Here is a 57032-nt window from a genome sequence, read left to right on the forward strand (position 1 = left end):
TGCTGGTGCACACCGTCCGGTTGGCGCAGGCGTTGCGCGCGGAGCCGTTCACGGCCCGGCCGGCGGAGGAGGTCGGCCGGGCCCTGGTGGAGGCGCACCTCACCGAGCCTCGGGCACTGGAGTGGGCGTTGCGCGCCCTCGGCGCGGACTTCCCCCACCGGGTGCTGGCCGCCGAGGGCTGGCCGGCGGACCTGGGCGAGCGGATCGCTGCCGTGCAGGGCGGGCTGGCGGCCGGGTACGCCCGCGCGCTGCGCGACCGCACCTTCGCCCAGCAGGAACGGATCGCCCGGTCGGCCTGGCAGGCGCGCGACGAGGTCGAGCAGGCGCTGCGCGACAGCGAGGCGCGGTTTCGGGCGGTGTTCACAGGTGCGGCGATCGGGATCGGCATCGCCGGGGTGGACGGTCAGATCATCGACGTCAACCAGGCGTTCGCCGACATGCTCGGCTACTCGATCGAGGAGTTGTGCCGGGCCAACGTGGCGGAGTTGTTCCACGCCGACGACGCCGCCGGCATGTGGGACCTGTACCAGGAGATGGTCGAGGGCAAGCAGGACTCGGCCCGGCTGGAGAAGCGCTACTACCGCAAGGACGGCAGCATCGTCTGGACGGACCTGGCCGTGTCGCTGATCAGGTACGACGACGGCCGGCCCCGGTTCACCGTCGCGATGATCGAGGACATCACCGAGCGGTACGAACTCCAGCAGCGGCTGCGTTTCCAGGCCCTGCACGACCCTTTGACCGGGCTGCCCAACCGGACGCTGTTCTTCGAGACGCTGGGCCGGGTCTTCGACTCCGCCGCGCCGCAACGCCGCGTCGGGGTGTGCTTCCTCGACCTGGACGGCTTCAAGGCGATAAACGACAGTCTCGGCCACGACCTCGGTGACCGGCTGCTGGTGGTGATCGGCCGTCGGCTGGCCGAGTGCGTGGCCGAGCACGGTCACCTGGTGGCCCGGATGGGCGGCGACGAGTTCGTGATCCTGGTCGACGGCGGCCAGGACGCGGTGGCGGTGGCGCAGACTGCCTTGGCCGCGGTCGCGGCCCCGGTGCACGTCGGCGACAAGCAGTTGGCGGTGTCGGCGAGTGTCGGCGTCGTGGAGTGCCCGGCCGAGGAGACCACCGCCTCGGAGCTGATGAAGGCCGCCGACACGACGCTCTACTGGGCGAAGGCGGCGGGCCGGGGCCGGTACGCGGTCTACGACCCGGAGCGCAGCGCCCGGGACCTGGCCCGCGCGGCGCTCGTCGCCGGGCTGCCGGCAGCCCTGGAGCGGGGCGAGTTCGTGCTGCACTACCAGCCGATCGTGTCGCTGCTGGAGGGCCGGATGCTCGCCGTGGAGGCGTTGGTCCGCTGGCAGCACCCCGAGTTGGGCCTCATCGGGCCGGACCGGTTCATCGGCCTCGCCGAGGAGACCGGTCTCATCGTCGGGCTCGGCGAATGGGTGCTGCGCACAGCGTGCCGGGACGCCGAGGGGTGGTGGCGGGAGTTCCCCGGCGCGCGGCTGGTGGTCAGCGTCAACCTCGCCGCCCGGCAGGCCGACGACCCCGCGATCGTGGACACCGTCGCCGACGCGCTGGACACCAGCGGACTGCCGGCGGAGCTGCTGCAACTGGAGCTGACCGAGAGCGCCGTGATGGGCAGCGCCGGTGAGCCGCTGCGCAGCCTGCACCGGCTCGCCGCGTTGGGCGTCCGGCTGGCCGTGGACGACTTCGGCACCGGCTACTCCAACCTGGCGTACCTGCGCCGCCTGCCGATCCACTGCCTGAAGCTGGCCGGCCCGTTCGTCGAGGGCATCCGCGCCGACGGTACGGACGTCGCGGCGGACCATCGCGACGAACGGATCGTCGACGCGTTGGTCCGGCTGGCGCACGCTCTGGAGCTGTGGGTCACCGCCGAGGCGGTGGAGACCGGAGTGCAGGCCGAACGGTTGCGCGCGCTGCGCTGCGACACCGGGCAGGGGCGGTACTTCGGCGCCCCCGCCCCGGCCGAGGTGATCACTGCCCGGCTGCGCGACGGGACGGCCGGGTGAGCGCGGGATCGGTACGGCCGCGAGGGTGGCGACGGAGGGTGGCGGCGTGAGGCGCGCGGACCGGCCGGCGATGGACGGCTACGGCGTGAGCGACGGACCGGTCCGGTCCGGGTGGTGCCGACGAAAGGCGACGGCATGAGCCTGAACGACTCGCAGACCGTGGTGACCGTGGTCGCCGCACTGGCCATCCTGGCCGGACTGGCCGGCGTGGTCGTGCCCGGCCTGCCCGCGCTACCCCTGTGCTGGGGCGGGGTACTGGTCTGGGCGATCTTCGGCGGCGCGGGCCCCGGTGGCTGGGCGGTGTTCGCCGCCGCCACGCTCGTCGCGGTCGGCGGCATGATCGTGAAGTACCTCTGGCCGGGCCGGAATCTCAAGCGCACCGGCGTGCCGACGTCGTCGCTGCTGGCCGGGGGAGCGCTCGGGCTGGTGGGGTTCTTCGTGATCCCCGTGGTCGGCCTGCTGCTGGGCTTCGTCGTGGGGATCTGGGCGGCGGAGCGGTTGCGGCTGGGCAGCAACCGACTCGCCTGGCCGTCCACCGTGCAGGCCCTCAAGGCGGTCGGCCTGTCCATGTTGGTGGAGTTCCTGGCCGGGCTGACCATCGGCGCCCTCTGGGTCGGCGGTCTCCTGCTGACGTGATCCGCCGCCCGGGTCGGACGACGTCGCCGCGTTCCGGCGAGCCGTTAGGTGAGGACGTGCGACTGGTCAAGTTCACGCATGCCTGTGTCCGCCTTGAGGACGCCGAGCGGCGACTGCTCATCGATCCCGGCGTCTGGACCGAGCCGGAGGCCTTTGACGGGGTGACCGACATCCTGGTGACCCACGAGCACGACGACCACCTCGACCTTGAGCGGGTCATGGAGGTGTCGGCCTCCCGTCCGGTACGCCTCTTCGCCCCGGCGCCGGTTCGGGAACTGGCCGAGAAGGGCGGATTGGCGTAGACGGTCACCGTGGTCGCGGCGGGTGACGAGTTTCGTGCCGGCGGCTTCCAGGTGGCGGCGGTCGGCGCAGCGCCTTGGGGCAGGCACCGCGAGGCCATCGACATGACCCGGGCGATCGCCCCGGAGCGGGCGTTTCCCATCCACGATCGGGCACTGTCGGCGGACGTCGGCTACGAGAACTTCGACGGCTGGATGGAGTACAGGGGCGACGGAATACCGGCGAATCCCCGTCGGCGACAGCGCCACCCTCTGATCGCGTGCGCATCGTGGTGCTCGGCGGTCTTGGCGCCTGGCCCTCGGCCGACCAGGGGCTGTGCTGGCTTCCTGGTCGAGCGCCGGGGCTTCCGGCTGCTGATCGACCCCGGCTACCGGCCCGGCACGTGGGGTTCCTGTCGAGCGCCGCCGAGGTGGGCCGTTACGCCAGTGCGGCACGCGCCGGAGCGGTCCTGTTGACCCACCTGTGGCCCGGCACGGACCCGGAGGTGGCGATCGCCGCGACGTGGCAGGCGTACGCGGGGCCGGTCACGGTGGCCCGACCGGGCGTGGTGGTCGATCTGCCCGGTTGACGTCAGGGGTTCGCCGTGACTGGCGCGGCAGCGCGGGGCGCCTTGGTCGGATACGGCGGGAGGCCGTACGCGAGAGAGAGGCGGCGCCCCGCACCACCGGGTGCCGGACGTTACCGAGCGTCCGACGGAGCCCGTCGCGATCGGGCCTGGTCACTGGTTACAGCATGCGGTTGTCCAGGGTGCGGCGGCAACGGGATTAGCGGACGGCACCCGGAACGTATTGACCGCCCCTGATCATCGGGACGACACTTTGCGCACTCGTTCACGGAACCACCTCAGGGAGGTGCGCAGTGGCCACGACGCCCGTTCCGACCGCAGAGCAACCGATGGACGACGACGCCCGACGGCTCGCCGAACTCGGCTACAAACAGGAACTGCGCCGCAAGTGGAGTGGCTTCTCCAACTTCGCCATCTCGTTCTCCATCATCTCGATCCTGGCCGGCTGCTTCACCACGTTCGGCCAGGCCTGGAACAACGGCGGGCCGGTCGCCATCTCCTGGGGCTGGCCGCTGATCTCACTGTTCATCCTGATCATCGGCTTCTGCATGGCCGAGTTGGTGTCCGCGTACCCGACCGCGGGTGGGATCTACTGGTGGGCGGCCACCATGGGTCGCCCGGTGCACGGCTGGTTCACCGGCTGGCTGAACCTGATCGGCCTGGTCGCGGTCACCGCGTCGGTCGACTACGGCTGCGCGACGTTCCTCAACCTCACCCTGTCGGCGCTCTTCGACGGCTGGGCGGGGACGCTGCGGCAGGCGTTCGTCCTGTTCGTGGTCATCCTGGTGCTGCACGGCCTGATCAACATCTTCGGGCACCGGATCATCGACGTACTCCAGAACGTCTCGGTCTGGTGGCACGTGGCCGGCGCGGCATTCGTGGTGGCCATCCTGGTCTTCGTCCCGGACAACCACCAGAGCTTCCAGTTCGTGTTCACCGAGCGGTTCAACAACTCCGGGTTCGGTGACGGGGACGTCGGCGGGCTGACGTTCTGGTTCTACGTGCTGCCGCTGGGCTTCCTGCTCACCCAGTACACGATCACCGGCTTCGACGCCTGCGCGCACGTCTCCGAGGAGACCCGGGGCGCCTCGCAGGCCGCCGCACGGGGGCTCTGGCAGTCGATCTTCTACTCTGCGGTGGGCGGCTGGATCCTGCTGCTGGCGTTCCTCTTCGCGGCCACCGACGTCGAGGCGGTCAACGCCGCGGGCGGCTTCTCCGGCGCGATCTTCGAATCCGCCCTGACCCCGGTCTTCTTCAAGATCGTCATCATCATCTCCACGATCGGGCAGTTCTTCTGCGGGATGAGCTGCGTGACCTCGATGAGCCGGATGGCGTACGCGTTCAGCCGCGACCGGGCGGTGCCCGGCTGGCGGCTCTGGTCGACCGTCGACCGCAACGGCACCCCGGTCAACGCGATCATCGGCGCCACCGTGGCCGGTCTGGTGCTGACCCTGCCGGCGCTCTACGAGAGCTCGGCCGGCATCCCGATCGCCTTCTACGCCGTGGTGTCCGTCGCGGTGCTCGGGCTCTACCTGTCGTTCCTCATCCCGATCGCGCTGCGGTTGCGGATGGGCGACAGGTTCACCGCCGGCCCGTGGACGCTCGGGCGGAAGTACAAGCTGCTCGGCTGGATCGCGGTCATCGAGATCGCCATCATCGCCGTCTACTTCGTGCTGCCGATCGTGCCCGCCGGGGTGCCCGGCAACGACGACTTCACCTGGTCGGCGGTGAACTACGCGCCGCTCGCCGTGGGCGGGGTGCTGCTTGTGGTCGCCGTCTGGTGGTACGCCTCGGCCCGGAAGTGGTTCACCGGCCCCGTCCGTACCGTCGAACAACCCCCGGCGACGGCCGACCGGGCACCTGTCGACGGCCCGGCCTGATCCGCACCCGGCGGGGTGGGCAGACGCTGCCGCCCCGCCGGGTTTGCCGCCCTCGGCGCCCGGGGCATTGACGGTGATCCGGTTTGCCAGTAGACCTTGGTGATGGAGGCCCGCGAATGAGGAAAGCACCGCTCACGCTTGAACAACTGCGGGTCGCCGTCGCCGAGGGTGAGATCGACACCGTGGTGCTCGCCCTCGTCGACATGCAGGGCCGGTTGCAGGGCAAACGGTTCCACGCGCCCTACTTCCTCGACCAGGTGGTCGCCAACGGCAGCGAGGGCTGCAACTACCTGCTCGCCGTGGACGTCGACATGAACACCGTCGACGGGTACGCGATGTCGAGCTGGGAACGCGGCTACGGCGACTTCGCGATGGTGCCCGACTTCGCCACCCTGCGCCGGGTGCCCTGGCAGCCCGGCTCGGCGCTGCTGCTGGCCGACCTGACCTGGCTGGACGGCTCCGGTGACGTGGTCGCCTCACCCCGGCAGATCCTGCGCCGGCAACTGGACCGGCTGGCCGAGCACGGGCTCACCGCGTACGCGGGCACCGAGTTGGAGTTCGTGTTGTTCCGTGACTCGTACGAGGACGCGTGGCGACGTGGCTACCGCGACCTCACTCCGGCGAACCAGTACAACGTGGACTACTCGCTGCTCGGGACCGCACGGGTCGAGCCGCTGCTGCGCCGGATCCGCACCGAGATGGCAGGCGCCGGGCTCACCCCGGAGAGCGCCAAGGGCGAGTGCAACCTCGGCCAGCACGAGATCGCCTTCCGGTACGACGAGGCGGTGGCCTGCGCCGACCACCACGTCATCTACAAGAACGGGGCCAAGGAGATCGCCGCCCAGGAGGGCATGGCGATCACCTTCATGGCCAAGCCGAACGAGCGGGAGGGCAACTCCTGCCACATCCACTTCTCGCTGCGGGACCGGTCCGGCTCGTCGGCGATGCTCGGCGACGGGCCGGCGCACCTGTCGCAGACCGGGCAGCGGGTGCTCGCCGGGCTGCTCGCCACCATGCGGGAGTTCAGCCTGCTCTTCGCCCCCAACATCAACTCCTACAAGCGTTACCAGCCGGGGTCGTTCGCCCCGACGGCCCTGCGCTGGGGTGTGGACAACCGCACCTGTGCGCTGCGGGTGGTCGGGCACGGGCAGGGCATGCGTGTGGAGAACCGGGTGCCCGGCGCGGACGTCAACCCGTACCTGGCGATCGCCGGTCTGGTCGCCGGCGCGCTGCACGGCATCGACCAGGAGCTGGAGTTGGGCGAGGAGTGCACCGGCAACGCGTACGACGACCCGCAGGCCGAGCGGGTCCCCAGCACCCTGCGCGACGCCCTGGCCCTCTGGGAGGGCTCGACGGTGGCCCGGGAGGCGTTCGGCGACGAGGTGGTGGCCCACTACGCCAACCAGGCCAGAGTCGAGTTGGCGGCCTTCGACGCGGCGGTGACGGACTGGGAGCTGACCCGTGGCTTCGAACGCCTCTGACCCCTCCCTCCCCCGCGATCTTGCATTTAGTGTCGTGGGTACGTGGTGAATCGTGGCTTCTGTCGGGGCAGAAAGTGCAAGATCGCGCGGAGGGGCGGGGGTTAGGGCGTGACCAGGGTTGTTGACCCGACTTCGGGACAGGGGTTTCGGGAGGTCGCCGCTGCCTCGGTGGCGGAGGTGGACGCGGCTGTCGCGCGGGCGGCCACGGCCTTCGAGACCTGGCGTCGGGTGGGGCCGGGGGACCGGGCCCGCCTGCTGCGGCGCTTCGCCGCCGTCGTCGACGCGCACCTGGACGAACTGGCCGCCCTGGAGGTCCGCAACTCCGGGCACACGATCGGCAACGCCCGCTGGGAGGCAGGCAACGTCCGCGACGTGCTCGACTACTACGCCGGGGCACCCGAGCGGCTGACCGGGCGGCAGATCCCGGCACCCGGCGGGTGGGACGTCACCTTCCACGAGCCACTCGGCGTGGTCGGGGCGATCGTGCCGTGGAACTTCCCGATGCCGATCGCCGCCTGGGGGTTCGCCCCCGCCCTCGCGGCCGGCAACACGGTGGTGCTCAAACCCGCCGAGTTGACCCCGCTCACCGCGCTGCGCCTGGCCGAGCTTGCCCGTGACGCGGGCCTGCCCGACGACGTGTTCACAGTCATCCCCGGCGAGGGCGCTGTCGTGGGGGAGCGGTTCGTCACCCACCCGGCGGTCCGCAAGATCTGCTTCACGGGCTCCACCGAGGTCGGCACCCGCATCATGGCCGGCTGCGCCGCGCAGGTGAAGCGGCTCACCCTGGAGTTGGGCGGCAAGAGCGCCAACATCGTGTTCGCCGACGCTGACCTGGAGCGCGCCGCCGCGACCGCGCCCGGCGCGGTCTTCGACAACGCGGGCCAGGACTGCTGCGCACGATCGCGGATCCTGGTCCAACGCCAGGTGTACGACAGCTTCCTGGAACTGCTCGAACCAGCGGTACGCGCGGTGCGCGTGGAGGACCCGTCCCGGGACACCGCCGAGATGGGCCCGCTGATCTCCGCCGCCCAACGGGACCGCGTCGCCGGCTACGTGACCGGCGCGGAGGTCGCCTTCACCGGTTCGTGCCCGGACGGTCCCGGTTTCTGGCACGCGCCCACCGTGCTGCTGGCCGACTCGCCGGCCGACAGGCACTGGCGGGAGGAGATCTTCGGTCCGGTGGTGTCGGTGCTCCCGTTCGACGACGAAGCCGACGCGGTCCGGCTCGCCAACGACACCGAGTACGGCCTCTCCGGCTCGATCTGGACCCGGGACGTGGGCCGCGCCCTGCGGCTCGCCCGCGCCGTCGAGGCCGGCAACCTCAGCGTCAACTCGCACTCCTCGGTGCGCTACTGGACCCCGTTCGGTGGGATGAAGCGCTCCGGGCTCGGCCGTGAGCTGGGCCCGGACGCGTTGCACTCCTTCACCGACGTCAAGAACGTGTTCATCGCGACGGAGGAGTGACGCCAGTGCAGGGTCGGTTGCAGGACCGGGTGGCAGTGGTCACCGGAGCGGGCAGCGGGATCGGGTTGGCCACCGTGCGGCGGTTCACCGCCGAGGGGGCGCGGGTGGTCTGCGTCGACATCGACGCGGAGGCCGGCGAGAAGGCCGCCCAGGAGTGCGGCGGCGAGTTCGTCCGCACCGACGTCGCCGACGAGGCGGCGGTACGCGACCTGTTCGACGGGGTGGTCGAGCGGTACGGGCGTGTCGACATCGCGTTCAACAACGCCGGCATCTCGCCGCCGGACGACGACTCCATCCTGGACACCGGCCTCGATGCCTGGGAACGGGTACTCCGGGTCAACACCACGAGCGTCTACCTGTGCTGCAAGTACGCGATTCCGCACATGCGCCGGCAGGGCAAGGGCTCGATCATCAACACGGCCTCGTTCGTGGCGTTGATGGGGGCGGCGACGTCGCAGATCGCGTACACCGCCAGCAAGGGCGGCGTGCTGGCGATGACCCGGGAGCTGGGCGTGCAGTTCGCCCGCGAGGGCATCCGGGTCAACGCGCTCTGCCCCGGTCCGGTGGCCACCCCGCTGCTGCTGGAACTGTTCGCCGCCGACCCGGAACGCGCCGCCCGCCGGCTGGTGCACGTGCCGATGGGCCGGTTCGGGCAGCCGGAGGAGATCGCCGCCGCCGTGGCCTTCCTGGCCAGCGACGACGCCTCGTTCATGACCGCCGCGCAGTTCGTGGTCGACGGCGGCATCACCGGCGCGTACGTCACACCGCTGTGACCACGAGGACCCGGCCGCTGATCGGAATCAGCGCGTACGTCGAACCCGCCGACTGGGCGGTGTGGCGTGGCGTACCGGCAGTGCTGGTGCCCGAGGCGTACGTGCGGGCGGTGACCGCCGCCGGTGGCCGGGCTGTGGTCCTGCCTCCGGACGACGAGGACGCCGACGTGCTGGCCGTCCTCGACGGGCTGCTGCTGGCCGGGGGCGCCGACGTGGGTCCGGGGCGGTACGGCCAGCCGCCGCACCCGCGTACCGAGGACCGGCCGGACCGGGACGCCGGTGAGCTGGCCCTCCTTGCGGCCGCGCTCGCCGTCGGGTTGCCGGTGCTCGGTGTCTGCCGGGGAATGCAGCTGCTCGCCGTCGCCTACGGCGGCAGCCTGCACCAGCACCTGCCGGACGTGGTGGGGCACGAGGAGCACCGCCCGGCGCCCGGGGTCTACGGCGCCCACCCGGTGCGGTTCGCGGAGGGCAGCCTCGCCGCGACGGTGTTGGCGGGGGTACGGCGGGTCAACTCGTACCACCATCAGGCGGTCGCCGACCCCGGTCGGCTGACGGTCACCGGGTGGGCGGCGGACGGCGTGATCGAGGCGGTGGAGGATCCGGGCCTGCCGTTCGTGCTGGGCGTGCAGTGGCATCCGGAGAACGATCCGGATCCGCGTCCGATCACCGCCCTGGTCCGGGCGGCCGAACGGTCCCGGTCGGGTGTGACGTAGGTCGCCCCGCCAGGTGCGGCGGCCGGTGGGAGGATCGGCGCATGGGCAAGGTCTATCCCGAGATCGACGGTCGGCTGCGGGACTTCATCGCCGCCCAGCCGGTCTTCTTCGTGGCCACCGCGCCGTCCGGTACCGAGGGGCACGTCAACGTCTCGCCCAAGGGCATGCGGGGCACCTTCGTGATCCTCGGCCCGCACCGGGTGGCGTACCTGGACTATCACGGCAGCGGTGCCGAGACCATCGCCCACCTGCGGGACAACGGCCGGATCACGCTGATGTTCTGCGCCTTCGACGGGCCACCGAAGATCGTCCGGTTGCATGGTCGGGGCAGCAGCGTCGCGGTGACCGACGACACCTTCACCGAGCTGATCGCCGAGTTCCCCGAGCCCCCGGACGTGCACGGGGTGCGGGCCGTGATCAGCGTCGAGGTCGAGCGGGTGAGCGACTCCTGCGGCTACGCCGTTCCCCTGATGGACTTCCGCGCCGAACGCGACCTGTTGCTCAGCTCACACTCCCGTCGCAGCACCGACGATCTGGTGACCTACCGGGCCACCAAGAACGCGGCGAGCATCGATGGGCTGCCCGTCTTCTGACCTGCCCGGGTGTCCTGACGCCACCGGCTCCACAGCCACCACCGCATCCCGACTGTCGGGTGACCGACTGATGAGGTGGAGGTAACCAGCGTCTACGGAGCGGCATGCGTTACGTTGCTGGTCCGCCGGGGTACAAGTCGGAGCACAGCGGGTGGAGATCAACGGCTGAGGGGCACGGCCGGAGCGGGAGGCTGTATGAGCTCGGCCCAGGGGGGCGCGGACACCGGGCATCCCTTCGCGGACGGTGGGGAGATCCCCCCGATGCTGGCGGCTGCGTTCGCGGCCGGAGGCGAGTTGGGCCGGCGGCTACGCGACTTCGACTGGTCCACGACCCCGCTGGGTGCGCCCGGGCAGTGGCCGGCGGCGCTCTGCAACGCGGTGGGCATGATGCTCGCCTCCAGCGCGCAGATCGTCATGTTCTGGGGTGACGACAAGCGCGCCTTCTACAACGACGCCTACCGTCCGACCATCGGCGCCAAGCACCCGGACGTGCTCGTCCAGCCGGCCCGCCTGCACTGGGCGGAGACCTGGGACGTGCTCGGTCCGCTGCTGGACGGCGTCCGGCGCACCGGCCTCTCCTACCGGGGTGAGGACCACCCCTTCCTGCTGGACCGGTACGGCTTCGTCGAGGAGACCTACTTCGACGTCTCGTACGACCCGATCCGCGGCGACGACGGCACGGTCAGCGGCGTCTACTGCATCGTCAACGAGACCACCGGGCGGGTGCTCGGCGAACGGCGGCTGCGGGCCCTCGCCGAGCTGGGCGCCGACCTGGCCGACGTGGGCAGTGCCGGCGAACTCGGCCGGGCCGCCGCCGAGGTGCTCGAGCGGCACCGGGCCGACGTGCCCTTCGCGCTGATCTACCTGGGTGACGACAGCGGTCGCCTCGCCCTGGCCGGGGCCAGTGGCACGGGTCCGGCGACCATCTCGATGCCTACCGACCTGCTCGCCCAGGTCGCCACCCACGGCGAACCGGCCACCGTCGACCTGGCGGACGTGCTCGATCCGCCACCTACCGACGCGGCCCGCCAGGCTCTCGTGCTGCCCGTCACGGCCGCCAACGAGGCGGTCGGCGCGCTTGTCGTCGGGGTGGCCCGCCGGCTGCCGCTGGGCGACGACTACCGCGACTTCCTCGACCTGGTGGCCGCGCAGATCTCCCGGGCGGTCGGCAAGCAGCGGGCGTACGAGCAGGAGCGGGCCCGGGCTGCCGAGCTGGCCGCGCTCGACCAGGCGAAGACCAACTTCTTCGCCAACGTCAGCCACGAGTTCCGCACGCCACTGACCCTGGTGCTCGGCCCGCTGGAGGACATGCTTGCCAACCCGGCGCTGCCCGCCGCGGACACCGAGCGCCTCACGATGATGCACCGCAACGCGTTGCGGCTGCTCAAGCTGGTCAACACCGTGCTGGACTTCTCCCGACTGGAGTCGGGGCGGCTCGCCGCCCGCTTTCAGCCCACCGACCTGTCCGGCTACACCGCCCGGCTGGCCAGCACCTTCCGCTCGGCCACCGACCGGGCCGGGCTGCGACTGCTTGTGGACTGCCCGCCGCTGCCCGCGCCCGTCTTCGTCGACCGGGACATGTGGGAGAAGATCGTCCTCAACCTGGTGTCGAACGCGGTCAAGTTCACCTTCCACGGCGAGATCCGCGTCCGGGTGCGGGTCGTCGGCGACGCCGCCCGGCTGGAGGTGACCGACACCGGCGTGGGAATCCTCCCGGCCGAGGTGCCGCACGTCTTCGAACGGTTCCACCGGGTGCCCGGGGTTCGCGCCCGCACCCACGAGGGCACCGGGATCGGCCTGGCGCTTGTGCGGGAACTGGTCGAGATGCACGGTGGCCAGGTGGGGCTGACCAGTCGGGTCGACGAGGGCAGCACCTTCACGGTGACCATCCCGTTCGGGTCGGCGCACCTGCCCGCCGACCGGGTGGCGGCGTTCGGCCCGCTGCCCGCCGGCGAGCCCGAGCAGGCCCGGCTGTACGTGGCCGAGACCGCGCTGTGGACCGGCTCGGCGGCCGAGCCGGAGTTCGACAGCGGGCCGACGGCTGTCGAACCGGCCGGTCGGATCCTCGTGGTCGACGACAACGTCGACCTTCGTGAGCACGTCACCCGGCTGCTCTCGCCCACCTGGGAGGTGGTCACCGCCAGCGACGGGCTGGTGGCCCTGCCGCTGGCCCAGGAGGGCGGGTTCGACCTCGTGCTCACCGACGTGATGATGCCCCGCCTGGACGGGTACGGACTGGTGACCGCCCTGCGCTCCGACCCGCGTACCCGGCATGTGCCGATCGTGCTGCTCTCCGCCCGCGCCGGCTCGGCGGAGGCCGTCGCCGGTCTCTCCATCGGGGCCGACGACTACCTCGTCAAGCCGTTCTCCGGGCAGGAGCTGATCGCCCGGGTGCGGGCCAACGTGGAGCTGGGTCAGCTGCGCGGGCAGATCATCCGTCGACTCCGTGCGCTCGCCGACGCGGCGGTGGCGGTGAACACCGCCCGGTCGACCTCGGACGTGCTCCAGGTAGCGGCCCGGCACGCGCTGACCCTCGCCGAGGCGGCCCGGGTGGTGGTGAGCGCGTCCGACGCGCGCTCCGAGGCGGACGCCGGTGGCACCACCGCCGCCGAGCCGTCCTTCGCGGCCGACCTGACCGGCACCACCGGTGAGCGGCTCGGCGAGCTGCGGGTCTGGCGCGCCGCCGACGACGACGCGCAGGCCGACGACGCCGCGCTGACCCAGCTCGCCCGGCTCGTCGGCGTGCGGCTCGAGAATGCCCAGCTCTACGAGGCCGAACACCGCATCGCCACCACCCTTCAGCACAGCCTGCTGCCCCAGTCGCTGCCGCAACTGCCGGGCGCGGTGGTGGCCAGCCGTTACCTGCCCGGCAGCGCCGACGTCGAGGTCGGCGGCGACTGGTACGACGTCATCGCGTTGGACGGCGACGAGCTGGTGCTCGTCATCGGCGACGTGGTCGGCAAGGGCGTCCGGGCCGCCGCCGCGATGGGGCAACTGCGCAACGCGCTGCGGGCGTACGTGCTGGAGGGCTTCGACCCGGGTGCGTCACTGACCCGGCTCAACCGGCTGGTCGGCTCCACCGAGGGTCGTTCCTTCGCGACAGTGGTCTGCCTGCAGTTCAACCCGCGCACCGGCCAGCTGCGGTACGCCAGCGCCGGCCACCCCTCCCCACTGCTGATCCGAGGAGGCGACGTGGCGTTCCTGCACGACCGCGCGCTGGGGCCGCCGGTCGGCGCCATCCCCGACACGACGTACCGGACTGTCGACGGGGAGCTGCGCGCCGGCGAACGGCTGCTCCTCTACACCGACGGCCTCATCGAGGACCGCAGACTCGGCATCGACGCCGGGCTCACCCAGCTCCGCATCGACGCCGCGACCCCGGGCGAGCACGTGGTGGACCTGATCGACGCCGTGGTCGAGCGGGTCGTCGGGCAGCCACGTCGGGACGACGTGGCGGTGCTCGGCCTGGAGGCCGCCGAGCTGAACCGATTCGCGTTGCGGTTGCCGGCGGACCCGACCCGGCTGAGCGTGCTGCGCAAGCGCCTGGAGGACTTCCTCGTCGCGCACTCGGTGGGCGAGACCGACCTGTTCGACCTGACCGTCGCCGTTTCCGAGGCCGCCGCCAACGCCATCGAGCACCCGGTGCACCCCGCCGAGCCGACGATCAGCGTGGAGGTGGCCATCGAGGACCGCACGGTGACCGCCACGGTGCGCGACAGCGGGCGGTGGCGGGAGTCGACCGACTCGGGGTTCCGGGGGCGCGGCCTGTCCCTGATCAAGGCCCTGGGGGACCTGTCGGTGCGGCGTACCGATGAGGGCACCGAGGTGACGCTGCGCCGGCGCCTTCAGGGCTGAGCGCGCCCGGCGTGCGCCGGTGGCTCAGGCCTGGCGTAGCCAGGTCTGCTCGCCCAGACCGGAGATCTCCAGCACCCGGCGGACCTGCCGCGACGGCAGCACCGTGAGCGTGCCGGGGAACTGCTGGGCGAGCCGGACCAGCGCGTGGATGGCTGCCGAGTCGAAGAAGGTGACAGCGCTCAGGTCCAGCGTGATCTGCTCGGCGGGCTCGCGCAGCGCCGTCTGGAGCATGGTGTCGGCGGTCGCCATGTCGACCTCGCCGGCCACCACCACGTGGAGGTGATCACCGTCGATCTCCGCGCTGGCGGAGAAGACGGGTGGTGCTCCCCCTTGATCCACGCAGACACCATGGCACAGCCGACCTGGCGGGGCAACAACCGGTCCGCCGTGGCCGTGGCGCGGGTCACCAGCGGCCCCGGCGATAGGCTTGCGCCATGACCGTCCGTCCGCCGCTGACACCCGGCGCGCTCTCCCCGATGCGACAGGTGCCGTCCCACATCACCAGGCCGGAGTACGTGGGCAAGAAGCGCCCGCAGGAGTGGCGCGGCTCCCACGTGCAGACGCCGGAGACCATCGAGAAGATGCGGATCGCCAGCCGGCTGGCCGCCCAGGCGACCCAGCTCGCCGGCGAGCACTGCAAGCCCGGCGTCACCACCGACGAGATCGACAAGGTGGTGCACGAGTTCCTCTGCGACCACGGCGCCTACCCGTCGACGCTCGGCTACAAGGGCTTCCCCAAGTCCTGCTGCACCAGCCTCAACGAGGTCATCTGCCACGGCATCCCGGACTCGACGGTCATCCAGGACGGCGACATCATCAACGTCGACGTCACCGCGTACATCGGTGGGGTGCACGGCGACACCGACGCCACCTTCTGCGTCGGCGAGGTCAGCGAGGAGGCCCGGCTGCTGGTCGAGCGGACCCACGAGGCCATGATGCGCGGCATCCGCGCCGTCGCCCCGGGCCGCCAGATCAACGTCGTGGGCCGGGTCATCGAGTCGTACGCCAAGCGGTTCGGCTACGGCGTGGTCCGCGACTTCACCGGCCACGGCATCGGGGAGTCCTTCCACAGCGGGCTGTACGTGCCGCACTACGACAGTCCCCGCCCCACCGACATCATGGAACCGGGGATGACCTTCACCATCGAGCCGATGATCACCCTCGGCACCTACCAGTACGACATGTGGGACGACGGGTGGACAGTCGTCACCAAGGACCGGAAGTGGACCGCCCAGTTCGAACACACGATCGTGGTGACCGACGACGGCCATGAGATCCTGACCCTGCCGTGACCGACACACCCGCCGCGCTGCGCGAGGCGCACCACGCCGACGTCTCCGGCGGCTGGCTGCGCCCGGCCGTCTTCGGCGCGATGGACGGCCTCGTCACCAACATCGCCCTGATCGCCGGCGTCGGCGGCGGCGGGGTGTCGCCGCGCAGCATCGTGCTGACCGGCACCGCGGGCCTGGTGGCCGGGGCGATCTCGATGGGGCTCGGCGAGTACACGAGCGTCCGCTCCGCCAACGAGCAGGTCGCCGCCGAGGTCGCCAAGGAACGGCGCGAGCTGGAACGGCACCCCGAGGCGGAGGCCCGCGAACTGGCCGACGCGTGGGTGGCCCGTGGCCTTCCCCGCGACCTGGCCACCCAGGTCGCCGAGGCGGTGCGCCGCGACCCGGAAGAAGCCCTGCGGGTGCACGTACGCGAGGAACTAGGCGTCGACCCCGACGACCAGCCCAGCCCCTGGGCCGCGGCGATCTCGTCGTTCGTGTTCTTCTCGGTCGGGGCGCTGGTGCCGCTGCTGACGTACCTGTTCGGCGCCACCGACCTGTGGCTGGCGCTCGCCGTCGGCGGGCTCGGCCTGTTCGCCGCCGGGGCGGTCGTCGCCCGCTTCACCCGCCGGCCCTGGTGGACAAGCGGCCTGCGTCAGCTGCTGCTCGGCGCCGCCGCGGCCGGAGCCACCTACCTGATCGGCTCGCTGATCGGCGTCCAGGGCGGACTGTGACACCTGTCAGCCGCTGAGCAGCTCGTCGACAGTGCCGTCCACCGGCCGGCCACGGGCCGTCAACTCGTCGGCCTGCCGGGCCAGCACCGCACCCACCTCGGTCATGTCCGCGCCGGCCAGCCCGGTACGGCGTACCGCGTCACCGGGGTCACGGAAGTAGGTGCGGGTCAGCAGGCCGGTCACCGTCGCCGCGACCAACCGTGCCTCGCCGAGCATCAGCAACGCCTGGTCGGTCTCGTACCACTCGGCCAGCCGGGCGGCCCGGGCGTGCGCCGCTGAGCCCCGGTACCAGGCCTGCCGCGCCGCCGTGCTGAACTCCGCCGGCCGCGCCCGGGCCAGCCGCCCGAGATGCTCGTCGCGCAACGTCCGCAGCCAGCCCGTCGGGTCGTGCAACGCCTGCGTGGTGACGTACCGGTCCGCGGTCAGAGGCCACAGCGGGGACAGCACCCGGGCCTGCGCCAGATAATCCTCGGCGGCGGCCACGGTCAGGTCGACGAGCACCCCGTCCACCCGGCGGGTCGCCACCGGCGGACCGGTGCCCGGTCGGTAGGTGACCACAAGCATCCCCACCTCGCGGTCCCCACCGCCGTCGTCGTCGCCGTGCGCCAGCGGACCGTGCACCGCGACCGCCAGCACCTCGGCGGAGAAACGCCTCCCGATGGCCTCGGCGACCCGCCCGGCCACCGTCCACCGTCGATCGTCGAGCCCTCGGTCGACACCGGCCTGCTCGCTGCTCGCGCTCACGGGGTCGCCTTTGTTCGCGGCTGCGGGGCTCGCAACCCCGGCTCACTCCTCGCGCTCACGGGGTCGCCTTTGTTCGCGGCTGCGGGGCTCGCAACCCCGGCTCACTCCTCGCGCTCACGGCTCGCCTCCGCCTCGCTACCGGCTGTCAGCCTAGCCAGCCGGCGGCGGGCCGGACAGCTCGCCGCGCCGGTGGGCACCAGCCGGAAGATGCGGATCTCCCGGCCGCCGGCCCGCTGCACGTACGTGCGGTACGCCGGCCACTCGGTGACCAGCAGTTGCCACAGCCGGTCCCGTTCGGCGCCGCTGGCCAGCTCGGCCCGCACCGGGATCCGCCGGCCCTTCACCGCCACCTCGGCCGACGGCTCGGCGAGCAGGTTCAACGCCCAGCCGGGCTGGTGGGTCTGCCCCCAGTTCGAGCCGATCACCACGTACGCGTCGCCGTCGGGCACGTAGAGCAGGGGATTGCTGCGCGGTTCGCCGGAGCGACGCCCCACAGTGGTGATCAGCAGGGACGGCAACAGGCCGAGCGCGACGACCCGGCCCCGGGTCAGCCGGCCGACCACCCGGTCGGCGGGGACGAGCAGGCGGGCGGCGGCGCCGAACCAGCGGTAGTGACCGACGCGGCGGGTGAGGTTTCCCAGCACTGACACGCCGACCAGTCTGCCGGCTGTCACTCCCCGGCGGCACCCCCGCGCGGTCCCGGATGGTCCGCCGCGCGGTCGGCTCAGTCCAGTCGCCGCTCGATCGGCAGCCGGGCGCGGGTGAACAGGCCCGTGCCGAGCATCGCCACCAGGGGCACCAGCACCAGGACACCGAGCACCGGCCACGGCACCAGGTACGGGTACGGCACGGGCGCCGGCCAGGCCGTGGCGTACTGGCGGTTCACCGAGAACAGCACTATCGCGGCGGTGCCCAGGCCGGCCACGATGCCGAGCACCGAGCCGAGGCCGGAGATGACCCCGGCCTGGCAGATCGCCAGCACACGGCGGACCGCAGGTGCCGCGCCGACCGCCGCCAGGGTGGTCAACTCGGCGCGGCCCTCGGCGGCGGCGAGCGCGGTGGCGATCCCGGCCGCCCCCACCGTGATCAGCCCGGCCGCCGCCGCGAGCAGCAGGAGCAGCGGCGAGATGTCCCCCGGGGCGCCACCGCTCTCCACTGTGAGCGAGACCGCCCCGTAGGGACGCAGGGCGGCGGCGAACCGCTCCTGCCGTTCCCCGCTCGGCGGTGACGAGGTGCCGACCACCCAGCCGGCCGGTGCCGGCTTCAGGTCGAGCTCGCGCAGCGCGGCGGCGGAGAGCAGCAGGCGGGACTGGCCGACCGCCGCGGGTAGCGCGTACCCGGGCAGGTCGGCGGCTGCCGTCGTCGGCTGCTCCGAACCGGCGTTCCCTCGCTTGACCTGCACGGTCACCAGGCCGTTGTGCAGGTAACGTCCGTCGGTCACCACCACGCCGCCGGCGCGCAGCACCGCCGTCGCTGCGGCGGTCGCCGCCGGATCGGCGTTGGTGAGCCGTGGCAGCGCCGTCCCGTCGTCGACGAGCGGTTCGACGTAGGCGCCGTAGTAGTCCACCGCGCGCCGCTGGCAGCGTGGGTCGGCCCGGGCCTGGCGACGCTGCGCCGCGGACAGGTCGTCCCCGGGCCGCCACGGGCAGGCCCCTTCGGCCGGGAGCGCCGGCGCGACGTCGCAGTAACCGCCGGCGGGCGGCACGCAGACCGCGGCGGACAGCCCGACTACGGCGTCGGTGCCCAACTGCTCCCGCGCCGCGTCGGTGACCTGCGCCAGCGTGGGTGGCCGGGCCGAGTCGTTCGGGCTGACCAGCACGTGCCCGGGCGGCAGCATCGGCTGGTAGGCGTGCCGGTCGCGGAGGCCGTCGCTGGCCAGGTAGCCGCCGAGCGCGACGCTGCTCGCCACGGCTGCCATCACGGCGCAGATGGCCGGCGCGGCGGCGGCGCGGTTGCGGCTGGCGTCGCGCAACGCGATGCGGGGCGCCAGCGGCAGCACCCGGCCGAGCCGCGCGAGCACGCCGATCAGGGTGGGCGTGCAGCACACCAGGCCCAGCTCACCGAGGATGAGGCCGGTGAGGATCACCGCAGGCGAGGTCCGGGCGGCACCGAACGCCGCGAGCGCCGCCCCGCCGGCCACGAGCGACAACCCGAGCGCCAGCCATCGGCTCCGGGATGCCGGCGGCGTACGGCGCCCGGCCAGACCCGCGCTCACGTCCTGCCGGGCGACGGTCCACGCCGGCGCCAGCGCGGCGAGCACGCCGGTCAGCACGGCGACCCCGCCGAGCACCACCAGGGCAGCCGGCCAGCAGCGGTACCCGCCGAAGCGGGCGCCGAAGACGTACTGCTCCACAAGCGGACGGCAGGCGAACGCCGCGGCGACGCCGAGGACCAGGCCGACGGCGGCGCCCAGCACACCCAGCACCACGCCGTCGGCGAGTACGACCCGGCGCAGTTGGGCGGCGTCCCCGCCGGCCACCGCGACCAGCGCCAGGTCCCGGCGTCGGCGGCGGACACCCACCGCGAACGCCGGACCCACCAGCAGGACGACCTCCAGCAGGCCGAGGCCGGCGATCAGTACGCCGGTGCTCAGGTCGTTGGTGTCGGTCGAGCCGATCGACAGGGCCCAGCCGCGGCCCGGCTCGGGCGTGGAGCCCGTCCGATGGCGAGGTGTGACGAGCACGCCCCGCTCGTTGAGCCGGGCGACAAGCGCGGCGTCGACGCCGCCGGGCACGACCGCCAGCCATCTGCTGTCCAGCTCCGGAACGGTCCGTGGCACGGCTCCCGGGTGCAGCGCCACCACCAGCCCGAGGTCGTCGGGGAACTCCACCACCCCCACGACGGTGTACGTCCCGTTCCCGTCGGCCATCGTCAGCGAACGGCCGAGGCGCAGGTCCAGGCGGCGCAGTGCGGTGGGACTCACCGCCACCTCGCCTGGCTGCTGCGGTGCGCGGCCGGCCCGGAACCGGGCCGTCCCCCGGGCCAGCGGGTCGGTGAGGTCCAGCACCCGCCCGATGATGTTCTCGTCACGGTCCGGCCCCCGTACGCTCATCTGGACGCGGGCGCGTACCTCGGCGACGCGGCTGCCCGGCGGCAGCAGCGCGGCGACCTGACCGGCGGTGACCGGGCCGGCGGGTTGGTGCTCGCCCTCCCGCGTGTACCAGCTGCCGCCCCACTCGTCCTGCTCGACGGGGGTCTGGGAGATCCAGCGCAGCTCCGCGTCGGCAACGCCGAGTCCCCTGTCGATCCGCTCCTGCGGGGTCAGCTCGGCCATGTCGTAACTCGCCGCCAGGAAGGCCAGCACCAGCACCGGCAGGGCGATCATCGCGAGCACCAGGGCGGTACGACGGCGGGAGCGGCGGGCCTCCCGTCTGGCGATCCGCAGCGCGGCCCGCCACGAGCCGGTCAGCTCGGCGAACCTCCGCCGGCCGGCCCGGACCGGCCGGGTGGTCGACCGGGACGCCGGTACGTCGCGGCGGCCTGCGGCCCGTGGCGTACGGCCGGTGGTCACCGCTCGCTGCCGGACAGCAACTGCTCGACGCTGCCCAGCGGTGCGGTGGTGTCGACGAGCACCCCGTCGCGCAGGAACACGACCCGGTCGGCCCATCCGGCGTGCCGTGCCTCGTGGGTGACGAGCACCCCTGCGGCGCCCGCGTCGATGCGCCGGCGCAGCAGGTGCAGCACGGCCTCGCCGGTCTGCGAGTCCAACGCGCCGGTCGGCTCGTCGGCGAGCACCAGTCGCCGTTCGCCGACGAGCGCGCGGGCGATGGCCACCCGCTGCTGCTGGCCGCCGGAGAGCTGGTCGGGGAAGCGGTCGCCGAGCGCCGGCAGGCCCACCTCGGTCAGCGCGGCCATGGCCAGCGAGCGGGCCCGCCGACCACTGGTGCCGTCGAGTTCCAGTGGGAGGGCCACGTTCTCCACGGCGCTCAGACTGCCCAGCAGGTTGAGCTGCTGGAAGATGTAGCCGATCCGGCGGCGGCGCAGCTGGGCCAGCCCGCGCCGGTCCAGTGTCCCGAGCGGCTGTCCCTCGATGAACACCTCGCCGTCGGTCGGGCGGTCCAGGCCGCCGGCGAGGGCCAGCAGTGTGGACTTGCCGGAGCCGGACGGGCCCATCACGGCGACCAGCTCACCGGGTCGGACGACGAGGCTGACGCCACGCAGGGCGTGCACGGCGGCCGGGCCGGCCCCGTGGGTGCGTTGGACGGCGTGCAGCTCGAGCACCGCGTCGTCCGGTCCGCTCACCGTCGCGCCTCCTCCTCGGCCCACCGCGCCGCGTCGGGTGTGTCACCCGGTCCCGGTGCGGACGGCGGGGGGACGGCGGGTCGGTGGCGTACCAGGCTCGTCTCGCAGTGGTCCAGCCAGCGGACCTCGGCCTCGGCCTGGAACACCATCGAGTCCAGCACCAGCCGCCACGGCAGGTCCTCCGGCCGGTCGCTGCCGTACTTCAACCGGGTCAACTCCTGCAACGCCCGCATCGTCGCGCTGCGCTGCGCCTGCACCACCGAGCGGACGTCCACCCCAGGGGTGGTGAGCGCGAGGGCCAGCTTGATCGCCAGTTCGTCGCGGGGACGGTCGGTACGGCTGATCGGGGTGGCGAACCACAGCGCCAGGTCCGCCCGGCCGGCGTCGGTGATCTCGTACGGGCGCTGCCCGGCCTCGCTCTCCGGCAGCGGGCGCACCAGACCGTCCCGTTCCAGCCGGGACAGCGTGGTGTAGACCTGCCCGATGTTCAGCGGCCAGGTCGAGCCTGTCGACTCCTCGAACGCGGCGCGCAGCTGGTAGCCGTACATCTGGCCGCGTTCGAGCAGGGCGAGCAGCCCGTGACGGATGGACATGGCAACGGAGTATGCATACCTGGTATGCGCACCGCAACCGGAGCGGACCCGTTCAGGTCGGGCGGCCGGGAAATGCGACAGTCGGCGGGGTCACCCCTGCGGTCTTGCGCCACCGGGTGGCCCGTACGGCGTACTCGACCAGGGCGGCCAGCGCCTGGTCCCGGTCGGCGCCCGTGGTGGAGGCGAGCGCGGCCCGCCAGTGCGCGGCCGTCCGTTCCTCCACCTCTACGGCGAGCCGCAGCGCGCTCGCCCGGTCGGTGACCGGGAACGGCAGCGCGTACCCGGCCCGGTCCGGTGGGACGGTGCCGCCGCTGGTGCTGAGCTGCACGACCAGGGCGTCGCGTCGGCGCCGGTGCGCGGCCTCCGCCTGGCGTGCGGCGTCCCGGGCCGCGCCGGTGAGGCGTACCCCGATCCGGCCGTAGGCGTAGATGGCCGCGTACTCGGCGGACAGGGCGCCGGCGAGGGCCTCCGCGGCGGACGGCTGCTTCACTTGAGTGCCTCCTGGTGGGTGGCCCGGGCGGCGGCGATCGAACCGAGCAGCGCCGCCCGCTCGGCGGGCGCTGCGGCGCAGGCGGCGGTGGCGGTCCGCTGGCCGGCCTTCTCCAGGGCGCGCAGGGCGGCCAGCGCACCGGCCGGGTCGGCCGCCGGGGTGGCGCTCGGCGCGGCGGCGGGCGCCGAGGGCAGCGCGACGCCGACGACCCTTGCCAGTTCGGTGGCGTGCGCGGTGTGCGCCTCGGCGATCGGGCCGAGCCGGTCGGCCAGCTCCGGGTGCGCGGTCGCGCTCGCCCGGTGCGCCGCGGCGAGGCCGAGGGACTCGTCCACCATGGGCCGCAGCGGATCCGGCGGCGGCGCCGGCTGGTCGTCACGGTCGAAAAGATCACAGCCGGTCAGCGGCGTCACCGCGCCGCCGAGCGCGAGCAGCGCCCCGGCACGCAGGAGCTTTCGCCGGGAATGTCCGGATGATTGGTCGCGCGGTGTCGTTCTGCCGATCCCCACCGGGCAAGTCAACACCATCCGGGCCGTCGCGGGGGCCACCGGCGTCGGTGCGCCGCCCGGCCCGCCGGCCGGCAGGCGCGTTACGCTCTGCGCAGCCACCGGCGCGTCCGCTCCGGTGGTGTGCCGGCATGCCGGGACGACGTCCCGGTCGACCAGGGAAAGGGTGCGGAGATGACGCAGCGTGGCCGTGCCACCAGGTCGACGGGTCGACCCCGCGACGGCGCGGGTCCCCGGGGGCCGCGCGAGGGTGGTCCCCGCGGCGGTGATCTCGCGGCGCGTCGTACCCGACTGCGGACCGTGATCGAGCCGGTCGTCAACGGCGTCGGCTACGACCTGGAGGACCTGACGGTCTCCCGGGCCGGCCGCCGGCACGTGGTGCGGGTGATCGTGGACCGCGACGGCGGGATCGACCTGGACGCCGTCGCCGACGTCTCCCGCGCGGTCTCGACCGCGCTCGACGCGGCCGAGGAGGCCGACGGCGACATCGTCGCCGGCGAGTACCAGCTTGAGGTCAGCTCGCCCGGCGTGGACCGACCGCTCACCCTGCCCCGGCACTGGCGGCGCAACGTCGGCCGGCTGGTCAAGGTCACCGTCCGGGCTGCGGCGTCGTTGCCCCCCCAGCGCGGCGAGCGGCCCGCCGGCGACCGGCAGCTGACCGGCCGAGTGGTCGGCGCCGACGACGACGGCGTGCAGCTGGAGACCGACGACGGCCGCACCTCCTGGGCGTACGCCCAGCTGGGTCCGGGCCGGGTCCAGGTCGAGTTCACCCGCCTCGCCGAACTGGGCGAGCCGGACGAGCTCGACGACGCGGACGACACCGACGAGTTCGACGATTCAGACGACATCGACGACGAAGATGATGTGGAGGACGAGGAGAGGTGAACATCGACCTCGCGGCGCTGCGCGCACTCGAGCGCGAGCGGGAGATCCCGTTCGACACGATTCTCGCGGCGATCGAGACCGCACTGCTGACCGCCTACCGGCACACCGACGGCGCCGAGCCGCACGCCCGGGTGGAGATCGACCGCAAGTCGGGCGCCGCCCTGGTGTACGCGCAGGAGATGGACGCCGACGGCAGCCTGGTGCGTGAGTGGGACGACACCCCGCACGACTTCGGCCGGATCGCCGCCATGACCGCCAAGCAGGTGATCCTCCAGCGACTGCGGGAGGCCACCGACGAGGTGCACTTCGGCGAGTACGTCGGCCGTGAGGGCGACCTGGTCACAGGTGTGGTGCAGGCGCACGAGACACGGACCGAGAAGGGCATCGTCAGCGTCGACCTGGGCAAGCTGGAGGGCGTGCTGCCGCAGTCCGAGCAGGTGCCCGGCGAGCGGTACGCCCACGGTGAGCGGGTCCGCTGTGTCGTGGTGCACGTGGCCAAGGGCATGCGCGGTCCGCAGATCACCCTGTCCCGGTCGCACCCGGCGCTGGTCAAGAAGCTGTTCGCGCTGGAGGTGCCGGAGATCGCCGACGGCACTGTGGAGATCGGTGCGATCGCCCGTGAGGCAGGTCACCGTACGAAGATCGCCGTCCGTTCCACCACGCCCGGTGTGAACGCCAAGGGTGCCTGCATCGGCCCGATGGGCCAGCGGGTGCGTGCCGTGATGAGCGAGCTGCACGGCGAGAAGATCGACATCATCGACTGGTCGGACGACCCGGCCACCTTCGTCGGCAACGCGTTGTCGCCGGCCAAGGCGCTGCGGGTCGAGGTCGTGGACCTGGCCGGTCGGGCCGCCCGGGTGACGGTTCCGGACTTCCAGCTCTCCCTCGCCATCGGGCGGGAGGGGCAGAACGCCCGACTCGCTGCCCGGTTGACCGGTTGGCGGATCGATATCCGGTCCGACGCGGAGCAGACCGCACCCGCCGCGCGCGGGGCGGCGGATCACGTGCCGGAGCCGGGCGGCGCGATCTCGGGCAGCTAGGGGTAGACTTCCTCCAGTGGTACGACGCGCGCAGCCGGAGCGCACCTGTGTGGGCTGCCGGAAGCGTGCGCCGGCCAGCGAATTGCTGCGGATCGTCGCGATCGGGGACGAGGCTGGTTACAGCCTCCGGCCTGATCCGCGCCGCAGGCTGCCGGGTCGGGGGGCGAACATGCACCCGGATCCGGCCTGCTTCGCGCTGGCTGTGCGGCGCCGCGCCTTCGGGCGTGCGTTGCGCATCACCGAGGTCCTCGACCACGGTGTGCTGGCGGAGCACGTCGATGCGCCAACCACTACGTCCGGTCAGCCCGACCGGGCGAGGGTCGCTAGCAGGGTAGGACGACCGACATGAGCACACGATGAAGTCCCTGAAATGACCAGGCTTCAAGTGCACGAGTGAGGTCGCTGCGGGTGCTGCCCGCACGACCTCGGAGTGAGGAGTGCAGTGGCAGGCAAGGCCCGCGTACACGAGCTTGCAAAAGAGCTCGGGGTCGAGAGTAAGACCGTTCTCGCCAAGTTGAAGGAAATGGGCGAGTTCGTGAAGTCCGCGTCCAGCACCGTCGAGGCGCCCGTCGCCCGTCGGCTGCGTAACGCATTCGTCGCGTCCGCCGGTGGTCCGGCGCTCGCGGCCCCGTCGGCGCCCGCTTCGGCGCCGGCCACGAGCCCGAGTTCGACCCCGACGCCGTCCCCGACCCCGGGCGCGCCACGGGTCTCGGCCAAGCCGATGCCGCCTCGGCGGCCGGCCGCGCCGGCTCCCGGCCCGAAGCCGAAGGGTCCGGTGCCCGGTGCGCCGCAGCCCGCGGCGCCGGTCGCCAAGCCGGCGAGTGCCCACGACATCGAGGTGGCGGCCGCGGAGGCGCGTGCCGCCGCGCTGAAGGCTGAGCAGGAGGCCGCGGTCAAGGCCGCGCAGGCCGCCCGCCAGCAGCAGCGGGACAACGTCCGCCGGGAGCCCCCGACGGACGGTAACCGCCCCGGCCCCCGGCCGGGTCCGGCCGCGATGCCTCCCCGTCCCGGTTCGCCGGCAGCTCGTCCGAGCACGCCGGCTCCCGGTCCGGGTGCTCGGCCGGGCGGTCGTCCGCCGGCGCGCGGCGCCGGTAACAACCCGTTCGGTATCCAGGGTGGCCAGCAGCGGCCCCCGGCCGCCGGCGCGGGTGGCCCTCGGCCGAACAGCCCGGCGGGTATGCCGCCGCGGCCCAGCCCGAACTCCATGCCGCCGCGGCCCAGCCCGGCGTCCATGCCGAGTCAGCGTCCGGCCGCCGGTCGCCCCGGCCCCGGTGGCGCTGGTCGTCCCGGTGGCGGTGGCGCCGGTCGTCCCGGTGGCGGTGGCGGTGGTTTCCGTGGCGGTCCCGGCGGTGGCGCCGGTGGCGGCGGCGGTTACCGCGGCGGCCCCGGTGGCGGCGGTGGTGCCGGCGGTGGCGGTGGCTACCGTGGCGGTCCCGGCGGCGGTGGCGGTGCTCCCGGCGGCGGTTTCCGTCCGGGTGCCCCGTCCGGCGGTGGCGGTCGTCCGGGTGCCGGTGGCCGTGGCCGTGGCGGCGGCGCCGCGGGTGCCTTCGGGCGTCCGGGTGGCCGGCCGACGCGCGGTCGCAAGTCCAAGAAGCAGCGCAGACAGGAGTTCGACAACCTGTCGGCTCCGACCATGAGCTCGGGTGCTCCCCGGGGTCAGGGTCAGGTCGTCCGGCTGTCCCGTGGCGCCTCCCTGTCGGACTTCGCCGACAAGATCAACGCCAACCCGGGTTCTCTGGTCCAGGAGATGTTCAACCTGGGCGAGATGGTCACCGCGACCCAGTCCTGTTCTGACGACACCCTGCAGCTGCTGGGTGAACACCTGGGCTTCGACATCCAGATCGTCAGCCCGGAGGACGAGGACCGCGAGCTGCTCGCGCAGTTCAACATCGACCTCGACGCGGAGGTGGCCGAGGAGCGTCTGGTCAGCCGTGCGCCCGTCGTGACCGTCATGGGTCACGTCGACCACGGTAAGACCAAGCTGCTCGACGCGATCCGTAAGGCGAACGTCGTGGCCGGTGAGGCGGGTGGCATCACCCAGCACATCGGTGCGTACCAGGTGCACGTTCCGCACGAGGGTGTGGACCGCGCGGTGACCTTCATCGACACCCCGGGTCACGAGGCGTTCACCGCCATGCGTGCCCGTGGTGCCCAGGTGACGGACATCGTGATCCTGGTGGTCGCGGCCGACGACGGCGTGATGCCGCAGACCATCGAGGCGTTGAACCACGCCAAGGCGGCCGACGTGCCGATCGTGGTCGCGGTCAACAAGGTCGACAAGCCGGAGGCCAACCCGGACAAGGTCCGCCAGCAGCTGACCGAGTACGGCCTGGTCGCCGAGGAGTACGGCGGCGAGACCATGTTCGTCAACGTGGCCGCGAAGCCGGGCATCGGCATCGAGGAACTCCTCGAGGCTGTCCTGCTGACCGCCGACGCGTCGCTGGAGCTGACCGCTCCGATCGACGGGCCGGCGCAGGGTGTGGCCATCGAGGCGCACCTGGACAAGGGCCGCGGTGCGGTGGCGACGGTGCTGGTGCAGAAGGGCACCCTGCGGGCGGGCGACTCGATCGTCGCCGGTGGGGCGCACGGCCGGGTCCGGGCGATGCTCGACGAGAACGGCAACCAGGTCTCCGAGGCCGGGCCGGCGCGTCCGGTCATGGTCCTGGGTCTGACCGCGCCTCCCGGCGCGGGCGACACGTTCCTCGCCGCGGCGGACGACCGGACGGTGCGGCAGATCGCCGAGCAGCGCCAGGCGCGGCGGCGGGCGGCGGCATTCGCCAACTCCCGTGGTCGGGCCACCCTCGAGACGCTCATGGAGCAGCTCAAGGAGGGCGAGAAGACGTCGCTCAACCTCATCCTCAAGGGCGATGTCTCCGGTTCGGTGGAGGCCCTGGAGGACGCGCTGTTCAACCTCGACATTCCCGAGGAGGTCCAGCTCAAGGTCCTCGACCGGGGCGTCGGCGCGATCACCGAGAGCAACGTCATGCTCGCGAGTGCCTCGTCCGAGCCGGTCACGATCATCGGCTTCAACGTGCGGGCCTCGAACAAGGTCCGTGAGATGGCCGACCGCGAGGGCGTGGAGATCCGGTACTACACCGTCATCTACCAGGCCATCGAGGAGATCGAGGCGGCGCTCAAGGGCCTGCTCAAGCCGGAGTACGAGGAGGTCGAGCTGGGCACCGCGGAGATCCGCGACGTCTTCCGCTCGTCCAAGATCGGCAACATCTCCGGTTGTATCGTCCGGTCGGGCATCATCCGACGCAACGCGAAGGCACGCCTGCTTCGGGACGGGACGGTCGTGGCGGACAACCTCACGATCACCTCGCTCAAGCGGTTCAAGGACGACGCCACCGAGGTCCGCGAGGGCTTCGAGTGTGGTCTGACCCTGGGTGGTTACAACAACGTCCAGGTCGGCGACGTCATCGAGACCTTCGAGATGCGGGAGAAGGCTCGCGCCTGATCCGGCAGTGACACGCTGATCAAGGGGTTTACGCCGGACGGCGTAAACCCCTTGATCATGCGGGGTCGGGTGGCGGTATCGTCCGGGGCGATGTTCACCGGAAACGCGGTCTTCGACCTGCTGCTGCCGGGCGACTCCCGGTCGCTCAAAGCCAAGAGATCATATGTACGGCCGATCGTGGCGGCGTTGCGCCGTTTCGAGGTGTCGGCCGCCGAGGTGGGTGCGCTCGACCTGCACGGTCGAGCGGAGATTGCGGTGGCCGTGGTGGCCGCCGAGGCGGCGCACGTCCGCGAGGTGCTCGACTCGTGTGAGCGCCTGGTGGCGGCTCGCCCGGAGGTCGAGTTGCTGTCGGTGCGGCGCCGGTTGTACGGCGCGGACGACGACTGACCAGGGTGCCGGCCGGGCCGGGCGACCGGCTCCGGCCGCGAAGGTAGTGTTCGAGTTGTTGGCCGGTCGGCCGGCGTCCTGCGGGTCGCCGGGCGGCCGGGAGCAGGACGCCGTGGAGGTGGCGAGATGTCTGATCCGGCCAAGGTACGCCGGCACGCGGAACGGGTGCGTGAGCTGGTCGCGTCGGTGGTGCGGAGCCAGATCAAGGATCCGCGGCTCGGCATGATCACCATCACCGATGCCCGGATCACCGCGGATCTGCGTGATGCGACCGTCTTCTACACGGTGCTGGGTGACGCGGTGGCGCAGGCGGACACCGCGGCGGCCCTGGAGAGCGCCAAGGGGCTGCTGCGCAGCACCGTCGGCAAGGCTCTCGGGCTGCGGCACTCGCCGACGCTCACGTTCGTCCTGGACGACGTGCAGGACCAGGTCAAGCACATCGACGATCTGCTGGCCGCGGCCCGCAACGCCGACGCCGAGGTGCAGCGGCTCGCCGCCCGGGCGGAGTACGCGGGCGAGGCGCAGCCGTACCGGGTCGACGACGAGGACGATGACGAGACGGACGAGGCAGACGAGGCCGCCGACGTCACGGAGACCCCTCGGGGTGGGGAAGCGCGGTGACCGGCACCGCCGGCGCGCAGCTCGCCCCGCCGGTCGGTGCCGGCCCCGCCGAGGCGGACTGGGCGGCGGCCGAGGCGCTGATCCGTGCTCTTCCACCGACCGGGCGGGTGCTGCTGATCTGCCACGTGAATCCGGACGGGGACGCGCTGGGCAGCATGCTCGGCTTCGGTCTGGGGCTGCTGCGCCTCGGTGTGGGCAGGTTGCAGGCGACCTTCCCCGGGCCGCCGGAGGTGCCCGAACCATTCCGTGGGCTGCCCGGCCTGGAGCTTCTGGTTCCGGCGAGTGACGTGGACCCGGCACCGGACCTGGTGATCTGCTTCGATGCGGCGAGCCAGTCGCGTCTGGGCGAGTTGGCCGGGCGGTTGACCAGCGCCGGCGCGGCGTTGGTGCTCGACCATCACGCCTCCAACGACGGCTTCGGCACCGTCAACCTGGTCGACCCGACCGCCGCCGCGACGTCGGTGGTGGCCGAGCAGTTGCTGACCCGGCTCGGCGTACCGCTGGACCGGGCCATCGCCGAGTGCCTGTACGTGGCGCTTACCACGGACACCGGTTCGTTCCGGTTCGAGGCGACCACCCCTGCCGTGCACCACCTGGCCGCCCGGTTGCTCGCCACCGGCATCTCGCCGGGGGACATCTCCCGACGGGTCTTCGACACCCGTCCCTTCGGCGCGGTGCGTCTCTTCGGTGAGGTGCTCGGCAGGGCCCGGCTGGAGCCGGCCGCCGCCGACGGCCGTGGGCTGGTGTGGACCTTCGCCACGCTTGAGGACCTGAGCCGGCACGACCAGCGCCCGTACGTGCTGGAGGCGCTCATCGACTCGGTGCGGTGCACCGCCGAGGCGGACGTGAGCTGCGTGTTGAAGCAGGTCCGGCCGGACGAGTGGGCGGTGTCCATGCGCAGCAAGGGCGGGGTCGACGTCAGTCGGGTAGCGGTCGCGCTGGGCGGTGGTGGCCACCGGTTCGCGGCGGGCTTCACCGGCCGGGGGAGCGCCGAGCAGGTGATCGGGTCGATCCGCGATCAGCTGGACGCGGCGCTGATTCGCTCCGACGCCTGAGGGGTTTGCGCCGGGCGGGGAAGATCAGGGTCAGCTCCGGGGAGTGTTGGTCTTTCGGCACTCCGTGATAGCGGGAAGAATTGCGGGATGGAGCAGCCGCACGACCTCACCGTGGAGGCCCCCCGCGCCTGGGATCGGCCCGCCGTCTCCGTCCCCGTCCTGGTCTGCCTGTCGCTCGTCGGTGGGCGGTTCGTGTCGTTCTCCACCGAGGCGAATCTGTACACCCTCGGCACCGGTGGCGTGCTGATCTGGCTCGGTCTGAGCAACCGGGTGCCACGCCGGCCGGCGCCGCGCCGGTTGGGTGCGGGCGCGGCCTGGTGGGCGCTGCCGGTGGTGGTGTTCGGGGTCTTCGAGGGCGTCACCTTCGTCATGGCTGTCGGTGACGACTTTCCCACCTTCTCCCGGCTGGCCGATCCGCTGCTGGAGGACCACCTGACCCGGTCGGCGGCGTGGTTCGCCTGGTTGGCCGCGTTCTGGGGGCTGGTGCGGCGATGATGCGGGCGCTCGCGATCGGCGGTTTCCTCACCTCGCTGGCCCTGTTCGCGGCGGTCGAGTGGCTGGCCCGGCGGGAGGGCTCCCGCATCCCGACCCTGGGCGAGGTCTGCGCGTACGTGATGCGGTACGAGGTCGGCCCGGTGCCGGTGGGCCGGATCGGTCTGTTCGGGTTCTGGTGGTGGCTGGGCTGGCACTTCCTGGCCCGCTGAGTCGGCTGCCGCCCGTCCAAATGGCGGGAACCAGGAGCAGCATGTGGACCTGAACGATAACTTGGGAGACGGCCGGCACCGCGCTGCGGTGCAGGTCGTGGGCTGTGGTGCCACACCTCGCGCCGCCTCCCTCCAGGGTCGCACCGACCCGGGCTCACGCTGCCCAGTCGGCTGCTCCGGTAACCCCGGACCGCCGTGGGGCGCTCAGCACGACCCCCCGTGAGGGCCGCCGCGCGTCGGTGGCTCACACCCTGGAAGGAGCGCCACCATGGCGAACAAGCCCAAGCCCGAAACCACTGACGACGCCCGCGAGCAGGCCCGCCGCGCGCTGCAGACGTCGATGGACACCCGTCAGTAGATCGTTCCAGGCGGCGGGACGCCGCCGAGGCGTCCCGCGGCAGCGCGACCACGCGCCCGGCTCGACGCCCTGACCCGGCTGCCGCTCGCGATCCTCGGCGTCCGCGCCGTCCCGTGCCTGTCCCGCTCGACCCGGCAACGCCCGGGCGGCCGGGGCGGGCCGGGTGTCCCCGTCCTGCCCCGGCCGCCCGGGGAGCTGCTCAGGACAGGAACTTGTCCAGGGCGGTCTCGATGGTGCCGGAGTCCGGCGACGCGTACGCCTTCCTGGTGGTGCTGTTGTACGAGATGACGCTCGGGCACCTGTTCGCCGGGGCGGCCACGGTGCCACCGTCACCGATCTTCTCGCCGGTCTTGGCGGCGTAGAAGGTCAGGGTGTAGCGCGACGAGATGTAGTCCACGCTGACCTGCTTGCCGTCCTTGTCCTTGTACAGGCACTTCGTCGGCTCACCCTGGCTGCCCTCCACGAACTCGAGGCAGCCGACCACCGACACCGTCTGGTACTCGGTGGTCTTGGCCGAGTAGGGCTTGCTCGACGCGATGTACTTCGACGACCAGAACGTCGGCCGGTCCGGGCTGTTCGAGAACGTGTACGCCTTGGCGCCGGCCGGGCCGCTGTAGGGTGCCGCGTTCAGGATCCGGCTGCCCTCGCAGACGTTCGACAAGTCGCTGGAGAAGCGGGCCGTCATCGAGTTGTTGTCGCTCGGAGGGCCCGACTGCCCGGACGTGGGGGAGGCCGTCGTGCCGGGGGTGGGTTCGGTGGACGTGACGGTCGTGGGCTCGTCGTCGTCGTTTCCGAGGGCGACCAGGAGGCCGATGCCGCCGCCGCACATGGCGAGCAGGAGGACGACCGCGCCGACAGCAAGTCCGATGATCAGGCCCTTGTTCGACTTCTTGGCCGGCGGAACGGGGGCGCCGTACTGCGGCATCGGGGGCGGCTGCCCGTAGGGCGGGTACCCGCCCTGCTGCGGCGCGGGAGGCCCGCTCCAGGGCGTGACGTTCGGGTCAGGCTGCTGCCCGTACGGAGGGTATTGGTCACTCATCGTAAGCCCTTATCGCTGTCGGAACGTTGCCAAGATCGGGGGAACGTCGTCAGGGTAGTAAGCCATGCAAGCGGAGCGGCCGGCACTCGTCCCGGCCACTGTCGCCCCGCCGGCCAGCGCCGGACGGGGAGCGGCACGCGTAAGTCATTAGGCGCCTTGCACTCCTTACTCTGGCCGTGCCAGGATCGGCGGCGATGAGCCAGCCAGCCCACACCGACACCGCGCCGGCCACCGCCGGATCGGCCTCGCCTCGCCGCATCGCCGCGCTCGCCCTGCCGGCCCTCGTGGTGCTCGCCGCCGAGCCGCTCTACGTGCTCGTCGACACGGCGGTGGTCGGGCACCTCGGCCGGGTTCCGCTCGCCGCGCTCGCCGTCGCCGGCACGGTGATGACGCTCACCGCCTGGGTCGGCACCGTCGTCGCGTACGGCACCACCGGACGGGCGGCCCGTCGCTTCGGCGCGGGCGACCGGGCCGCCGCCGTCGCCGAGGGCGTCCAGTCGTCCTGGTTGGCGTTCGGTGTCGGACTGCTGATCGCGATCGGGATGCAGTTCGGCGGCGGCGCGTTGGCACGTACCCTCGCCGGCGGCGGTGGCGACGTGGCCGACGCCGCCGCGCAGTGGCTGCGGATCGCGGCCCTCGGCGCCCCGGGCCTGCTGCTCGCCGCCGCCGGCAACGGCTGGCTGCGCGGCGTGCAGGACACCCGCCGCCCGTTGTACTTCGTGCTCGGCCCCAACCTGCTGTCCGCGCTGCTCTGCCCCCTGCTGGTCTACCCCGGCGGGCTCGGCCTGGCCGGTTCCGCGGTCGCCAACGTGGTGGCCCAGACCATCGCCGGTGGGCTCTTCGCCGCCGCGCTTGTCGCCGAACGGGTGTCGCTGCGGCCGCAACCCCGGGTGATCCGCCAGCAACTGGTGCTCAGCCGGGACCTGCTGATCCGGGGCGTGGCGTTCCAGGCCAGCTTCCTGTCCGCGACCGCCGTCGCCGCCCGCTTCGGCGCCGCCGCCGTGGGCGCCCACCAGATCGCCCTGCAACTCTGGTTCTTCTCGGCGCTGGTGCTCGACGCCCTCGCCATCGCCGCGCAGTCCCTGGTCGGTGCCGCGCTCGGAGCCGGCGACGCGGCGGACGCCCGGGCGCTGGCCCGACGGATCGGCAGGCTCGGCGGCGTCTGCGGCATCGGCTTCGCGGCGCTCATCGCCGCCGGCGCCGGCGTCGTGCCGTCGTGGTTCAGCTCCGATCCGCAGGTACGCGAACAGGCCATGGTGGCCTGGCCGTGGTTCGTCGTCATGCTGCCGCTGGCCGGGGTGGTGTTCGCCCTGGACGGCGTGCTGATCGGCGCCGGCGACGTGCGCTACCTGCGCAACCTCACAATCGTGGCGGCGCTCGGCGGCTTCCTGCCGGCCATCTGGCTGGCGTACGTGCTGGATCTCGGGCTGGGCGGCATCTGGGCAGGGCTCACCCTGTTCGTGGTGATCCGGCTGGTCGCCCTACTGCTGCGTCTGCGCAACGGCAGGTGGGCGGTCGTCGGGGCGATCCGCTGACCGCGCCCTCCGGATCAGCAGGGGCCTGGGGTAGGCCCGACGGCGCCGGCCACGTCGACCGGGGTGGTGCTGCCCGGGGTGGCGCACGGCATGGGCGTCGCGCGGGCACCGTAGGCGACCCAGCTCATGATCGCGAGGCCGACCACCAGCAGCAGGGCCAGCGCCATGCCGGAGCCGATCAGCAGCGGGCCGTTGTGCCGGGCCGAGAAGAAGCGCAGCCGGTCCAGCCCGGTCGGTTGGTGCTCGACCTCCGGTGACCGCATCCAGTCCGGCAACTGGACCGGGTTGATCTCGGCGACCGGTGCGGGGCCGGGGGGGCGCTCCCGGATCCGGTGGCGTCCGCTCGCCCGCCGTTGGCGTGTCCGCCACAGGTCCTCCGTCAGTAGTAGTGGTCACCCATCGCCAGCGCGAACAGGTAGTAGGCGCCGAACACCGCAGCCGTCCCCAGCACGGCGGCGACGACGAACGACACCACGGCGACGACGTGCGGATGCGAATCGCCCCACCGGGTCCGGTCGCGCCACCGCCACCACGCGCGGCGGGCGGCGTCCAACCTCGGATGCCGCTCCACGAGGCCGTCGAGCAGCCGTGCGGGGGTTCGCCGCGCTGGGGTGGGCTGCCGCATCCAGTCCGGCAGGTCGACGGGGTCGCGGTGCTCGTGGGCCGGACGTTGGTCGGGGGTCATCGGCGGTCCTGGTGTGGCGACGACGGTAGGGGGCGGATGATCATTGCATCCCGGGGGGCGGCGCGCTGCCCCGTCCACTCCCGTCGCGCGGCATGAAGCGCCGCCCACGCATCCGCGCCTACCGGGCGTCTGGCAGGCTTGGCCGACGTGAGCACCGATGGTCTGATCGTGGTCGACAAACCCGGCGGCATGACGTCGCACGACGTCGTGGCGCGGATCCGCCGACTGGCGAAGACCCGCCGGGTCGGCCACGGCGGCACCCTCGACCCGATGGCCACCGGAGTGCTCGTCATCGGTGTGGGCCGGGCCACCCGGCTGTTGACGTACGTGATCGGCGCGGGCAAGAGCTACACCGCCACCGTCCGGCTCGGTCAGGCCACAGTCACCGACGACGCCGAGGGCGACGTGATCGCCACCACCCCGGCCGGCCTGGTGACCGACGAGGCGATCCGCGCGGCGCTGGCGGGCCTGAGCGGCGAGGTCGACCAGGTGCCGAGCGCGGTCAGCGCCATCAAGATCAACGGACAGCGGGCGTACAAGAGGGTCCGCGACGGCGAGAGCGTGGAACTGCCGGCGCGTCGGGTCACCATATCCCGACTGGAGGTGCTGGCGATCCGCCGTACCGAACCGGACGTGGTCGACGTGGACGTGGACGTGACCTGCTCCTCCGGCACGTACATCAGGGCCATCGCCAGGGACGCGGGCCTGGCGCTCGGCGTCGGTGGGCACCTGACCGCGCTGCGCCGGACGGCGGTCGGCGGCTTCACCCTCGACGAGGCGGTCACCCTCGACGAGCTGGAGCAGCGCGCCCCGGCCGTGGTGAACCTCCCGCTGGACGCGGCGGCCGACAGGTTCTTCCCGCGCCGTGACGCCACGCCCGACGAGGCGCGGGTGCTCGCCCACGGCGGCCCGCTGGACCCCACCGGGCGCACCGGGCCGTACGCCGTCTTCGGTCCGGCGGGCGGCCTGATCGCTATCGTCAGCGAGCGGGACGGGCGGGCCCGCGCGGAGATCGTGCTCGCCCCGGCCTGACGGCGGGGCGCAGGTCCGCCGGCCCCGGCCGGCGGGACAGCAGGGGAGGAGCGGCATGCAGCGGTGGCGGGGGTACGACGCGGCGCCCGGAGGGTGGGGACGCTCGGTCGTCACCATCGGCGTCTTCGACGGCGTACACAGGGGGCACCAGGCGACGATCGGCCACGCCGTGGCCCGCGCCCGGGAGTTGGGCGTGCAGTCGGTGGTGGTCACCTTCGATCCGCACCCGGCCGAGGTGGTCCGCCCCGGCTCGCACCCGGCGGTGCTCACCGAGCAGGCCCGCAAGGCGGAACTGATCGAGGCGCTCGGCGTGGACGTGCTCTGCGTGGTGCCGTTTACCCAGGAATTCTCCCGGCTGCCTGCCGAACAGTTCGTGCACGACGTCCTGGTCGAGCACCTGCACGCCGCGCTTGTGGTGGTCGGCGGCAACTTCCGCTTCGGGCACCGCGCCGCCGGTGACGTGGCGCTGCTGGAGCGGCTCGGCCAGACCTTCGGCTTCGGCGTGGAGGGCGGCCCGCTGGTCACCGAGGACGGCACCGTCTTCTCCTCCACGTACATCCGCTCCTGCGTCGACGCGGGCGACGTCGGCGCGGCGGCGGCGGCGCTGGGCCGGCCGCACCGGCTCGAGGGCGTGGTGGTCCGCGGCGACCAGCGCGGCCGGGAGCTGGGCTTCCCCACCGCCAACCTGCTCTGCCACAGGTACGCGGCGGTGCCCGCCGACGGGGTGTACGCGGCCCGGCTGATCCGCCGCGGCCAGCACGAGCCGCTGATGGCTGCCGTGTCGGTGGGCACCAACCCGACCTTCTCCGGGCGGGAGCGGCGGGTCGAGGCGTACGCGCTGGACTTCTCCGGCGACCTGTACGGCGAGCGGCTGGCCCTGGACTTCGTGGCGCACCTGCGGGGGCAGGTCCGGTACGACTCGATCGAGCCGTTGATCGCCCAGATGAACCAGGACGTCGAGCGCACCCGACGCGCCCTGAGCTGACCCTCACGCGGCCCGGCCGAGGCCCTTGGCCGGCTGTTACCGGCGGGTGCTGGTAGTCTTGCCGGGACGTCGGGTGACCGGCGTGGGGCCTCGCGTGCCTGCTCGACGCCGCGGGTGCGAGGTACCGGTCCGTTCCCGGTCCATCGGGACGACGGACACCCACTTGATCAACCCATCGAAACAGGGAGAACATGGCGCTCGACCAGGAAGCCAAGGCCAGCATCCGTGCGGAGTACGCGACCGCCGAGGGCGACACCGGTTCGCCGGAGGTCCAGGTCGCGGTCCTCACCAAGCGGATCGCCGAGCTGACCGAGCACCTGAAGGTGCACAAGCACGACCACCACAGCCGCCGTGGGCTGCTGCTGCTGGTCGGCCGTCGCCGTCGGCTGCTCAACTACGTCCAGAAGAAGGACATTGCGCGCTACCGGTCGCTCATCGAGCGGCTCGGCCTGCGCCGGTGACGTGACGGGGGAGTGGCCGACCGGCCGCTCCCCCGCACCGCGTCCCACCTGAAGAACACGGGCCGCGCGACCACCCGAGAGGGAGCCGGTCAGCGTACCGGTCTCCGGTAGTGGCCCCCGGGAACCCGGCATTGCGCCGGCCACCCGGGCGCTTCGATCGAAGACCGGCCGGCTGAGCAGCTCCCCGACGTCGCAGGCCCACGACGCGAAGGAGCACGACAGCACATGACCGAGACCAAACTCGGCACCGAATCCCGCACCGCCGTGATCGACAACGGGTCCTTCGGCACCCGTGAGATCACCTTCTCCACCGGCCGGCTGGCCCGTCAGGCCGCCGGTTCCGTCATCGCCCAGCTGGGCGAGACGGTGGTTCTCTCCGCCACCACCGCCGGCAAGCAGCCGAAGGAGCAGTTCGACTTCTTCCCGCTGACCGTCGACGTCGAGGAGCGGATGTACGCCGCGGGCCGCATCCCCGGCTCGTTCTTCCGCCGTGAGGGCCGGCCCAGCGAGGACGCGATCCTCACCTGCCGCCTGATCGACAGGCCGCTGCGCCCGTCCTTCGTCAAGGGCCTGCGCAACGAGGTCCAGGTCGTCGAGACCATCCTCGCGCTCGACCCGCAGCACCCGTACGACGTCGTGGCGATCAACGCCGCCTCGATGTCGACGAAGCTCTCGGGTCTGCCGTTCTCCGGCCCGATCGGGGCGACCCGTGTCGCCCACATCGATGGCCAGTGGGTCGCCTTCCCGACCCTGGAGGAGCTGGCCCGGGCCACCTTCGACATGGTCGTGGCCGGCCGCACGCTCGACGACGGCGACGTCGCGATCATGATGGTCGAGGCCGAGGCCACCCCGAACGCCGTCGCGCTCATCTCGGCCGGTGCCGCCGCCCCGACCGAGGAGGTCGTGGCCAGCGGCCTGGAGGCCGCCAAGCCGGCGATCCGTGAGCTGTGCCGCGCGCAGAGCGAGCTGGCCGAGGTCGCCGCCAAGCCGGTCGCCGAGTTCCCGGTCTTCCTGGACTACCAGGACGACGTCTACGACGCCGTGGCCGAGTTCGCCCGCGGTGACGTGGCCGAGGCGATCACCATCGCCGGCAAGGCCGACCGCGAGGAGGCCCTGGACCGGGTCAAGGCCCGGGTCGCCGAGGAGCTGGGCGCTCGGTTCGAGGGTCGGGAGAAGGAGCTGTCCGCAGCCTTCCGCTCGCTGACCAAGTCCGAGGTGCGCAACCGCGTGCTACGCGAGCAGGTCCGCATGGACGGGCGTGGCCCGCGCGACATCCGGGCGCTGACCGCCGAGGTCGGCGTGCTGCCCCGGGTGCACGGTTCGGCGCTGTTCGAGCGGGGCGAGACCCAGATCCTGGGCGTCACCACGCTGAACATGCTCCGTATGGAGCAGATGGTGGACACGCTGTCCCCGGAGAACCGCAAGCGCTACATGCACAACTACAACTTCCCGCCGTACTCGACGGGTGAGACCGGCCGGGTCGGCTCGCCGAAGCGTCGCGAGATCGGCCACGGCGCTCTCGCCGAGCGCGCGCTGATCCCGGTGCTGCCGTCGCGCGAGGAGTTCCCGTACGCCATCCGGCAGGTGTCCGAGGCGCTCGGCTCCAACGGCTCCACCTCGATGGGTTCGGTCTGCGCCTCGACGCTGGGCCTGCTCTCCGCGGGTGTGCCGTTGAAGGCGCCGGTCGCCGGCATCGCGATGGGTCTCATCTCCGACGAGGTGGACGGCAAGACCCAGTACGTGACGCTCACCGACATCCTCGGTGCCGAGGACGCGTTCGGTGACATGGACTTCAAGGTCGCAGGTACGCCTGAGTTCGTCACCGCGCTCCAGCTCGACACCAAGCTCAACGGCATCCCGTCGGACGTGCTGGCCGCCGCGCTTCAGCAGGCCAACGAGGCCCGGCAGGTCATCCTCGGCGTGATGAAGGCGGCTATCGAGGCTCCGGCCGAGATGTCGGACTACGCGCCGCGGGTCACCACCGTCAAGATCCCGGTCGACAAGATCGGCATGGTGATCGGCCCGAAGGGCCAGACCATCAATGCGATCCAGGACGAGACCGGCGCCGAGATCTCCATCGAGGACGACGGCACGATCTACGTCGGCGCCACCAACGGCCCGTCGGCCCAGGCGGCCGTCGACCGGATCAACGGCATCGCCAACCCGACCCTGCCCAAGCAGGGCGAGCGGTTCCTCGGCACGGTGGTCAAGACCGCCGCGTTCGGTGCGTTCATCTCGCTGCTGCCGGGCCGGGACGGCCTGCTGCACATCTCCAAGGTGGGCGACGGCAAGCGGGTCGAGCGCGTCGAGGACTTCCTCAACGTCGGCGACCGGGTCGAGGTCGAGATCGCGGACATCGACGCCCGCGGCAAGATCTACCTGGACAAGGTCCGCCCGGAGGGCGCCGAGGCGCCGGCCGCCGGTGAGGCCGCCGGTGGCGACCGACCGGCTGGCCGGGACCGGGGCGAGCGGGGTCCGCGTGACCGGGGCGACCGCGAGCGTGGCGGCGACCGGGGCGGGCGTGGCCCGGAGCGCGGCGACCGTGGCGAAGGCGGCGGCGGCGAGGGTGGTGGCGAGGGCGGCGAGCGTCCGCGCCGCCGGACCCGGCACAGCTGACAGTCGTACACCGCATCACCCACCCCTCGTCGAACCGGGAGCACCACGTGAGTCGGGCCTTCAGTGCGCCGTTTCCACCGGATCGACGGGGGGTGGCTCCGTCTCGGGCCACCGGGGCGGGCCGTTCCGGCGGCACCGCCCGCGCGGTGACCCGGACGCTCAGCGACGACCCGCTGGGCGGCACGGTACGTCGTACCGTGCTGCCCAGCGGCCTGCGCGTGCTCACGGAGGCGATTCCGGCGATGCGCAGCGTCTCGTTCGGCGTCTGGGTGGCGGTCGGCTCGCGTGACGAGACCGGCCCGCAGGCCGGCGCCGCGCACTTCCTGGAGCACCTGCTCTTCAAGGGCACCCACAAGCGCACCGCACTGGAGATCTCCTCGCAGATCGAGGCGGTGGGTGGCGAGACGAACGCCTTCACCACGAAGGAATACACCTGCTACTACGCCCGCGTGCTGGACGAGGACCTGCCGCTGGCGATCGACGTGATGTGCGACCTGGTCGCCGACTCGCTGCTGGAGCCGGCCGACGTGGAGACAGAACGTGGCGTGATCCTGGAGGAGATCGCCATGCACGACGACGAGCCCGGTGACGAGGTGCACGACCTCTTCGCCCGCGCCGTCTACGGCGACCACCCGCTGGGTCGGCTGATCTCCGGCACCGAGGAGACCGTCACGCCGATGACCCGGCGGCAGATCCAGAGCTTCTACCGAAGCCGCTACACGGCGCCGCAGATCGTCATCGCCGCCGCCGGCAACCTGGATCACGCCGCGGTGGTCAAGCTGGTGCGCCAGGCCGTCCGGGGCACCCCCCTGGACAGCGACCCGGCCAGCTCGGCGCCGCACCGCGCGGCCACCCCTGCGGTACGCACCAAGACGGCGACCACACTTGTCGAGCCGAAGGAGACCGAGCAGGCGCACGTCCTGCTCGGCTGCCCCGGCATCGACCGCCTCGACGACCGGCGCTTCGCCCTCGGGGTGCTCAACAACGTGCTCGGCGGCGGCATGTCCAGCCGCCTGTTCCAGGAGATCCGCGAGCAGCGCGGCCTCGCGTACTCGGTGTACTCGTACGCCAGCCAGTACGCCGACACGGGCCTGTTCGCCGTCTACGCCGGCTGCGCGCCGGGCAAGGTCGACGAGGTGCTGGCCCTGACCCGCGCCGAACTGGCCCGGGTCGCCGCCGACGGGTTGACCGAGGCCGAGGTGGCCCGGGGCAAGGGCATGAGCAAGGGCTCGTTCGTGCTCGGCCTGGAGGACACCGGCTCCCGGATGAGCCGGCTGGCCAAGGGTGAGCTGCTCTACGGCGACCTGATGCCCGTGGACGAGCTGCTCCGCCGGGTCGACGAGGTGACCGTCGAGGACGTGAACACCCTCGCCGCGGAGCTGCTCAGCCGCCCGATGTCGCTGGCCGTGGTCGGCCCGTTCGGGGAGAGCGACTTCGCGGTCTGAGGGCCCTCGCCGTACGTCCGGGTGTGCGTCCCGGTCGGTGGAGCCGACCGGATCCGACGACTGGGGCACGTCCCGATTGGGATAGGTTGTGCCCCGTGACTGACGAGCGGGACACGATTCGGGTAGGCGTTTTCGGTGCGCGTGGCCGGATGGGCATGGAGGTCTGCAAGGCGGTGGAGGCCGCCGAGGATCTCACCCTCGTGGCGTCGGTCGACCAGGGCGACGACCGTTCCGCCGTCTCCGGCGCCGACGTGGTCGTCGACTTCACCACGCCGGACGTCGTCATGGACAACCTCCAGTGGTGCATCGACCAGGGCATCAGCGCGGTGGTCGGCACGACAGGCTTCACCGGGCAGCGCCTGGAGCAGGTACGCGGCTGGCTGTCCGGCAGGCCCGAGGTGAGCGTGGTCATCGCCCCGAACTTCGGCATCGGCGCGGTGCTGATGATGCAGTTCGCCGCGCGGGCCGCCCGGCACTTCGAGTCCGTCGAGATCATCGAGCAGCACCACCCGCGCAAGCTGGACGCCCCGAGCGGCACCGCCACGCACACCGCCCGGCAGATCGCCCAGGCCCGCGCCGAGGCCGGCCTCGGCCCGGTGCCGGACGCCACCACTGACGAGGTGCCGGGCGCGCGGGGCGCCGACATCGACGGGGTACGCGTGCACGCCGTCCGAGCCACAGGTCTGGTCGCCCACCAGGAGGTGCTTTTCGGCACGACAGGCGAGACGTTGACGATCCGGCACGACTCGTACGACAGGGTGTCGTTCATGCCCGGTGTACTGCTGGCCATCCGCGCGGTGCGCGACCGCCCCGGCCTCACCGTCGGCCTGGACGCCCTGCTCGACTGAGCCGCCTCCCTACAAGAGCTGACCGGGTAGCATCCGCCGATGATCGATGGTAGACATCTCGACCGCGTCGGCCGGCAGGTCACCCTGCGCCCGGTCGACGACGACAACTGGCGGGCGGTGGCCGACGTCGCCCCGCGCGACGACCAACGCCGGTTCGTGGCCGCGCTGGGTGCGCGTTACCTGCTGCTCAGCATGCGCTCCGAGGTGTGGACCTCCCTCGCCGTGTACGCCGACGAGACAGTTGTCGGCCACGTCATGTGGGGTGTGGACGACGACGGCTCGCACTGGGTCGGCGGAATGCTGATCGACGCCGCCGAGCAGGAGCGTGGCGTGGGCCGCGCGACGGTGCAGACCCTTGCCCCCTGGCTGGCGGCCCGGCCCGGCAACCCCCCGGTCCGCCTGTCCTACCACCCCGACAACACCCGGGCCGCCGCCCTCTACACGTCCCTGGGCTTCCGCCCCACCGGCGACTGGGACGACGAAGAGCTGATAGCCCAACAAACCCCCGTTGATCATGAGGTTGTCGCCACGACACGCTGTGCCGAATGACGACAACCTCATGATCGACGGGGAGTGGGCGGGGGAGTGGAGAGGGCCGGGGGAGTGGAGGGGGCCGGGGCCACCACAGCTGTCACTCGACCTTCTCGGCCGGCACGGCCACGTGCAGGCGCACCTGAGGCACCAGCATGTCGTCGACGTCGAGCGCCCGGGCAGCGCCGTCGGGCTCCCACCCGGTGCTGGTGAGGAACGTGCGGGTCGCCTCGTCGCCGTCGAACGCCCAGGCCACCGCCCGACCCATCCCGTCCTCGCGCCACAGGTCCACGGTGGCGGCGAGCAGCCGACTGCCGTGCCCCCGCCGACCCCAGCGCGGCTCCACGAGCAGGTCGGTCACGGCGGCCACGTCCGGGCCGAGCGCGTCGGCAGGCTCGCCCGGAGCGAGTGCCTCGGCGTCGGCCGGGCCGGAGGCGGCGAACCCCACCAGATACGATTGCTCGGCCTGTTCGACGGCGACCAGCACCCGGTGCGCGCCCGAGGGCGGCTCCAGCACCGCGGCGCTCCACCGCCGGGCGAGGAACGCCTCGTCCAGGTTGTCGAGCACGTGCCGAGGAAGGATCCGGCGGTACGCGACCCGCCAGGTCGCGAGCTGGATGCGTGCGATCTCGCCGGCGTCCTCGGGACGCGCCGGGCGGACGTACCCGAGAGCCATGGGACGGAAGCCTACGCAGGGCCAGGGAGGCGACGGTGGCGCAGGGTGCCAACAGGACGGCCGCGCAGGTCGTGGGCGTGGTGGCGCTCGCCGCGGCGGTAAGCGTCTTCCTCGCCGTCGCTGCCGTACGGCACGGCTTCTTCGACCTGAAGGTCTACTACGGCGCGTTGACGTGGTGGGTGCACGACGGCGGAGAGATCTACGACTACCTGAAACCCAACACCCAGTACGGCTTCACCTATCCGCCGTTCGCCGCGCTTGTCATGCTGCCCATGGCGTACCTGCCGTGGACGGCCGCGATCGTGGTGAGCGTGCTCGCCAGCGTGGTCACGACGGCCGTCCTGATCTGGTGGCTGGTCGACCCGATCGCCCGGCGCGCCGGCTGGACCCGATGGTTCGCCCTGGCCGTGGCGCTCTGCCTGGCCGCCGCGTTCGAACCGATGCGCGAGACTGTCAACTTCGGTCAGGTGAACACGCTGCTGCTCTTCCTGGTGGCGGTGGACCTGCTGCGGCTGCTGCCGGCCGGCAACAGGTGGGCAGGTGTGGGCATCGGCCTGGCCACCGCGATCAAACTGACGCCTGGCATCTTCATCGTCTACCTGCTGGTCACCGGGCGGTGGCGGGCGGCGCTGACCGCCAGCGGCACGGCGGCCGGGGTGTCGCTGCTGGCCGGGGCGCTCTTCCCGGACGCGTCCCGGGAGTTCTGGACCGAGGCGCTGTGGAACACCGGCCGGGTCGGGGAGCTGGCCTTCGTGTCCAACCAGTCGCTGCGCGGGGTGGTCGCCCGGCTCGACCCCCAGCATCCGAGCACACTGCTGTGGCTGCTGCTCGTGCTCGGCACCCTGGCGCTCTGGGCCTGGCGGTCCCGCTCGGCCGTCGCGGCCGGTGACGAGGCGACCGGCCTGGCGCTCACCGGCGCGGTGATGTGCCTGGTCAGCCCGGTCACCTGGGTGCACCACCTGGTGTGGCTGCTGCCCGCGCTGATCCTGCTCGTCGACAACGCGATGGCCGCGCCCGCCGGCCGCCGCAGGCGCGTCCTGCTGACCGCCGTGACCATCGGGTACGTGCTGCTGATCAGCCGGACCGTGTGGGTCTGGGAGAAGGACTTCACAGGCGTCGACGGCTTCCTCGGCAGCAACGCCTACGTGTGGATCAGCCTGGCGCTGCTGGCCTTCCTGCCGATCCGCCGGTGGCTGGCCCCGGGCGGGTCAGCCGTCGAGACGTCCGGCGTACCGCAGCTCGACCAGCCCGAGCGGCCCGCGCCCGCCGGCGAGAGGCACCTGGTAGGTCGACCGCTCACCGTCAGGTGACAGGCCGGCCCGTTCACAGAATCGGCGGGCCCGCCCGTTGTCCGCCAGCACCCACAGCCGGTAGCCGGTCCAGCCCCGCTCACTGAGCCCGGCGCGGGCGGCGTCGAGCAGGGCATTGGCGGTCCCGTCGCCCCAGAACGCCGGCTCGACGTAGAGCGCCAGCACCTCACCGACCGCCGGGTCCAGGTCGTCCCGGTCCTGGTTGCGGCGGTACGGCCCGAAGGTGGTGAAGCCGACGACCAGCCCGTCCACCTCACCGAGCAGGGTGGTGAACGGGTGTTCCGGGTCGGCGGTGCCGACGTCCCGACGGCGCTGCGCCCAGGCCACCACGTTGAGCCGACCGAGCACCTCGTCCGGCATGAAACCGGCGTAGCCCGCCTGCCAGCCGTGGACGTGCACCCGGGCGACCGCCTCGGCGTCGTCCGGCTCCTCCCGGCGGATGGTCAGCATTGCACCGTTCTATGCCCCGATGACGGTCCGAGTCCAGCTTCCCGCACCGGCGTCGTACCGATGATTTAGGGTCGCCGACGATGGCCGCACTGGAACCACTCTCGCTCGCCCAGGCCCGCCGGGTGGCGCTCGCCGCCCAGGGCTTCGCCGACCCGCCGCCGACAGGCGTGCCCACACGCCGGCACCTGCGCCGGGTCCTCGACCGGGTCGCTCTCATCCAGATGGACTCGGTGAACGTGCTGCAACGCGCGCACTACCTGCCGCTGTACAGCCGACTCGGCCCGTACCCGACGACGCTGCTCGACCAGGCCGCCTACCGTCGCCCACGGGAGCTGTTCGAATACTGGGGTCACGAGGCGTCGCTGGTCCCGGTCGGGCTGCACCCGACGCTGCGCTGGCGGATGGCGCGGGCGCACAGCGAGTCCTGGGGTGGCATGCGGCGCATGGCCCAGGAGCAGCCGGAGCTGGTTGCCTGGGTACGCGACGAGGTGGCCGCCCGGGGGCCGCTGACCGCCGCCGAGATCGAGCACGACGCGCCCCGCGAGACAGGCAACTGGGGGTGGAACTGGTCGGCGGTCAAGCGCGCGCTGGAGTTCCTGTTCTGGGCCGGCGAGGTGACCGCCGCCGAGCGCAGCACCTCCTTCGCCCGCCGCTACGACCTGCCCGAGCGGGTCCTCCCGGCGGCAGTGCTCGACGCGCCGACCCCTACCGACGCCGAGGCGTACCGGACGCTCGTTGCCCTTGCGGCGCGCTCGCTGGGGGTGGCCGCCGAGCCGGAGCTGCGCGACTACTTCCGGCTGCCGCTGGCCGGTGCCCGGCAGGCCGTCGCGGAGCTCGCCGAGGCCGGCGAGCTGGTGCCGGTCACCGTGGCGGGCTGGCGGCAGCCGGCGTGGCTGCACGCGTCCGCCCGGCTGCCCCGCTGGATCCGGGCCAACACGCTGGTCAGCCCGTTCGACCCGCTGATCTGGGAACGGGCCCGCACCGAGCGGCTCTTCGACTTCAGCTACCGGATCGAGATCTACGTTCCCGCGCCGCAGCGGGTCTACGGCTACTACGTGCTGCCCTTCCTCCAGGGCGACCGGTTCACCGCCCGGGTCGACCTGAAGGCCGACCGCAAGGCAGGGGTGCTGCTGGTCCCGGCCGCCTGGCTCGAACCGGGCGCCGACCCGGGAGAGACAGCTGTGGCGCTCGCCGCCGAGTTGTACCGGCTCGCCGGCTGGCTCGGCCTGGACGCGGTGGCACCGCCCGCCGCAGGTGACCTGGCCGGCCCGCTGGCCGCCGCGTTGGCAGGCGTGTCAGGTGTACCGTGAGCGCGTGACGAGCGTTCCGGGACCGGTCGACCAGCCGCAGCCCGCACCGGGGGCGGTCCACACGATGCCGGTCGGTGCCGCAGACCCCGCGGCCGCCGGCCCGGCGGGCTGGCCGACGCCCCCGCCGGGTGGTTACCCGGCACCGGAGCCGGATCGGCTCACCCGATTCGTGCTGCGGCTCTACGAGCGTTCGCCGCGCTGGGCGGTGCCGCTGGCCGCCGTCGGCTGCGTCGCTGCCGGCATGAGCTACGCGCTGCTCAGCAACCCGACGTACGCCGACCCGGACGCCGCGCCGACCTGCCTGCTCAAGCTGACCACCGGCCTGGACTGTCCGGGCTGCGGTGGCACCCGCGCGCTCTGGTACGTGCTGCACGGCGACCTGCCGGCGGCCGCCCGGCACCACTTCCTGTTCGTCTTCGCGCTGCCGTTCCTCGCGTACCTCTTCGTGGCCTGGGCGGGAAACCAGGCGTTCGGCTGGCGGATGCCCGAGCTGCGGATCAGCTCCAAGGTCATCGGCGGCTTCCTGGCCGCCTGGCTCGCCTTCTCGGTGCTGCGCAACCTGCCCTGGGCGCCGTTCACGTCGCTCTACGTCTGAGGGCCCGCCAGCTCCGCCCTGCGTGATCAGGCTCGGCCTTGCTCGGGCGGGCCGTGCGGGGTCCTGCGCGTCCTGTCGAGCTGCCCCACGTGTGGGGCTTGGCGGTGGTGGTTCCGGCGTGGTGCCGCCTGCTGCGGGCGTGGGGTGTGGCGGTGGTGGTTCCGGCGTGGTGCCGCCTGCTGCGGGGGTGGGGTGTGGCGGTGGTAGCCGGCGTCGTGCCGGCTGCCCCAGATGTGGGGCAGCTCGACAGGGAGCGAGGATGCGGCAGGGACCCGGCAGGGCGTCGGCGTGCCGGTCGAGATCCTGGACACCTGCGGCCCCGATGGTGCGCACAAGACGGTGATTTTGCGGTAGCTGGGCGCTTTCTGCACCGCGAGCCCGAGTTGGGCAGGGGACCGCCGGCTACTACAGTCCCAGGAATGCCGGAGATGGTGCAGCCCCAGGTCAAGTTGATCGCGTGGACCCAGTTCGCGGCCCCGGACGATGTGCCGTGGTCGACCGACGCGGAGGGTGGCCAGGCGCTCGCCGAGTTCGCCGGCCGGGCCTGCTACCAGTCGTGGAAGAAGCCGAACCCGGCGACAGCCACGAACGCCAGCTACCTGGCGCACATCCTCGAGGTCGGCCACCTGAGCGTGCTGGAGCACGGGTCGGTGACCTTCTACTTCACCGGGGTGTCCCGCTCGTTCACCCATGAGCTGATCCGGCACCGGCACTTCTCGTACTCTCAGCTCTCCCAGCGTTACGTCCCCGAGCGCGACGCGGCAATGGTCGAGCCGGCGGTCATCGCGGACGACCCGGAGCTGCACAAGAAGTTCACCGAGGCCGCCGAGGCCAGCGTGCGGGCGTACACCGAGTTGCTGGAGGGCCTCGAACAGCGGTTCTCCGACGAGCCCAACCCGACGCTGCGCCGCAAGCAGGCCCGGCAGGCGGCCCGGGCCGTGCTGCCCAATGCCACCGAAACCCGGATCGTGGTCACCGGCAACTACCGGGCGTGGCGGCACTTCGTCGCCATGCGGGCCACCGAGCACGCCGACGTGGAGATCCGTGAGCTGGCCGTGGAGTGCCTGCGCCAGCTCCAGGGCGTCGCCCCGAACGTGTTCGCCGACTTCGTGATCTCGGCGCTTCCGGACGGCACCGAGGTGGCGGCCAGCCCGCACGAGGCGTCCTGAGGCCTTCCCCGGCGGGCGCCGGCTGGTCGTCCGCTAGGTTGGAGGGTATGACGCACGACCACCCTGACGCCTCGGCCCGGCCGGTGTCCCGCCCCTTCGGCCGGATACTCACGGCCATGGTGAGCCCCTTCACCCCCGACGGTTCGCTCGACCTCGACGGCGCCGCCCAGCTGGCGAGCCACCTGGTCGACGAGCAGGGCAACGACGCGCTTGTGGTCAACGGCACCACAGGCGAGTCGCCTACCACCACCGACGCCGAGAAGGAACGCCTGGTCCGGGCCGTCGTGGAGGCCGTCGGTGACCGCGCCAAGGTGGTCGCCGGGGTCGGCACCAACGACACCAGGCACACCATCGAGCTGGCTGCCGCCGCCGAGAAGGCGGGCGCGCACGGCCTGCTCGTGGTCACCCCGTACTACAGCAGGCCGCCGCAGAGCGGGTTGCTGCGACACTTCACCGCCGTGGCCGACGCGACCGGCCTACCGGTGATGCTGTACGACATCCCGCACCGCTCCGGCGTGCCGATCGACACCGAGACGCTGGTCCGGCTCGCCGAACACGGCCGGATCGTCGCGGTCAAGGACGCCAAGGGCGACCTGACCGCCACCAGCTGGGTGACCAGCCGGACCGACCTCGCCTTCTACAGCGGCGAGGACGCTCTCACCCTGCCGGCGCTTGCCGTCGGGTCCGCGGGCGTGGTCGGCACCTCGACGCACTTCACCGGGGCGCTGACCGCACAGATGATCGAGGCGTACGACGCGGGGGACATGCCCGCCGCGCTGGCCCTGCACCGGCGGCTGCTGCCGCTGTTCACCGGCATCTTCCGCACCCAGGGCACCATCCTGGTCAAGGCCGCCCTGGCGTCGCTGGGCCTGCCCGCCGGCCCGGTGCGACCCCCGCTCGTGGACGCCACAAACGACGAGATCGCCCAGCTGCGTGCGGACTTCGCGGCAGCGGGCCTGGAGATGCCCGAATGACCGAACGACACGATGGGCGCCGAGTGACGGCGTCGCAGAATGAGGTGGACGAGTGACCGAGGCGCACATCGAGGCGGAACTACCCCCGCCGCTGCCGGAAGGTGGCCTGCGGATCATCCCGCTCGGCGGGCTCGGCGCCATCGGTCGGAACATGACCGTCTTCGAGTACGACGGCAAGTTGCTGATCGTGGACTGCGGGGTGCTCTTTCCCGACGTCGAGCAGCCGGGCGTGGACCTGATCCTGCCCGACTTCGGCCCGATCCTGGACCGGCTGGCCGACGTCCAGGCGATCGTGCTGACCCACGGCCACGAGGACCACATCGGCGCGGTGCCGTACCTGCTCGCCCACAAGCCTGACATCCCCCTGGTCGGCTCGCAGTTCACCCTTGCCCTGGTCGAGGCGAAGCTCGCCGAGCGGCGCATCCAGCCGTACACGCTCACCGTCCGGGAGGGCGGCCGGGAGCGGCTCGGCCCGTTCGAGTGCGAGTTCTTCGCGGTCAACCACTCCATCCCGGACGCGCTCGCCGTGGCCATCCGCACCCCGGCCGGCCTGGTGCTGCACACGGGCGACTTCAAGATGGACCAGCTCCCGCTGGACGGCCGGATCACCGACCTGGCCGGCTTCGCCCGGCTCGGCGCCGAGGGCGTCGACCTGCTGCTGTCCGACTCCACCAACGCGGAGATTCCCGGCTTCGTCACCCCGGAGCGGGAGATCGGGCCGGTGCTCGACTCGATCTTCGCGAAGGCCAAGGGCCGGATCATCGTGGCGTCGTTCGCCTCGCACGTGCATCGCGTGCAGCAGGTCTTCGACTCCGCCGCCGAGCACGGCCGCAAGGTCGCGCTGATCGGCCGGTCCATGGTCCGCAACATGGGCATCGCCCGGGATCTCGGCCTGCTCAACATCCCGGCCGGCCTGGTCATCGGGATCGAGGAGGCGACCACGCTGCCTCCCGAGCAGATCGTGCTGATGTCCACCGGGTCACAGGGTGAGCCGATGAGCGCACTGGGCAGGATGGCCAGCGGCGACCACAGGCACATCACCATCGCCCCCGGCGACACGGTGGTGCTGGCGTCCTCGCTGGTCCCCGGCAACGAGACCTCGGTCTACCGGGTTATCAACAGGCTGGCCCGGGCCGGCGCGGTCGTGGTGCACAAGGACGTGGCGAAGGTGCACGTCTCCGGGCACGCCCCCGCCGGCGAACTGCTCTACCTGCTCAACGTGGTCCGTCCCAGCAACCTGATGCCGGTGCACGGCGAGTGGCGTCACCTGCGCGCCCACGCCCGGCTCGGCATCGAGTCCGGGGTGGCCGCCGACCGGGTGGTCATCTGCGAGGACGGCGACGTGGTCGACCTGGTCGAGGGCCGGGCCAGCCTCGTCGGGCACGTGAAGAGCCGGTACGTCTACGTCGACGGCCTCGCCGTCGGCGACGTCAGCGAATCGCTGCTCACCGAACGGCGGATCCTCGGCGACGGCGGTTTCATCGCCACCACTGTGGTCGTCGACTCGGTCACCGGCAAGGTGGTCGCCGGTCCGACACTGTCGGCGAAGGGCTTCTCCGAGGACCCGGAGGCGTTCAACCCGGTGATCCCGCTGGTCACCGAAGCGCTGAACCGGGCGGCGGCGGACGGCATCACCGACCCGCACCAGCTCCAGCAGATCGTCAGGCGGACCGTGGGGCGGTGGGTCAACGACGCGTACCGTCGTCGTCCGATGATCGTGCCCACCGTCGTCGAGGTCTGAGTACGTCGCACTGGCCGCCGGTCCGTCCGAGAGGGCGGACCGGCGATCAGGGCAGCGCGGCGACCGCCTCGGCGTACGCGACCCCTGTGGCGATGGCGGCGTCCACCAGCACCGTGAGCTGCTCCGGGGCCACCCCGTGCGCCAGGTCGGTGGCCACGTCGCCGGCCAGCACCAGTTCCTCGCCGAGGTCGTGCGCGTACGCCTTGGGCAGCAGCCGGTCGTGGTTCCAGGCGTTGCAGAAGGCGTACGCCTCGGCGCGGCGGCTCGCCGGCAGCCGGCGGGCGGCCATGGCGCGGGCGTGCAGCACCTCACCGCGTTCGCCGGCCCGACGGAACTGGATCACCACGGCGCCCCACCGGCCGACCACAGTGGCGCCCTCGTCCACGGCGTACCGGTCCCCGCGCCGGTCCAGCGCGGCGGTGATCATGTCGATGGTCAGGGTCGCCAACTCGCGTCCGTCATCGGCTTCGTCGTCGTCGCCGGAGTCGGGCTGAGCGTCGTCGGCCGGCAGGGGCACCGGCGCCGCCACGGGGCGTTCGGCCAGCCAGGCGGCCATCCGGCCGGAGTGGTGACCGGTGCCGTTGCGGGCGTCGAAGCTGCCGGCCAGCTCGTTGGCGATCGCGAGAAGCAGGGCACCCAGGGTGGCGACGTCCAGGTCGGTGGCCGGTCGCCCGCCGTACGCCGGGCGGGGCACCGTGCGCACGCCGAGACCTGCCTCGACGGCCAGCGCGCAGACCAGTGCTCCGGCGGCGGCGAACTCCATCGCGGCGAGGTCGTCGGTGGGTCGGTCCAGCCGGGGCAGCTGCTCGGCCAGGATGGCGAGCCCGCGTTCCAGGTGCCCGCCCAGGGCGCAGAACCGCAGGTGCGCGGCGAGGTACGGGAACGCCGCGCGTTCACGCCGGTGCCGCCGGTACGCCCGCGCGTGCGCCACGGCGGCCCGCTCCGGCTCGCCGACGCGCAGCTCTGGCAGCAGCCCGGCCACGAGCGCCCGCTCGGGCTGGTCCGTGCAGTCCACCGGGTCGCCTGTGGGTTCGGCCAGCTCGGTCAGTGCGGCCCGCCACTCTCCCCAGCCGGCGAGCAGCTCCGCGCGGCGGGCCGGTGCGCAGCCGGGGCAACCACCGGACGGCCCGCCGACCGTGCCGGCCCACCGCTGGTACCAGTGCCGGGCGGTGGGCTCGTCGCCGAGGTGGTCGGCGATCCGGCAGCGCAGCTCGGCGACGGTAGGCGCGTCGGGACCGTCCGCCCCGACCCGGTGGGCGAGATCGTCCAGGAGGGACCGGGTCTGGTCCAGTCCCACCCGGGGGGTGCCGAGAAGCGCCTCCACCGCGTACCGCTGAAGGCGTAGCAGCAGCGGGGCCTCGTCGTCGGTGATCAGCTCGGGACGGTAGTCGGCGGCGGCCCGGCACCGGCGCACCGGCTCGACCAGCCGCCACCGTTCGCCGTGCAGCAGGTACGCCTCGACGAGCGCGAACCGGGCGTCCAGTGCGGACCTGAGGTCTCCCGCCGCGTCAGCCCTCTCGGCGAGCCGTTCGAGGGCGAGCAGCCGGTCCGGTCCGTCGGGCAGGTCGCGTGCGTCGGCGAGCGCGCTCACCAGCGCCGGATCGCGGTATACGGTCACGCCGGCACCGCGCCGGGCAGCCGAGCGACGGCCACGGCGAGTTGACAGCCGGCCGAGATGCCACAGTCGAGCAGTTGGTCCAGCTGGTGCGGGGTCACCCCCCGCTCCAGGTCGGTGATCACCTCGCCGTAGACCCGCGCCCGGCCGCCGTCGTCGACGTGCACGAACGCCTTGGGCCAGAGCCGGTCGTGGTTCCACGAGTTGCAGAAGGCGTACAGCTCCGGCACCCGTTCGATCCCGAAGGTGGGTGTGACCATCGTGCGGACCTGGAGCAGTTCGCCGGCCGCGCCGACGCGCAGGAACCAGATCAGGTTGTCGTCGAAGCGACCCACCAGGTCGCCGTTCACCGCCCGCCCGACCGCTCGGCCCCGCGCGGCGAGCACCGCGGCGACCAGTTCGCCGGTCAGTGGGCGCAACACGTCGGGGTGCCCGGCAAGCGGATCGTCCGGACCGTCCTCGAATCCCGGCGACGCCATGGGGGGCATCCCTTCTGAGGCGGATATCACGGCCGGCGGCGCGGTCCGTGCTGCGACGCGCGGACACGACCCGGAAAAGCGGCGTTCTGCCGGGTCCCGCCGTTACCGTGACTCTATGGCGGGCCGTACCTCTCAGGCGAGCCGGCGGCGCGGCGCGTCGCCGCGCGGTGGCACCAACAACCGTGCCCGCCAACCGGCGAAGAAGACCAGGGCGCCGGTACGCCGGCGCACCACTGCCGCACGGCCGGGTCCGGCGGTGTACGTCGGCCGCGCCGTCGGTGCACTGTGGATGGGTCTGGCGCACGGGATGGGCTGGGCGGTGCGCGCCGCCGGTCGGCAGGCGGCCTCGGCCCGCGACCTCGACCCGGAGCACCGCCGCGACGGGGCGGGGCTGCTCCTGTTCGGGTTGGCCCTGCTCAGCGCCGTGGCGCTCTGGTTGTCGGGTGCCGGTCCGGTGGGTGCGCGCCTGGCCGACACGATCCGGCTGTTCCTGGGTGCGATCTCCGTGGTCGTACCTGTGCTGTTGATGATCGGGGCGTGGCGGCTGATGCGTCAGCCGGCGGACCCGGCGCACCGGGGCCGCGGGTTGATCGGCTGGGGCTCGCTGCTGGTGGCGACAGCCGCGCTGCTCCAGATCGGTCAGAACCCGACGGACACCGTGCAGCGTGACTACGCCGGCGGCCTGGTCGGCGCGGGTGTCGGCGGGCTGCTGGAGCGGGCTGTCACCGCGTGGGTCGCCGTCCCGCTGCTGGTCCTGCTGCTCCTCTTCGGCCTGCTCGTGGTCACCGCGACACCCATCAACAAGATTCCCGAGCGGCTGGGTCTGCTCGCCGGTCAGCTGATGGCGCCGCCGGAGGCCACCGAGGAGTCGGAGGAGCCGGCGGCCCGGCCGGCGCGCAAGCGACCGGCCAAGCGGATGCCGCCACCGCTTGACCCGGACGACTTCGAGGATCTGGAGGGTGCCGACCTCCAGGAGACAATGGTCCTGCCGCGCAAGGCGCCGTCGAAGGTGCCGGCCAGCCGCAAGCCGGTCGAGCCGCCGGAGCACTCGCCCGCGCCGACGCGGGCCGAGCAGTTGGCGCTGACCGGGCTCGCCGGTGACTACACGCTGCCGCCGGCGAACATGCTCAGCAGCGGCGCCGCGCCCAAGACCCGCAGCAAGGCCAACGACGAGGTGATCGCCGCGCTCACCGGCGTGTTCGACCAGTTCGACGTGGACGCGGCGGTCACCGGCTTCACCCGCGGCCCCACGGTCACCCGGTACGAGGTGGAGCTGGGGCACGGCGTGAAGGTCGAACGGATCACGCAGCTGTCCCGCAACATCGCGTACGCCGTGAAGTCGCCGGACGTGCGGATCCTCAGCCCGATCCCGGGCAAGAGCGCGGTCGGCGTGGAGATCCCCAACACCGACCCGGAGAACGTGGCGCTGGGCGACGTGCTGCGTTCGCGGGCGGCGACCAGCGACCACCATCCGATGGTGGTGGCGCTCGGCAAGGACATCGAGGGCGGCTACGTGGTGGCCAACCTCGCCAAGATGCCGCACATCCTGATCGCCGGCGCGACGGGCGCCGGTAAGTCGTCCTGCCTCAACACGCTGCTGGTGTCCATCCTGACCCGGGCCACCCCGGACGAGGTGCGGTTGCTGCTGATCGACCCGAAGCGGGTCGAGATGACCGGCTACGAGGGCATCCCGCACCTGGTCACGCCGATCGTGACGAACGCCAAGAAGGCGGCGGACTCGCTGGACTGGGTGGTCCGCGAGATGGACATGCGCTACGACGACCTCGCCGCGAACGGCGTGCGGCACATCGACGACTTCAACCGCAAGGTGCGCAACGGCGAGATCAAGGCCCCGCCGGGCAGCGAACGGGAGATGCGTCCGTACCCGTACCTGCTGGTGATCGTGGACGAGCTGGCGGACCTGATGATGGTGGCGCCGCGCGACGTGGAGGACTCGGTCGTCCGGATCACGCAGCTGGCCCGGGCGGCGGGCATCCACCTGGTGCTGGCCACCCAGCGTCCCTCGGTCGACGTGGTGACGGGTCTGATCAAGGCGAACGTGCCGTCCCGGTTGGCGTTCGCGACCTCGTCCCTCGCCGACTCGCGGGTCATCCTGGACCAGCCGGGCGCGGAGAAGCTTCTCGGCCGGGGTGACGGGCTCTTCCTGCCGATGGGCGCGTCGAAGCCGGTACGGATCCAGGGCGCCTGGGTCACCGAGCGGGAAATCGCCGACGTGGTGAAGTTCTGCAAGGACCAGCGCGAGCCGGAGTTCCGCCCGGACGTGCTGGCTCCCGCGCAGGAGAGCAAGAAGAAGATCGACGAGGACATCGGCGACGACCTGGATCTGCTGGTGCAGGCGGTGGAACTGGTCGTCACCTCGCAGTTCGGCTCGACCTCGATGCTCCAGCGCAAGCTGCGTGTCGGTTTCGCCAAGGCAGGTCGTCTGATGGACCTGATGGAGACCCGGGGCGTGGTGGGGCCGTCGGAGGGGTCGAAGGCGCGCGACGTGCTGATCAAGCCGGACGAGCTGGAGGACGTCCTGAGTGGCCTGCGCGGCGACGTGGACTGACGTCGTCCGACCTCCGGACACGCGACGGGCCCGCCGGTAACCGGCGGGCCCGTGTCGGAGTGCGGTCAGTTGTTGATCAGAGCGCCGATGATCACCAGGCTGATGATCGCGGCGAGGACGCTGGCCGCGGCGGCGTACCAGCCCAGGGGCTTGTCGCCGAGCACCGCGCCGACGATGCCCGCGATGACGCCGAGCACGCCGAAGATGATCGGGTTGAGCAGCAGGGCGAGGACCGCGAAGACGAAGCCCACGATGGTGAGGATCCGGGCGGCGTTGCTGCGCGGGCGGGCGGTGCTGGACATGTTGGCCATGTCGTCCTCCGTTTGAGAGCCTGTCGTGACGAATCGATCAATACCCACTGTGGGGACCTGTCACGCGTGCCTCTTCAGTGGAAGACCTTCAGGCCTACCACGCCCGCGACCACGAGCAGCAGGCACAGGATCCGGGGCAGACTCGCAGACTCGCCGAGCGCCAGCATGCCGACCAGCGCGGTGCCGACCGCGCCGATGCCGACCCAGACCGCGTACCCGGTGCCGACCGGGATCTCCCGCAACGCGTACGCCAGACCGGCCATGCTCAGCACCAGGGTCACCACGAACACCACTGTCGGTACCAGTCGGCTGAGGCCGGCGCTGCGGTCCAGGGCGGTCGCCCACGCCGTCTCCAGCAGTCCGGAGATCACCAGTACGAGCCAGGCCATGTCCACCTCACGGGTCGGCGCCCGGGCTGCGCACCGGGACGAGTCGGCACATCACGCGGGGCGTCTTGGCCTGACCGGGTACGCCCACCACTCGTCCGGGGCGGCCGCGAGTGTCCAGGGCCACCGCAGCCGACGCTAGCACCGGCCCGGCGTCGGGTGCGGTGACTCCCGACACCTCGCGTTGACCTCTACCTCGCTTCAACTTGCACTATGGCAATCATGACCCTGCTCTACGCCGACTCCGAGGTCGCCGCCGCGCTGGACGCCGCCACCACCGTCGACGCCATGCGGGACGCCCTGCTGGCCGCGTACGACGGCCGGCTGGTCGCCCCGCCCCGGGCCGCCGCCCCGCTGGCCGGTGGGCGGATGGTTCTCACCGCCGGGCAGCTGGTCGACGAGTGGTACGGCTTCCGCTCGTACGACACCTTCGGGCACCCGCAGGCCGAGCAGCTGGTCGTCCTGCACGACGCCGGCACCGGGGCGATCCGGGCGGTCGCCGTGGGCGAGGAGCTGGGCTCCCGGCGTACCGGAGGGTTGGGCGGTGTCGCAGTCGACGCGCTGGCCCGGCCCGACGCGGCGACCCTCGGAGTGATCGGCTCGGGGCGGCAGGCGTGGAGCCAGGTGTGGGCCGCCGCCGCGGTCCGCCCCCTGCGCGACGTCGTGGTGCACAGCCGCTCCGCCGCCCGGCGGGACGCCTTCGCCGCCCGCGTCCGCGCCGAACTGGGCGTGCCGGCCCGCCCGGCGACCGACCCGGGCGCCGCCGTGACCGGCCGGGACATCGTGGTGCTCGCCACCACCAGCCCGACCCCGGTGCTCCACGCCGCCGACCTGAGCCCCGGCACGCACGTCAACGCGGTCGGCTTCAAACAGCGTGATCGCAGCGAGTTCGGCACCGACCT

The 57032-nt window shown here is 72.4% G+C and carries 55 protein-coding genes and 1 riboswitch (2 of these 56 only partly in view); of the genes, 38 read left to right on the plus strand and 17 right to left on the minus strand.

What is annotated here, in order from left to right; genetic code table 11:
• The 11 genes from ACFY1S_RS04620 to ACFY1S_RS04670 all read left to right on the plus strand — a co-directional run.
• Window positions 1-2024: the 3' portion of a putative bifunctional diguanylate cyclase/phosphodiesterase gene (locus ACFY1S_RS04620; protein ID WP_387112845.1), read on the plus strand. The gene continues 133 nt to the left of window position 1, outside the view; the window shows 2024 of its 2157 coding nt (coding positions 134-2157); the start codon falls outside the window, past its left edge; the stop codon is at window positions 2022-2024.
• 135 nt (window positions 2025-2159) lie between these two features.
• Window positions 2160-2660 (plus strand): DUF456 domain-containing protein, encoded by a 501-nt coding sequence (locus ACFY1S_RS04625; RefSeq protein WP_387112847.1) that lies wholly within the window; start codon window positions 2160-2162, stop codon window positions 2658-2660.
• 56 nt (window positions 2661-2716) lie between these two features.
• Window positions 2717-2962, plus strand: a complete 246-nt coding sequence (locus ACFY1S_RS04630) for an MBL fold metallo-hydrolase (protein ID WP_387112849.1) — start codon at window positions 2717-2719, stop codon at window positions 2960-2962.
• 380 nt (window positions 2963-3342) lie between these two features.
• Window positions 3343-3528, plus strand: coding sequence for a hypothetical protein (locus ACFY1S_RS04635; protein ID WP_387112851.1), 186 nt, complete (start codon window positions 3343-3345; stop codon window positions 3526-3528).
• A gap of 290 nt (window positions 3529-3818) precedes the next feature.
• Window positions 3819-5405 carry an amino acid permease gene (locus ACFY1S_RS04640; RefSeq protein ID WP_387112853.1) on the plus strand — a complete coding sequence of 529 codons (1587 nt, stop codon included), beginning with the start codon at window positions 3819-3821 and terminating at the stop codon, window positions 5403-5405.
• A 116-nt stretch (window positions 5406-5521) separates the two neighbouring features.
• Window positions 5522-6886: a glutamine synthetase family protein gene (locus ACFY1S_RS04645; RefSeq protein WP_387112855.1), complete on the plus strand. Its 1365-nt coding sequence runs from the start codon at window positions 5522-5524 to the stop codon at window positions 6884-6886.
• A gap of 108 nt (window positions 6887-6994) precedes the next feature.
• A complete protein-coding gene (locus ACFY1S_RS04650) occupies window positions 6995-8350 on the plus strand; it encodes an aldehyde dehydrogenase family protein (protein WP_387112857.1) in 1356 nt (451 codons plus the stop codon).
• A 5-nt stretch (window positions 8351-8355) separates the two neighbouring features.
• Window positions 8356-9123, plus strand: coding sequence for a 3-oxoacyl-ACP reductase (locus ACFY1S_RS04655; RefSeq protein WP_364366704.1), 768 nt, complete (start codon window positions 8356-8358; stop codon window positions 9121-9123).
• Window positions 9120-9836: a gamma-glutamyl-gamma-aminobutyrate hydrolase family protein gene (locus ACFY1S_RS04660; RefSeq protein WP_387112859.1), complete on the plus strand. Its 717-nt coding sequence runs from the start codon at window positions 9120-9122 to the stop codon at window positions 9834-9836. Before ACFY1S_RS04655 ends, ACFY1S_RS04660 begins: the two co-directional genes overlap by 4 nt.
• A gap of 41 nt (window positions 9837-9877) precedes the next feature.
• Window positions 9878-10429: a pyridoxamine 5'-phosphate oxidase family protein gene (locus tag ACFY1S_RS04665; RefSeq protein WP_387112861.1), complete on the plus strand. Its 552-nt coding sequence runs from the start codon at window positions 9878-9880 to the stop codon at window positions 10427-10429.
• 195 nt (window positions 10430-10624) lie between these two features.
• Window positions 10625-14284 carry a SpoIIE family protein phosphatase gene (locus ACFY1S_RS04670; RefSeq protein ID WP_387112863.1) on the plus strand — a complete coding sequence of 1220 codons (3660 nt, stop codon included), beginning with the start codon at window positions 10625-10627 and terminating at the stop codon, window positions 14282-14284.
• 24 nt (window positions 14285-14308) lie between these two features.
• On the opposite strand, the gene ACFY1S_RS04675 is transcribed toward ACFY1S_RS04670, so the two are convergent.
• Window positions 14309-14623: an STAS domain-containing protein gene (locus ACFY1S_RS04675; RefSeq protein WP_364366691.1), complete on the minus strand. Its 315-nt coding sequence runs from the start codon at window positions 14621-14623 to the stop codon at window positions 14309-14311.
• Between the two features lie 95 nt (window positions 14624-14718).
• Here ACFY1S_RS04675 and map point away from each other — a divergent pair, with 95 nt between their 5' ends.
• Together map and ACFY1S_RS04685 are read left to right on the plus strand one after the other, a co-directional pair.
• On the plus strand, window positions 14719-15576 hold the full coding sequence (gene map, locus ACFY1S_RS04680; RefSeq protein WP_387112865.1) for a type I methionyl aminopeptidase: 858 nt from the start codon (window positions 14719-14721) through the stop codon (window positions 15574-15576).
• On the plus strand, window positions 15573-16286 hold the full coding sequence (locus ACFY1S_RS04685) for a VIT1/CCC1 transporter family protein (RefSeq protein WP_387112867.1): 714 nt from the start codon (window positions 15573-15575) through the stop codon (window positions 16284-16286). Before map ends, ACFY1S_RS04685 begins: the two co-directional genes overlap by 4 nt.
• 6 nt (window positions 16287-16292) lie before the next feature.
• Here ACFY1S_RS04685 and ACFY1S_RS04690 read toward each other — a convergent pair whose 3' ends face one another.
• The 7 genes from ACFY1S_RS04690 to ACFY1S_RS04720 form a co-directional block, all read right to left on the minus strand.
• A complete protein-coding gene (locus ACFY1S_RS04690; RefSeq protein ID WP_387112869.1) occupies window positions 16293-17030 on the minus strand; it encodes a nucleotidyltransferase domain-containing protein in 738 nt (245 codons plus the stop codon).
• Between the two features lie 101 nt (window positions 17031-17131).
• Window positions 17132-17680: a nitroreductase family deazaflavin-dependent oxidoreductase gene (locus tag ACFY1S_RS04695; RefSeq protein ID WP_387112871.1), complete on the minus strand. Its 549-nt coding sequence runs from the start codon at window positions 17678-17680 to the stop codon at window positions 17132-17134.
• Between the two features lie 74 nt (window positions 17681-17754).
• Window positions 17755-20541, minus strand: a complete 2787-nt coding sequence (locus ACFY1S_RS04700; protein WP_387112873.1) for an FtsX-like permease family protein — start codon at window positions 20539-20541, stop codon at window positions 17755-17757.
• Window positions 20538-21272, minus strand: coding sequence for an ABC transporter ATP-binding protein (locus ACFY1S_RS04705; protein ID WP_387112875.1), 735 nt, complete (start codon window positions 21270-21272; stop codon window positions 20538-20540). Before ACFY1S_RS04705 ends, ACFY1S_RS04700 begins: the two co-directional genes overlap by 4 nt.
• On the minus strand, window positions 21269-21865 hold the full coding sequence (locus ACFY1S_RS04710) for a PadR family transcriptional regulator (protein ID WP_387112877.1): 597 nt from the start codon (window positions 21863-21865) through the stop codon (window positions 21269-21271). The genes ACFY1S_RS04705 and ACFY1S_RS04710 overlap by 4 nt, the downstream gene beginning before the upstream one ends.
• Before the next feature lie 52 nt (window positions 21866-21917).
• Window positions 21918-22355: a ferritin-like domain-containing protein gene (locus ACFY1S_RS04715; RefSeq protein ID WP_139586916.1), complete on the minus strand. Its 438-nt coding sequence runs from the start codon at window positions 22353-22355 to the stop codon at window positions 21918-21920.
• Entirely contained in the window at window positions 22352-22879 is a 528-nt protein-coding gene (locus ACFY1S_RS04720) for a hypothetical protein (RefSeq protein ID WP_387114290.1), read from the minus strand. Before ACFY1S_RS04720 ends, ACFY1S_RS04715 begins: the two co-directional genes overlap by 4 nt.
• 153 nt (window positions 22880-23032) lie before the next feature.
• Here ACFY1S_RS04720 and rimP point away from each other — a divergent pair, with 153 nt between their 5' ends.
• The 9 genes from rimP to ACFY1S_RS04765 all read left to right on the plus strand — a co-directional run bounded on the left by rimP (window position 23033) and on the right by ACFY1S_RS04765 (window position 31010).
• A complete protein-coding gene (rimP, locus tag ACFY1S_RS04725; RefSeq protein WP_387112879.1) occupies window positions 23033-23743 on the plus strand; it encodes a ribosome maturation factor RimP in 711 nt (236 codons plus the stop codon).
• Complete coding sequence (gene nusA / locus ACFY1S_RS04730; protein WP_357984930.1) at window positions 23740-24783, plus strand: transcription termination factor NusA; 1044 nt, start codon at window positions 23740-23742, stop codon at window positions 24781-24783. Before rimP ends, nusA begins: the two co-directional genes overlap by 4 nt.
• A gap of 16 nt (window positions 24784-24799) precedes the next feature.
• Window positions 24800-25132 carry a YlxR family protein gene (locus ACFY1S_RS04735; RefSeq protein WP_357984933.1) on the plus strand — a complete coding sequence of 111 codons (333 nt, stop codon included), beginning with the start codon at window positions 24800-24802 and terminating at the stop codon, window positions 25130-25132.
• Window positions 25133-25225: 93 nt separating this feature from the next.
• Window positions 25226-28243, plus strand: coding sequence for a translation initiation factor IF-2 (gene infB, locus ACFY1S_RS04740; RefSeq protein ID WP_387112882.1), 3018 nt, complete (start codon window positions 25226-25228; stop codon window positions 28241-28243).
• 90 nt (window positions 28244-28333) lie between these two features.
• Entirely contained in the window at window positions 28334-28630 is a 297-nt protein-coding gene (locus tag ACFY1S_RS04745; protein WP_139586911.1) for a DUF503 domain-containing protein, read from the plus strand.
• A 126-nt stretch (window positions 28631-28756) separates the two neighbouring features.
• On the plus strand, window positions 28757-29251 hold the full coding sequence (gene rbfA / locus ACFY1S_RS04750) for a 30S ribosome-binding factor RbfA (protein WP_387112884.1): 495 nt from the start codon (window positions 28757-28759) through the stop codon (window positions 29249-29251).
• Window positions 29248-30306: a bifunctional oligoribonuclease/PAP phosphatase NrnA gene (locus ACFY1S_RS04755; protein WP_387112886.1), complete on the plus strand. Its 1059-nt coding sequence runs from the start codon at window positions 29248-29250 to the stop codon at window positions 30304-30306. The genes rbfA and ACFY1S_RS04755 overlap by 4 nt, the downstream gene beginning before the upstream one ends.
• Before the next feature lie 87 nt (window positions 30307-30393).
• Entirely contained in the window at window positions 30394-30801 is a 408-nt protein-coding gene (locus ACFY1S_RS04760) for a hypothetical protein (RefSeq protein ID WP_387112888.1), read from the plus strand.
• Entirely contained in the window at window positions 30801-31010 is a 210-nt protein-coding gene (locus tag ACFY1S_RS04765) for a DUF6186 family protein (RefSeq protein WP_208761104.1), read from the plus strand. Before ACFY1S_RS04760 ends, ACFY1S_RS04765 begins: the two co-directional genes overlap by 1 nt.
• A 557-nt stretch (window positions 31011-31567) precedes the next feature.
• On the opposite strand, the gene ACFY1S_RS04770 is transcribed toward ACFY1S_RS04765, so the two are convergent.
• Window positions 31568-32407, minus strand: a complete 840-nt coding sequence (locus ACFY1S_RS04770) for a hypothetical protein (protein WP_387112890.1) — start codon at window positions 32405-32407, stop codon at window positions 31568-31570.
• Window positions 32408-32601: 194 nt separating this feature from the next.
• Between ACFY1S_RS04770 and ACFY1S_RS04775 the strand changes: the two genes are divergently transcribed.
• Entirely contained in the window at window positions 32602-33942 is a 1341-nt protein-coding gene (locus tag ACFY1S_RS04775) for an MATE family efflux transporter (protein WP_387112892.1), read from the plus strand.
• 14 nt (window positions 33943-33956) lie between these two features.
• Here ACFY1S_RS04775 and ACFY1S_RS04780 read toward each other — a convergent pair whose 3' ends face one another.
• Window positions 33957-34205: a hypothetical protein gene (locus ACFY1S_RS04780; protein WP_387112894.1), complete on the minus strand. Its 249-nt coding sequence runs from the start codon at window positions 34203-34205 to the stop codon at window positions 33957-33959.
• A 116-nt stretch (window positions 34206-34321) separates the two neighbouring features.
• The gene (locus ACFY1S_RS04785; protein ID WP_387112896.1) at window positions 34322-34627 is read right to left on the minus strand and encodes a hypothetical protein; all 306 of its coding nucleotides are present in this window, start codon (window positions 34625-34627) and stop codon (window positions 34322-34324) included.
• A gap of 147 nt (window positions 34628-34774) precedes the next feature.
• Between ACFY1S_RS04785 and truB the strand changes: the two genes are divergently transcribed.
• The 7 genes from truB to ACFY1S_RS04820 all read left to right on the plus strand — a co-directional run bounded on the left by truB (window position 34775) and on the right by ACFY1S_RS04820 (window position 42563).
• Entirely contained in the window at window positions 34775-35659 is an 885-nt protein-coding gene (gene truB, locus ACFY1S_RS04790) for a tRNA pseudouridine(55) synthase TruB (RefSeq protein WP_387112898.1), read from the plus strand.
• A gap of 55 nt (window positions 35660-35714) precedes the next feature.
• Entirely contained in the window at window positions 35715-36644 is a 930-nt protein-coding gene (locus tag ACFY1S_RS04795; RefSeq protein WP_387112900.1) for a bifunctional riboflavin kinase/FAD synthetase, read from the plus strand.
• Window positions 36645-36835: 191 nt separating this feature from the next.
• Entirely contained in the window at window positions 36836-37105 is a 270-nt protein-coding gene (rpsO, locus tag ACFY1S_RS04800; protein ID WP_030337594.1) for a 30S ribosomal protein S15, read from the plus strand.
• Between the two features lie 225 nt (window positions 37106-37330).
• Entirely contained in the window at window positions 37331-39721 is a 2391-nt protein-coding gene (locus ACFY1S_RS04805; RefSeq protein WP_387112902.1) for a polyribonucleotide nucleotidyltransferase, read from the plus strand.
• 47 nt (window positions 39722-39768) lie between these two features.
• A complete protein-coding gene (locus tag ACFY1S_RS04810; protein ID WP_387112904.1) occupies window positions 39769-41166 on the plus strand; it encodes a M16 family metallopeptidase in 1398 nt (465 codons plus the stop codon).
• Between the two features lie 95 nt (window positions 41167-41261).
• Complete coding sequence (dapB, locus tag ACFY1S_RS04815; protein ID WP_387112906.1) at window positions 41262-42014, plus strand: 4-hydroxy-tetrahydrodipicolinate reductase; 753 nt, start codon at window positions 41262-41264, stop codon at window positions 42012-42014.
• 39 nt (window positions 42015-42053) lie between these two features.
• Window positions 42054-42563, plus strand: a complete 510-nt coding sequence (locus ACFY1S_RS04820) for a GNAT family N-acetyltransferase (protein ID WP_387112908.1) — start codon at window positions 42054-42056, stop codon at window positions 42561-42563.
• Window positions 42564-42645: 82 nt separating this feature from the next.
• Here the strand turns inward: ACFY1S_RS04820 and ACFY1S_RS04825 are convergent, their stop codons facing one another.
• Window positions 42646-43221, minus strand: coding sequence for a GNAT family N-acetyltransferase (locus tag ACFY1S_RS04825; RefSeq protein ID WP_364366621.1), 576 nt, complete (start codon window positions 43219-43221; stop codon window positions 42646-42648).
• 35 nt (window positions 43222-43256) lie between these two features.
• On the opposite strand from ACFY1S_RS04825, the gene ACFY1S_RS04830 reads away from it, so the two are divergent.
• Window positions 43257-44531 carry a glycosyltransferase family 87 protein gene (locus tag ACFY1S_RS04830; protein WP_387112911.1) on the plus strand — a complete coding sequence of 425 codons (1275 nt, stop codon included), beginning with the start codon at window positions 43257-43259 and terminating at the stop codon, window positions 44529-44531.
• On the opposite strand, the gene ACFY1S_RS04835 is transcribed toward ACFY1S_RS04830, so the two are convergent.
• Window positions 44430-44981, minus strand: coding sequence for a GNAT family N-acetyltransferase (locus ACFY1S_RS04835; protein WP_387112913.1), 552 nt, complete (start codon window positions 44979-44981; stop codon window positions 44430-44432). The two genes, ACFY1S_RS04830 and ACFY1S_RS04835, sit on opposite strands and share 102 nt — an antisense overlap.
• An 80-nt stretch (window positions 44982-45061) precedes the next feature.
• Here ACFY1S_RS04835 and ACFY1S_RS04840 point away from each other — a divergent pair, with 80 nt between their 5' ends.
• The 5 genes from ACFY1S_RS04840 (at window position 45062) to ACFY1S_RS04860 (ending at window position 50770) form a co-directional block, all read left to right on the plus strand.
• Window positions 45062-46291 (plus strand): winged helix-turn-helix domain-containing protein, encoded by a 1230-nt coding sequence (locus ACFY1S_RS04840; RefSeq protein WP_387112915.1) that lies wholly within the window; start codon window positions 45062-45064, stop codon window positions 46289-46291.
• Window positions 46292-46355: 64 nt separating this feature from the next.
• On the plus strand, window positions 46356-46886 hold the full coding sequence (locus tag ACFY1S_RS04845; RefSeq protein WP_387114294.1) for a DUF2752 domain-containing protein: 531 nt from the start codon (window positions 46356-46358) through the stop codon (window positions 46884-46886).
• Between the two features lie 428 nt (window positions 46887-47314).
• Window positions 47315-48055, plus strand: a complete 741-nt coding sequence (thyX, locus tag ACFY1S_RS04850) for an FAD-dependent thymidylate synthase (protein WP_387114297.1) — start codon at window positions 47315-47317, stop codon at window positions 48053-48055.
• A gap of 47 nt (window positions 48056-48102) precedes the next feature.
• A complete protein-coding gene (gene dapA / locus ACFY1S_RS04855) occupies window positions 48103-49029 on the plus strand; it encodes a 4-hydroxy-tetrahydrodipicolinate synthase (RefSeq protein WP_387112917.1) in 927 nt (308 codons plus the stop codon).
• A gap of 52 nt (window positions 49030-49081) precedes the next feature.
• Complete coding sequence (locus ACFY1S_RS04860) at window positions 49082-50770, plus strand: ribonuclease J (protein WP_139584782.1); 1689 nt, start codon at window positions 49082-49084, stop codon at window positions 50768-50770.
• 46 nt (window positions 50771-50816) lie between these two features.
• On the opposite strand, the gene ACFY1S_RS04865 is transcribed toward ACFY1S_RS04860, so the two are convergent.
• Window positions 50817-52388, minus strand: a complete 1572-nt coding sequence (locus ACFY1S_RS04865) for a YbjN domain-containing protein (protein WP_387112919.1) — start codon at window positions 52386-52388, stop codon at window positions 50817-50819.
• On the minus strand, window positions 52385-52864 hold the full coding sequence (locus tag ACFY1S_RS04870) for a YbjN domain-containing protein (protein ID WP_139584784.1): 480 nt from the start codon (window positions 52862-52864) through the stop codon (window positions 52385-52387). Before ACFY1S_RS04870 ends, ACFY1S_RS04865 begins: the two co-directional genes overlap by 4 nt.
• Before the next feature lie 115 nt (window positions 52865-52979).
• Between ACFY1S_RS04870 and ACFY1S_RS04875 the strand changes: the two genes are divergently transcribed.
• The gene (locus ACFY1S_RS04875) at window positions 52980-55433 is read left to right on the plus strand and encodes a DNA translocase FtsK (RefSeq protein WP_387112922.1); all 2454 of its coding nucleotides are present in this window, start codon (window positions 52980-52982) and stop codon (window positions 55431-55433) included.
• Window positions 55434-55498: 65 nt separating this feature from the next.
• Here ACFY1S_RS04875 and ACFY1S_RS04880 read toward each other — a convergent pair whose 3' ends face one another.
• Both ACFY1S_RS04880 and ACFY1S_RS04885 read right to left on the minus strand, forming a co-directional pair.
• A complete protein-coding gene (locus ACFY1S_RS04880; protein ID WP_354823461.1) occupies window positions 55499-55744 on the minus strand; it encodes a hypothetical protein in 246 nt (81 codons plus the stop codon).
• A gap of 74 nt (window positions 55745-55818) precedes the next feature.
• The gene (locus ACFY1S_RS04885; RefSeq protein ID WP_139584787.1) at window positions 55819-56133 is read right to left on the minus strand and encodes a multidrug efflux SMR transporter; all 315 of its coding nucleotides are present in this window, start codon (window positions 56131-56133) and stop codon (window positions 55819-55821) included.
• A 54-nt stretch (window positions 56134-56187) separates the two neighbouring features.
• Window positions 56188-56260, minus strand: a riboswitch (guanidine-III (ykkC-III) riboswitch).
• Between the two features lie 92 nt (window positions 56261-56352).
• On the opposite strand from ACFY1S_RS04885, the gene ACFY1S_RS04890 reads away from it, so the two are divergent.
• Window positions 56353-57032 carry the 5' portion of an ornithine cyclodeaminase family protein gene (locus ACFY1S_RS04890; RefSeq protein WP_387114300.1) on the plus strand. 244 nt of this gene lie beyond the right edge of the window, so only the first 680 of its 924 coding nucleotides appear in the window; it begins with the start codon at window positions 56353-56355; the stop codon falls past the right edge of the window.

Origin of the sequence: Micromonospora sp. NPDC000663, from assembly GCF_042898105.1 — a bacterium.
GTDB lineage: Bacteria > Actinomycetota > Actinomycetes > Mycobacteriales > Micromonosporaceae > Micromonospora.

Coding starts and splice junctions, on each gene's coding strand:
- ACFY1S_RS04625 (WP_387112847.1), top strand. CDS start 2,160: ATGAGCCTGAACGACTCGCAGACCGTGGTGACCGTGGTCGCCGCACTG.
- ACFY1S_RS04645 (WP_387112855.1), top strand. CDS start 5,522: ATGAGGAAAGCACCGCTCACGCTTGAACAACTGCGGGTCGCCGTCGCC.
- ACFY1S_RS04665 (WP_387112861.1), top strand. CDS start 9,878: ATGGGCAAGGTCTATCCCGAGATCGACGGTCGGCTGCGGGACTTCATC.
- ACFY1S_RS04670 (WP_387112863.1), top strand. CDS start 10,625: ATGAGCTCGGCCCAGGGGGGCGCGGACACCGGGCATCCCTTCGCGGAC.
- map (WP_387112865.1), top strand. CDS start 14,719: ATGACCGTCCGTCCGCCGCTGACACCCGGCGCGCTCTCCCCGATGCGA.
- ACFY1S_RS04710 (WP_387112877.1), bottom strand. CDS start 21,865: ATGTCCATCCGTCACGGGCTGCTCGCCCTGCTCGAACGCGGCCAGATG.
- ACFY1S_RS04720 (WP_387114290.1), bottom strand. CDS start 22,879: ATGGTGTTGACTTGCCCGGTGGGGATCGGCAGAACGACACCGCGCGAC.
- rimP (WP_387112879.1), top strand. CDS start 23,033: ATGACGCAGCGTGGCCGTGCCACCAGGTCGACGGGTCGACCCCGCGAC.
- ACFY1S_RS04745 (WP_139586911.1), top strand. CDS start 28,334: ATGTTCACCGGAAACGCGGTCTTCGACCTGCTGCTGCCGGGCGACTCC.
- rbfA (WP_387112884.1), top strand. CDS start 28,757: ATGTCTGATCCGGCCAAGGTACGCCGGCACGCGGAACGGGTGCGTGAG.
- ACFY1S_RS04760 (WP_387112888.1), top strand. CDS start 30,394: ATGGAGCAGCCGCACGACCTCACCGTGGAGGCCCCCCGCGCCTGGGAT.
- ACFY1S_RS04765 (WP_208761104.1), top strand. CDS start 30,801: ATGCGGGCGCTCGCGATCGGCGGTTTCCTCACCTCGCTGGCCCTGTTC.
- ACFY1S_RS04770 (WP_387112890.1), bottom strand. CDS start 32,407: ATGAGTGACCAATACCCTCCGTACGGGCAGCAGCCTGACCCGAACGTC.
- ACFY1S_RS04775 (WP_387112892.1), top strand. CDS start 32,602: ATGAGCCAGCCAGCCCACACCGACACCGCGCCGGCCACCGCCGGATCG.
- ACFY1S_RS04780 (WP_387112894.1), bottom strand. CDS start 34,205: ATGCGGTCACCGGAGGTCGAGCACCAACCGACCGGGCTGGACCGGCTG.
- ACFY1S_RS04785 (WP_387112896.1), bottom strand. CDS start 34,627: ATGACCCCCGACCAACGTCCGGCCCACGAGCACCGCGACCCCGTCGAC.
- ACFY1S_RS04795 (WP_387112900.1), top strand. CDS start 35,715: ATGCAGCGGTGGCGGGGGTACGACGCGGCGCCCGGAGGGTGGGGACGC.
- rpsO (WP_030337594.1), top strand. CDS start 36,836: ATGGCGCTCGACCAGGAAGCCAAGGCCAGCATCCGTGCGGAGTACGCG.
- ACFY1S_RS04805 (WP_387112902.1), top strand. CDS start 37,331: ATGACCGAGACCAAACTCGGCACCGAATCCCGCACCGCCGTGATCGAC.
- ACFY1S_RS04820 (WP_387112908.1), top strand. CDS start 42,054: ATGATCGATGGTAGACATCTCGACCGCGTCGGCCGGCAGGTCACCCTG.
- ACFY1S_RS04825 (WP_364366621.1), bottom strand. CDS start 43,221: ATGGCTCTCGGGTACGTCCGCCCGGCGCGTCCCGAGGACGCCGGCGAG.
- ACFY1S_RS04835 (WP_387112913.1), bottom strand. CDS start 44,981: ATGCTGACCATCCGCCGGGAGGAGCCGGACGACGCCGAGGCGGTCGCC.
- ACFY1S_RS04840 (WP_387112915.1), top strand. CDS start 45,062: ATGGCCGCACTGGAACCACTCTCGCTCGCCCAGGCCCGCCGGGTGGCG.
- ACFY1S_RS04845 (WP_387114294.1), top strand. CDS start 46,356: ATGCCGGTCGGTGCCGCAGACCCCGCGGCCGCCGGCCCGGCGGGCTGG.
- thyX (WP_387114297.1), top strand. CDS start 47,315: ATGGTGCAGCCCCAGGTCAAGTTGATCGCGTGGACCCAGTTCGCGGCC.
- dapA (WP_387112917.1), top strand. CDS start 48,103: ATGACGCACGACCACCCTGACGCCTCGGCCCGGCCGGTGTCCCGCCCC.
- ACFY1S_RS04870 (WP_139584784.1), bottom strand. CDS start 52,864: ATGGCGTCGCCGGGATTCGAGGACGGTCCGGACGATCCGCTTGCCGGG.
- ACFY1S_RS04875 (WP_387112922.1), top strand. CDS start 52,980: ATGGCGGGCCGTACCTCTCAGGCGAGCCGGCGGCGCGGCGCGTCGCCG.
- ACFY1S_RS04880 (WP_354823461.1), bottom strand. CDS start 55,744: ATGGCCAACATGTCCAGCACCGCCCGCCCGCGCAGCAACGCCGCCCGG.
- ACFY1S_RS04885 (WP_139584787.1), bottom strand. CDS start 56,133: ATGGCCTGGCTCGTACTGGTGATCTCCGGACTGCTGGAGACGGCGTGG.